52 protein-coding genes, 2 riboswitches and 1 other annotated feature (1 of these 55 running past the window's edge) are annotated in these 57,671 nt (G+C 35.2%); of the genes, 1 reads left to right on the forward strand and 51 read right to left on the reverse strand.

Translation table 11 applies throughout. The features are described from left to right. Positions 1-402: 402 nt before the first annotated feature. The 20 genes from ileS to MWH28_RS10180 form a co-directional block, all read right to left on the reverse strand. Positions 403-3,189: an isoleucine--tRNA ligase gene (gene ileS / locus MWH28_RS10085; RefSeq protein ID WP_248619245.1), complete on the reverse strand. Its 2,787-nt coding sequence runs from the start codon at positions 3,187-3,189 to the stop codon at positions 403-405. Positions 3,190-3,331: 142 nt separating this feature from the next. Then, positions 3,332-3,573: a binding site (T-box leader), on the reverse strand. Between the two features lie 58 nt (positions 3,574-3,631). Beyond that, a complete protein-coding gene (locus MWH28_RS10090; RefSeq protein WP_248619246.1) occupies positions 3,632-4,333 on the reverse strand; it encodes a 5'-methylthioadenosine/adenosylhomocysteine nucleosidase in 702 nt (233 codons plus the stop codon). Between the two features lie 63 nt (positions 4,334-4,396). Further along, positions 4,397-4,891 (reverse strand): DivIVA domain-containing protein, encoded by a 495-nt coding sequence (locus MWH28_RS10095; RefSeq protein ID WP_248619247.1) that lies wholly within the window; start codon positions 4,889-4,891, stop codon positions 4,397-4,399. 13 nt (positions 4,892-4,904) lie between these two features. Further along, the gene (locus MWH28_RS10100; protein ID WP_248619248.1) at positions 4,905-5,693 is read right to left on the reverse strand and encodes a photosystem II electron transport protein, Sll1252 family; all 789 of its coding nucleotides are present in this window, start codon (positions 5,691-5,693) and stop codon (positions 4,905-4,907) included. Positions 5,694-5,973: 280 nt separating this feature from the next. After that, complete coding sequence (locus MWH28_RS10105) at positions 5,974-6,249, reverse strand: YggT family protein (RefSeq protein WP_248619249.1); 276 nt, start codon at positions 6,247-6,249, stop codon at positions 5,974-5,976. 5 nt (positions 6,250-6,254) lie between these two features. Further along, positions 6,255-7,070: a pyrroline-5-carboxylate reductase gene (proC, locus tag MWH28_RS10110; RefSeq protein ID WP_248619250.1), complete on the reverse strand. Its 816-nt coding sequence runs from the start codon at positions 7,068-7,070 to the stop codon at positions 6,255-6,257. Beyond that, positions 7,057-7,536, reverse strand: a complete 480-nt coding sequence (locus tag MWH28_RS10115; protein WP_248619251.1) for a cell division protein SepF — start codon at positions 7,534-7,536, stop codon at positions 7,057-7,059. The genes proC and MWH28_RS10115 overlap by 14 nt, the downstream gene beginning before the upstream one ends. Next, entirely contained in the window at positions 7,533-8,234 is a 702-nt protein-coding gene (locus tag MWH28_RS10120) for a YggS family pyridoxal phosphate-dependent enzyme (protein WP_282580202.1), read from the reverse strand. The genes MWH28_RS10115 and MWH28_RS10120 overlap by 4 nt, the downstream gene beginning before the upstream one ends. A gap of 187 nt (positions 8,235-8,421) precedes the next feature. After that, positions 8,422-9,744: a PhoH family protein gene (locus tag MWH28_RS10125; RefSeq protein ID WP_248619252.1), complete on the reverse strand. Its 1,323-nt coding sequence runs from the start codon at positions 9,742-9,744 to the stop codon at positions 8,422-8,424. Between the two features lie 15 nt (positions 9,745-9,759). Further along, on the reverse strand, positions 9,760-10,692 hold the full coding sequence (locus MWH28_RS10130) for a biotin/lipoyl attachment domain-containing protein (protein WP_248619254.1): 933 nt from the start codon (positions 10,690-10,692) through the stop codon (positions 9,760-9,762). 220 nt (positions 10,693-10,912) lie between these two features. Then, positions 10,913-12,394 (reverse strand): glycoside hydrolase family 32 protein, encoded by a 1,482-nt coding sequence (locus MWH28_RS10135; RefSeq protein ID WP_248619255.1) that lies wholly within the window; start codon positions 12,392-12,394, stop codon positions 10,913-10,915. Between the two features lie 71 nt (positions 12,395-12,465). Next, on the reverse strand, positions 12,466-13,830 hold the full coding sequence (locus MWH28_RS10140; protein ID WP_248619256.1) for a sucrose-specific PTS transporter subunit IIBC: 1,365 nt from the start codon (positions 13,828-13,830) through the stop codon (positions 12,466-12,468). Positions 13,831-14,092: 262 nt separating this feature from the next. Then, on the reverse strand, positions 14,093-15,106 hold the full coding sequence (locus tag MWH28_RS10145; RefSeq protein WP_248619257.1) for a LacI family DNA-binding transcriptional regulator: 1,014 nt from the start codon (positions 15,104-15,106) through the stop codon (positions 14,093-14,095). A 93-nt stretch (positions 15,107-15,199) separates the two neighbouring features. After that, the gene (locus MWH28_RS10150; RefSeq protein WP_248619258.1) at positions 15,200-16,153 is read right to left on the reverse strand and encodes an aminoimidazole riboside kinase; all 954 of its coding nucleotides are present in this window, start codon (positions 16,151-16,153) and stop codon (positions 15,200-15,202) included. A gap of 561 nt (positions 16,154-16,714) precedes the next feature. Then, complete coding sequence (locus tag MWH28_RS10155; RefSeq protein ID WP_248619259.1) at positions 16,715-18,064, reverse strand: alanine/glycine:cation symporter family protein; 1,350 nt, start codon at positions 18,062-18,064, stop codon at positions 16,715-16,717. Between the two features lie 515 nt (positions 18,065-18,579). Continuing rightward, on the reverse strand, positions 18,580-20,523 hold the full coding sequence (locus MWH28_RS10160; protein ID WP_248619260.1) for a methyl-accepting chemotaxis protein: 1,944 nt from the start codon (positions 20,521-20,523) through the stop codon (positions 18,580-18,582). A gap of 95 nt (positions 20,524-20,618) precedes the next feature. Then, positions 20,619-22,175: a glycine betaine uptake BCCT transporter gene (locus MWH28_RS10165; RefSeq protein ID WP_248619261.1), complete on the reverse strand. Its 1,557-nt coding sequence runs from the start codon at positions 22,173-22,175 to the stop codon at positions 20,619-20,621. Between the two features lie 80 nt (positions 22,176-22,255). Beyond that, positions 22,256-23,053 (reverse strand): methyltetrahydrofolate cobalamin methyltransferase, encoded by a 798-nt coding sequence (locus MWH28_RS10170; protein ID WP_248619262.1) that lies wholly within the window; start codon positions 23,051-23,053, stop codon positions 22,256-22,258. Between the two features lie 253 nt (positions 23,054-23,306). Further along, positions 23,307-23,939, reverse strand: a complete 633-nt coding sequence (locus tag MWH28_RS10175; protein WP_248619264.1) for a corrinoid protein — start codon at positions 23,937-23,939, stop codon at positions 23,307-23,309. A gap of 159 nt (positions 23,940-24,098) precedes the next feature. Next, positions 24,099-25,514 (reverse strand): trimethylamine methyltransferase family protein, encoded by a 1,416-nt coding sequence (locus tag MWH28_RS10180; protein ID WP_248619265.1) that lies wholly within the window; start codon positions 25,512-25,514, stop codon positions 24,099-24,101. 421 nt (positions 25,515-25,935) lie between these two features. Between MWH28_RS10180 and MWH28_RS10185 the strand changes: the two genes are divergently transcribed. After that, positions 25,936-26,619, forward strand: a complete 684-nt coding sequence (locus tag MWH28_RS10185; protein ID WP_248619266.1) for a TetR/AcrR family transcriptional regulator — start codon at positions 25,936-25,938, stop codon at positions 26,617-26,619. A gap of 140 nt (positions 26,620-26,759) precedes the next feature. Here the strand turns inward: MWH28_RS10185 and lpdA are convergent, their stop codons facing one another. From lpdA to MWH28_RS10340, 31 genes are all read right to left on the reverse strand, one after another. Continuing rightward, positions 26,760-28,136 carry a dihydrolipoyl dehydrogenase gene (gene lpdA, locus MWH28_RS10190; protein WP_248619267.1) on the reverse strand — a complete coding sequence of 459 codons (1,377 nt, stop codon included), beginning with the start codon at positions 28,134-28,136 and terminating at the stop codon, positions 26,760-26,762. A gap of 176 nt (positions 28,137-28,312) precedes the next feature. Further along, positions 28,313-29,494: an alanine racemase gene (gene alr / locus MWH28_RS10195; protein WP_248619268.1), complete on the reverse strand. Its 1,182-nt coding sequence runs from the start codon at positions 29,492-29,494 to the stop codon at positions 28,313-28,315. 77 nt (positions 29,495-29,571) lie between these two features. After that, positions 29,572-30,696: an alanine dehydrogenase gene (gene ald, locus MWH28_RS10200; protein ID WP_248619269.1), complete on the reverse strand. Its 1,125-nt coding sequence runs from the start codon at positions 30,694-30,696 to the stop codon at positions 29,572-29,574. Between the two features lie 144 nt (positions 30,697-30,840). Continuing rightward, the gene (locus MWH28_RS10205) at positions 30,841-31,665 is read right to left on the reverse strand and encodes a lipoate--protein ligase family protein (protein ID WP_248619270.1); all 825 of its coding nucleotides are present in this window, start codon (positions 31,663-31,665) and stop codon (positions 30,841-30,843) included. Further along, positions 31,652-32,611, reverse strand: a complete 960-nt coding sequence (gene lipS2, locus MWH28_RS10210; RefSeq protein WP_248619271.1) for a LipS2 family lipoyl synthase — start codon at positions 32,609-32,611, stop codon at positions 31,652-31,654. The genes MWH28_RS10205 and lipS2 overlap by 14 nt, the downstream gene beginning before the upstream one ends. Then, the gene (gene lipS1, locus MWH28_RS10215) at positions 32,608-33,489 is read right to left on the reverse strand and encodes a LipS1 family lipoyl synthase (RefSeq protein ID WP_248619272.1); all 882 of its coding nucleotides are present in this window, start codon (positions 33,487-33,489) and stop codon (positions 32,608-32,610) included. Before lipS1 ends, lipS2 begins: the two co-directional genes overlap by 4 nt. Then, entirely contained in the window at positions 33,471-34,931 is a 1,461-nt protein-coding gene (gcvPB, locus tag MWH28_RS10220) for an aminomethyl-transferring glycine dehydrogenase subunit GcvPB (RefSeq protein WP_248619273.1), read from the reverse strand. Before gcvPB ends, lipS1 begins: the two co-directional genes overlap by 19 nt. Beyond that, entirely contained in the window at positions 34,928-36,274 is a 1,347-nt protein-coding gene (gcvPA, locus tag MWH28_RS10225) for an aminomethyl-transferring glycine dehydrogenase subunit GcvPA (RefSeq protein ID WP_248619274.1), read from the reverse strand. Before gcvPA ends, gcvPB begins: the two co-directional genes overlap by 4 nt. Positions 36,275-36,279: 5 nt before the next feature. Continuing rightward, entirely contained in the window at positions 36,280-36,666 is a 387-nt protein-coding gene (gene gcvH, locus MWH28_RS10230; protein ID WP_248619275.1) for a glycine cleavage system protein GcvH, read from the reverse strand. A gap of 49 nt (positions 36,667-36,715) precedes the next feature. Then, positions 36,716-37,816 (reverse strand): glycine cleavage system aminomethyltransferase GcvT, encoded by a 1,101-nt coding sequence (gcvT, locus tag MWH28_RS10235; protein ID WP_248619276.1) that lies wholly within the window; start codon positions 37,814-37,816, stop codon positions 36,716-36,718. Between the two features lie 137 nt (positions 37,817-37,953). After that, positions 37,954-38,051, reverse strand: a riboswitch (glycine riboswitch). Positions 38,052-38,204: 153 nt separating this feature from the next. After that, positions 38,205-38,302, reverse strand: a riboswitch (glycine riboswitch). A 154-nt stretch (positions 38,303-38,456) separates the two neighbouring features. After that, complete coding sequence (locus tag MWH28_RS10240) at positions 38,457-39,542, reverse strand: PorV/PorQ family protein (protein WP_248619277.1); 1,086 nt, start codon at positions 39,540-39,542, stop codon at positions 38,457-38,459. 86 nt (positions 39,543-39,628) lie between these two features. Beyond that, positions 39,629-40,528 (reverse strand): homoserine kinase, encoded by a 900-nt coding sequence (thrB, locus tag MWH28_RS10245; RefSeq protein WP_248619278.1) that lies wholly within the window; start codon positions 40,526-40,528, stop codon positions 39,629-39,631. Next, positions 40,521-41,753 (reverse strand): aspartate kinase, encoded by a 1,233-nt coding sequence (locus tag MWH28_RS10250; protein ID WP_248619279.1) that lies wholly within the window; start codon positions 41,751-41,753, stop codon positions 40,521-40,523. The genes thrB and MWH28_RS10250 overlap by 8 nt, the downstream gene beginning before the upstream one ends. A 55-nt stretch (positions 41,754-41,808) precedes the next feature. Beyond that, the gene (locus tag MWH28_RS10255) at positions 41,809-43,101 is read right to left on the reverse strand and encodes a homoserine dehydrogenase (protein ID WP_248619280.1); all 1,293 of its coding nucleotides are present in this window, start codon (positions 43,099-43,101) and stop codon (positions 41,809-41,811) included. Positions 43,102-43,119: 18 nt separating this feature from the next. Continuing rightward, on the reverse strand, positions 43,120-43,569 hold the full coding sequence (locus MWH28_RS10260; protein WP_248619281.1) for an ACT domain-containing protein: 450 nt from the start codon (positions 43,567-43,569) through the stop codon (positions 43,120-43,122). A 148-nt stretch (positions 43,570-43,717) separates the two neighbouring features. Continuing rightward, positions 43,718-44,602 (reverse strand): branched-chain-amino-acid transaminase, encoded by an 885-nt coding sequence (gene ilvE / locus MWH28_RS10265; RefSeq protein ID WP_248619282.1) that lies wholly within the window; start codon positions 44,600-44,602, stop codon positions 43,718-43,720. 189 nt (positions 44,603-44,791) lie between these two features. Next, a complete protein-coding gene (locus MWH28_RS10270; protein ID WP_282580204.1) occupies positions 44,792-45,106 on the reverse strand; it encodes an HU family DNA-binding protein in 315 nt (104 codons plus the stop codon). Between the two features lie 143 nt (positions 45,107-45,249). After that, entirely contained in the window at positions 45,250-46,728 is a 1,479-nt protein-coding gene (spoIVA, locus tag MWH28_RS10275; protein ID WP_248619283.1) for a stage IV sporulation protein A, read from the reverse strand. A gap of 656 nt (positions 46,729-47,384) precedes the next feature. Beyond that, entirely contained in the window at positions 47,385-48,413 is a 1,029-nt protein-coding gene (locus MWH28_RS10280; protein ID WP_248619284.1) for an NAD(P)H-dependent glycerol-3-phosphate dehydrogenase, read from the reverse strand. Positions 48,414-48,440: 27 nt separating this feature from the next. Continuing rightward, positions 48,441-49,052, reverse strand: coding sequence for a glycerol-3-phosphate 1-O-acyltransferase PlsY (gene plsY, locus MWH28_RS10285; protein WP_248619285.1), 612 nt, complete (start codon positions 49,050-49,052; stop codon positions 48,441-48,443). Between the two features lie 11 nt (positions 49,053-49,063). Further along, positions 49,064-50,383, reverse strand: coding sequence for a ribosome biogenesis GTPase Der (der, locus tag MWH28_RS10290; RefSeq protein WP_248619286.1), 1,320 nt, complete (start codon positions 50,381-50,383; stop codon positions 49,064-49,066). After that, positions 50,376-51,734 carry a DUF512 domain-containing protein gene (locus MWH28_RS10295; RefSeq protein WP_248619287.1) on the reverse strand — a complete coding sequence of 453 codons (1,359 nt, stop codon included), beginning with the start codon at positions 51,732-51,734 and terminating at the stop codon, positions 50,376-50,378. The genes der and MWH28_RS10295 overlap by 8 nt, the downstream gene beginning before the upstream one ends. Before the next feature lie 343 nt (positions 51,735-52,077). Further along, entirely contained in the window at positions 52,078-52,551 is a 474-nt protein-coding gene (locus MWH28_RS10300; protein ID WP_248619288.1) for a DUF3189 family protein, read from the reverse strand. A gap of 1 nt (position 52,552) precedes the next feature. After that, positions 52,553-52,993, reverse strand: a complete 441-nt coding sequence (locus MWH28_RS10305) for a DUF3189 family protein (RefSeq protein ID WP_248619289.1) — start codon at positions 52,991-52,993, stop codon at positions 52,553-52,555. A gap of 11 nt (positions 52,994-53,004) precedes the next feature. After that, entirely contained in the window at positions 53,005-53,196 is a 192-nt protein-coding gene (locus tag MWH28_RS10310) for a capping complex subunit for YIEGIA (protein ID WP_248619290.1), read from the reverse strand. A gap of 9 nt (positions 53,197-53,205) precedes the next feature. Further along, the gene (locus MWH28_RS10315) at positions 53,206-54,105 is read right to left on the reverse strand and encodes a YIEGIA family protein (protein ID WP_248619291.1); all 900 of its coding nucleotides are present in this window, start codon (positions 54,103-54,105) and stop codon (positions 53,206-53,208) included. A 14-nt stretch (positions 54,106-54,119) separates the two neighbouring features. Then, positions 54,120-55,238 carry a stage II sporulation protein P gene (gene spoIIP / locus MWH28_RS10320; protein ID WP_248619292.1) on the reverse strand — a complete coding sequence of 373 codons (1,119 nt, stop codon included), beginning with the start codon at positions 55,236-55,238 and terminating at the stop codon, positions 54,120-54,122. Then, on the reverse strand, positions 55,228-55,968 hold the full coding sequence (locus MWH28_RS10325) for a DUF1614 domain-containing protein (RefSeq protein ID WP_248619293.1): 741 nt from the start codon (positions 55,966-55,968) through the stop codon (positions 55,228-55,230). Before MWH28_RS10325 ends, spoIIP begins: the two co-directional genes overlap by 11 nt. A 200-nt stretch (positions 55,969-56,168) precedes the next feature. After that, positions 56,169-56,429: a stage V sporulation protein S gene (locus MWH28_RS10330; RefSeq protein WP_248619294.1), complete on the reverse strand. Its 261-nt coding sequence runs from the start codon at positions 56,427-56,429 to the stop codon at positions 56,169-56,171. A gap of 106 nt (positions 56,430-56,535) precedes the next feature. Then, entirely contained in the window at positions 56,536-57,324 is a 789-nt protein-coding gene (locus MWH28_RS10335) for a TIGR00282 family metallophosphoesterase (RefSeq protein WP_248619295.1), read from the reverse strand. A gap of 51 nt (positions 57,325-57,375) precedes the next feature. Further along, positions 57,376-57,671: the 3' portion of a hypothetical protein gene (locus MWH28_RS10340; protein WP_248619296.1), read on the reverse strand. It continues 226 nt past the right edge of the window; only the last 296 of its 522 coding nucleotides appear in the window; the start codon falls outside the window, past its right edge; its stop codon occupies positions 57,376-57,378.

A 57,671-nucleotide genomic window follows, 5' to 3' on the forward strand; every position in this document is an offset into this window, starting at 1 on the left:
TCTCAAGCGACATTTAATATACTATCAAATTCGTTCTTATTTGTCAAGAACTTTTTTGAAATCTTTTTTGTCGCCAATCTTTTTCTGCGGCAACATCAAGTAGTATATCACCCTACTCTAAACTTGTCAAGAAAAGATTTAACTTTATAATTCTTTGTAGGTGTAGTTCTTATCTAAGTACTAATTATAGTAGTTTCCTATTTTATAATTAATATACATTTAAATTAAACTGAGTTGCCTCCGGCAACTCAGTTTAATTCTAAGATTTAGCTTAAGTAAAACCAACAAATACAAACTAGTAAAAGTTATCCACAACCTCTAAAAAGCATAATCTCCTTAGTGATAAAAAAGTCTGTAACCTAATAAAAAGGCTACAGACTCCACAATATTACTCTTTCATCCTTACAAATTCTCAACTACTTCTAAACACTCAGCACAAATTTCTGAATGCTCTTCATCAGTACCAACTGTTTCACAGTAATGCCAGCAACGTTCACATTTTTCACCAGGAGCTTGAGCTACCGCTACCTTGACTCCCGTTTCTTCACCGACATATAACTCATCTTCTTCAACTTCAGCACTAGGTTTTAGTACAGTTAATTTAGAAACAATAAATAATTCTGCTAAATCATCAAATTGGACTAAAAAATCATATAATTCCTGATCTGCATAAAGTTCTACTTGGGCATCTAAGGAATGTCCTACAACTTTTTCATTCCGGGCCAACTCTAAAGCTTTAGAAGCATCTTTTCTCACCTCTAATAAGCGATCCCATTTCTCTTCTAAATCCTGATCTAGATAATCTTCCTTAACTTGTGGCCATTCTGCTAAGAATATACTTTCATCACCACTATTTTCAGGTAGATAACTCCATACCTCCTCTGCAGTATGAACCAATACAGGAGCAATTACCTTAATTAAAGTAGTTAAAATTTCATACATCGCTGTTTGAGCAGAACGTCGTACTGGATCATCTGCTTCTAAAGTATATAACCTATCCTTTAATACATCAAGATAGAAAGAACTCATCTCTACCGTACAGAAATTATGTACAGCATGATATAATCTATGATATTCGTAGGCTTCATAAGCTTCTTCTACTTGTTTAAGCAACTTTTGTAATTTTAATAGAGTCCAACGATCAATTTCTGTCAATTCATCTTTACTTACTTTATCTTCTGCTGGATCAAAATCAGCTAAGTTACCTAGAATATAACGTGAAGTATTTCTGATTCGTCGATAAACCTCTGCATTTTCCTGCAAAATCTTATCAGAAACTCTGACATCCTCTTTAAAGTCAGAAGAAGCAACCCATAATCTTAAAATATCCGCTCCATACTGCTCAATAACATCCAATGGTGAAACAACATTACCTACTGACTTAGACATCTTCTTACCATCTTTATCAAGTGTAAAACCATTAGTCACTACAGCTTTATATGGTGCTTCTCCTCTAGCAGCAATCGAAGTTAACAAAGATGAATTAAACCAACCTCGATATTGATCAGTTCCTTCCAAATACAAGTCTGCTGGTCGCTCCAAAATATCATAATTCTCTAGTACTGCAGCATGACTTGCTCCTGAATCAAACCAAACATCCATAATATCTGTTTCTTTATCAAATGTATCATTCCCACACTCATCACACTTAACAGAGTCAGGTAATATCTCACCAGCTTCTAATTCATACCAAGCCCCTGAACCTTGTTGAGCAAATAACTCCTTAACTGTTGCAAGCGATTTTTCAGTAATCAATGGCTCATCACAGTCTTGACAGTAAAAAATCGGAATAGGTACTCCCCAAACTCGTTGGCGAGAGATACACCAATCAGTTCGATCAGCAACCATATTCGTCATTCTTGCCTCTCCCCAATCAGGATACCAATCAACTTCCTTAATTGCCTGTAAAGTTTCATCTTTAATATCCTCAACAGAAGCAAACCACTGTTCAGTAGCTCTAAAGATAACAGGATCCTTACATCTCCAGCAATGAGGATAAGAATGATCAACAAAGCTTAAATCCATCAATAAATTATCTTCTTTTAATAAGTTTGTTACCTTAATATTGGCATCATCATAATACATTCCAGCAAACTCTTCACCAGCTTCTTCAGTAAAATAACCTTGATCATTCATTGGAGCATAAACTTCAATATCATACTCTTGACAGACAACATAGTCATCATGTCCATGTCCAGGAGCTGTATGTACACAACCAGAACCTTGCTCTAATGTTACATGTTCTCCTAAAATCAATGGTGACTTTCGCTCATAAAATGGATGTTTACAACTAACTCCTTCTAATTCTTTCCCTTTAAATTCAGCAATAATTGTATAGTCTTCGATACCACAAATCTCCATCATGTCAGCTACTAGCTCTTTAGCAGCTACTAATCTATCACCATCTGCTTCAACAATTACATACTCAAAATCTGGATGAATAGAAATTGCCATATTTGAAGGGATAGTCCAAGGAGTAGTCGTCCAAATTACAACATAATCATCAGTAGTTAGCTCTTCTCCCCCTAACTCTTTTCCTTCTTCAACTGGAAACTTAACATAAATTGATGGGCCATTAATCTCTTCATATTCAATCTCTGCTTCTGCTAATGCAGTTCCACAACTTGTACACCAGTGTACTGGCTTTAACCCTTGATATAACAAACCTTTTAGTGCCATCTTACCAAAGACATCAATCTGTTTAGCTTCATACTCCGGCTCTAATGTAATGTATGGATTATCCCATTCACCCCAAATCCCTAATCTCTTAAACTGTTCTTTCTGTCTTTCTACATATTTTAGGGCATAGTCTTTACACTTTTCTCGTAATTCTATTGTTGTTAACTCTTTTCTTTCTTCTCCTAACTCTTTAGTTACTTTATGCTCAATCGGTAACCCATGTGTATCCCAGCCAGGAATATAAGGAGCTTGAAATCCTTTTAAATGATTATATCTAGTAATAATATCTTTTAAAATCTTATTTAACGCATGTCCGATATGAATATCTCCATTAGCATACGGAGGGCCATCATGTAAAATAAACTTTTCAGCACCTTCTCTTTTTTCTAATGCTTTTTCATAAATGCTATTTTCGTTCCAAAATTGCTGAAAGTTTGGTTCTCTTTCAGATAAGTTGGCCCGCATAGGAAATTCATTATTAGGTAGATTCAACGTATCTTTATAATTCATTTTTTAACACTCCTTCTTTTATAATTTAAATTTCGTGGTTTATAGTGAATAGGGATAGCTAAATCCAAAAGCTTTTAAACTTACTCTTAACTGTCAATTATCCACTATCAACTATGCACTAATAAAAAAAACCCTCACCCCACTAAGGGACGAGAGTAAACTCGCGATACCACCCAACTTAATATATTAAGTAGCTATTAATCTATAGCTAAACTCTTATATATTCACTCAATTTAAATAACGGCTACTACCGATTTCTTCTACTATCATTTCAAAGAAACAGCTAAGAGATGATCTTCAGTAAAGTTTCTATTCCTAGGCTTCCACCATCCCTAGTTCGCTATAATTTCCACTCTACTTACTTTTCCCTATTCTCGCTTTTAAAACAGTATTTAATTCATAAATCATTATAATATACTTATTTTCTTTCGTCAACTACTATTTATAATCTTTTTAAGATCTCAGTTATCATCTTATAGGAATTATTCGCAGCAAATTCAACAAACTCATCAAAGGACATATCGGCTTCTTCATCTGCCTTATCAGAGATAGATCTAATTATCACAAATGGAGTATCATTTAAGTAAGCTACTTGGCCTACTGCAGCCCCTTCCATCTCGGTACATTGTCCGGCAAATGTTTCTCTCAACCACTCCACTTTCTTCTCATCTGAAATAAATTGATCACCAGATAATATCCTACCTGTAATAACCTCAATCGCTTCCGTTTGGGCCAACTCTTCTCCAATCTCTTTAGCCATTGTAACCAACTTTTCATCAGCCTTAAAAGCTACTTGGTCTAATTCAGGAATCTCTCCATAATCTCTACCAAAAGCTGTAATATCAACATCATGTTGAACAACATCTGTTGAAATTATAATATCCCCCATATCAAGATCTCTATCAATAGCACCAGCTACTCCTGTAAATAAAACTGCCTCTACTGCAAAATTATCGAGCAAAATTTGAGAACAAACAGCTGCATTAACCTTACCAATCCCACTGCGAACCACAACAACTTCCTTACCAAGTAATGTCCCAGAATAAAACTCCATATTGGCCTTTATTAGTTTATCCTCAATCTCCATTTCTTTCTTTAATAACTCAACCTCTACATCCATCGCCCCAATTATTCCAAATTTCATTCTACTCCCCTACCTTCAAATTCTATAAATGTATTATTTTATTATGTATTAACTAGCTGCTTTTTATTCACTAGTCTCAAAATCAATCTCTTCTTTGATCTGTTCTAGGCCAGCCTGTTGATCTAACATTTCTAAATGAGATTTTAATAATGTTTTAAACTTGATCTTAAATAATCTTTCCTGTTCAATTAATTCTCTATATTGTTGATACTTCTTTTCAGCCTTACTTTTTGCTTCCTCTTTTATCTTTTTAGCCTCTAATCTAGCCTCTTCTAAGATTAAATCAGCCTCTTTTTCAGCTTCAGTCTTTCTATTCTCTATAGTCTGTTGTGCTTTATCTATAGTTTCGTGTAGCTTCTTATCCTTTTCTTGATACTCCTCAATCTCTGTTTCTAACTTCTTTACTTTCAGCTTTAAAGAATTCTTTTCATTCAACACCTCTTCATAATAGGCAGCCACCAAATCCAAAAAATCATCAACTTCTTGTTGGTCATATGAAAAAATAGAAAAAGTTTTATCAAACTCTTTATTATAAATATCTGCTGGAGTCAAAGACATTGTACTCCCCCCTTTAAATATATCTTATTAATCTTACTTTAATTCTTCCTTTCTTAGATTGACCTAATAACTCATCGATCTCTACTCTTCCTCGCCCCCGAATAGAAATAATATCATCTTGATCTAAAAAACAAGCTGGATCAGTAATAACTTTCCAATTAACCTTTACTTTCCCACTTTCAATCTCACTGCTCATCTTATTACGAGAAGTAGAAAAACCAGAGCTAGCAACCGAATCCAAACGTAAAGATGGTACTGTATCTCTAATCTCTTTTACCCGTTCTGGTTCAATATGTAATTGTTCAAAGGATATCGTTTCAAGTTCAACACCTATTTGATGAACTTGATCAAGATTAAGCAGTAGATATTCCTCCATCTCTTGGGCAATAATAGCTTGGCAACCTTGCTGATACAAAACTAGATCTCCAACCATCTCCCTTTTAATCCCTGTTCCTAAAATCGCTCCTAAAAAATCTCGGTGACTAACCTGCTGAAACTTAAACTGCCCAGTAATATTTAATAGTTTAATCGGTGATTCAACCAGATCCTTAATATAATAATCAGGCATTACAGCTAACCTCTTCCGTTCAGCCCGTTTATAACCACCATATTCTAGATACTTAAGATCAGCTATCTGTTCTAAAATCGGTCGGGCCAAATAGAGACAATGAGGATTTAAAAAGTTAGTATACATAGGTTGATGTCTCTGTAAGGCTAATTCTACTTTATCTAAAATTTGATCCAGAACTAATTTTTCTTCTTGTTCATTTATATGGGCCAACAACCGTTCCTTATCCAGCATCATATCACTCCTAAAACTAAATATCAGTGTACAGTTTACGGTTTACAGTTGACGGTTAAAAACCTTAAAATCAAAACCACTCTAAACATAGATATAAGGATTTTTAAAACTCTTAAGCATTTAAGCTCTTGGTCTTATCCTTCGGATTCCTTGAACCTTTCGTGATGAAAAAATCCCCTCTTAGATTTTTTCTATCCTTACAGGTCTTTATCAAGACCCTCCATGAAACCCACAAAAATCGTATCAACTGCAAACTGTTCACTGTCAACTGTAAACTATATTATAACACCGCCCACAACAACTGAATTACACCACCTCTAATAATCCGTAAAACTATAAAGGCAATAATTGGAGAAATATCAATCCCTGGCAGAGGAAATAACTGCCTCATTGGCCCTAAAACAGGCTCCGTAGTCCGATAAACAAAATTTAAAAGATCTCTCATGAATTGATGATGAGTCGGTGGCTGTACCCAAGAAGCTACAATTCTAGCTATAATAAGCCAATTATAGATCCTGAATGCTCCATCGACAAGTCTAATTAACCAAAATCTCACAACTTTCACTCCTTTCTTAGTTCTTCTGCTTTATCTGTTGCTGTTGCTACTGCTTCATAAATAACAGATCTAAACCCATCCTTTTCTAACTGTCGCAAAGCAGCTATTGTAGTTCCTCCTGGTGAAGTAACCATATCCTTTAGCTGAGCTGGATGCTTTTCTAACTCAACAACCATCTTAGCTGCACCAATCAAAGTCTGTAATGCTAAATCACTAGCATCCTCCCTAGCTAACCCAACATTAACTCCTGCATCGGTTAATGCTTCAATAAATAAATAGACATAGGCTGGCCCGCTGCCACTTAAACCTGTCACTGCATCCATTAAATCTTCTTCTATTCCGATTACAACTCCTGTTGCAGAAAATATTTTTTCCACTAACTTACCATCTTCAGCACTAGCTGCTTCTCCTAAAGCATAAGCTGTAGCCCCTTCTCCAATTAATGCAGGAGTATTGGGCATTAATCTAATTACTGGAACTTCATTCTTTAAATGACACTCAATATCTTCAATTTTTATTCCCGCAGCAATAGAAAAGACCTTTTGCTCTCCTTTAATTTCAACATCTAAAGAAGTTAATACCTTAGCTATCACCTTAGGTTTAACTGCTAAAATAATATAATCAACATTACTGACCAACTCATTATTATTATCTGTTAGTTGTACTCCATACTCTTGCTCCAACTCTGTTAATCTTCTCTTTTTTAAATCGCTAATATAAATCTGTTCTGCTGAAACTAACTCCGCTTCCAAAACTCCCGTAATCAAAGCTTCCGCCATTGCTCCAGCACCAATAAAACCAATCTTTTTATCCACTAGCATTCGCCCTCTCCTTTTCCTTAACTAATGATAAATTTTCAACATCAGAATCATTATCTTCTTTAATTCCATAACTTATTGTAACAGATTTAGGAGTAAATAAAAAGATATCCTCCCCTACTTTTTCTAAATTACCATCCAAAGCATAAGAAGTTCCACTTACAAAATCAATAATTTTTGTCGCTAAACGACGCTTGACCTCCGTTAGATTAACAACTACTAAATGGCCTGCTTTCAATTTATCTGCTATTGTCTGTGCTTCCTCAAAGGATGTTGGCTGTACAATATCAATACTTTCACCATTACAATTTTGAGCTAAAGAAGCTGTCTGCAAAGAAAATCTATTTTCTGGCTCCTCTATGTTTTCTGAATCCTCTGTCACAGTAGAATTATCAACTTGCTCTTTCGGGGCTGATGGTACCTCAGATTCTAAAGAAAATAACTCAGTTACTTTTTCTATTAAACTCATTTATTATAATTTCTAGGGCCAAAGATCGCTGAACCGACCCTAACAATAGTAGCTCCTTCCTCAATTGCTACTTCTAAATCATTGCTCATCCCCATTGATAACTCTTTCATTTCAACCCCAGGTATCTTCTCAGCCTCTATCTTAACAGCAAGCTCTCTTAACTTCCGAAAGTAAGGTCTTACTTCCTCTGGATCATCTACATAAGGAGCAATCGTCATCAACCCCTTAACCTTCATATATTCAAAAGAAGAAACTTCAGTTAAAAAATCAATAACCTCTTCACTCATAAGACCATATTTATTTTCATCTTCTGCAACATTAACCTGTATTAAAACATTCATCTGTCTATCTTCCATGTTGGCCCTTTTATTAATCTTTTTAGCTAACCTCAAACTATCAACTGAATGAATTAGCTTACATTTATCCATTCTTGCTAGATACTTAACTTTATTTCGTTGCAAATGACCGATCATATGCCAATTAATCTCCTGTTCGAAACTATCATACTTATCTCTTAATTCTTGAACTCGACTCTCACCAAAATCTAAGATTCCCTCATCCAATACATCTTTTATTTTATCTAAACTTTGTTTTTTAGAAACAGCAACTAATTTTATCTCATCAGGATTACGTCCTGCTCTACTAGCAGCAACCTCAATCTTTTCTCTTATTTGATCTAATCTTTGTTTGACAGTCATTATCAATTACCTCCTCCATTATTATTTCTCTAAATACGATTATTCACCTGCAAAAAATACACCTTATAAGGTGTATTTTTTGATTAAACAGTTATATTATTATAAATTAAGGTTAAGTATGAGGTTAAGTTTGAGTAAATCATAAAAAAACAAGGGTTTAGCTCTTACTTAAACTTAGACTTAACCTCTATAAAACCTCAGCCCCTAATTCAGCTAACTTAGAACGTTCACCCTTAGTTAAAGTAACATGCCCTACCAAACCTTTATCCTTCATTCTTTCTACAACATAAGTCAAACCATTACTATTACTATCTAAATAAGGGTGATCTATTTGATAAGGATCACCAGTTAGCACAATCTTAGTATTCTCTCCAACTCTAGTTACAATCGTCTTTAATTCATGAGGAGTTAGATTTTGTGCCTCATCAACAATAATAAATTGATCCGGAATACTTCTACCTCTAATATAAGTAATCGCTTCTAATTCAATTAAATTCATTGCCTTCAAATCTGCTACTGCATTAGCCGGTTCCTGACCTTGGCCCCCGCCAACCAAAAATTCCATATTATCATAGATTGGTCTCATCCATGGTCTTAATTTCTCTTCCTTATCCCCAGGTAAATAACCTAAATCATTGCCCATTGGTACAATTGGTCTAGTAACAATCAATTTTTTATAAGCTTTATCATCAACTACTTTTTGTAACCCTGCTGCTAAAGCTAATAATGTCTTACCAGTTCCAGCTTTCCCAACTAAAGTAATCAACTTAATCTCATCATTCAATAATAATTCAAAAGCACAACTTTGCTCTCGATTCCTTGGACTAATCCCCCACACATCATCAGTGTTGAAGATAAAAGAACGTAACAAACCTGCTTTTTGATCATAACGGGCCAAAGCAGACTGTGAACCCCCCAACTCATCCTCCAAGCTTATAAATTGATTAGGAAATAACTCTTCATCTAAATTCAACTCCTCTTGCTTCAATCCATCTTGCTGATAAAATTGGTCTATCTTATCTGAAGCTACCTCAATCTTTTTAACTCCTGAATAAAGTTCATCAATATCAACTCGATCCGTCTCATAATCTTCAGCCTTAACTCCAATGGCATCAGCCTTAATCCTCATATTGATATCTTTTGAGACTAAAATTACAGGAAGATCACTATTCTTTTTAAAATTCAAGACTGTTGAAATTATCTTATTATCTGCTTTATTAGGATCTAGTGCTTCAGGCAACTCAGAGCACTTTTCATAACGCAGATCAGTCTTCAATAAACCACCTCTTTCTAATCTAACTCCTTCATTTAACTTTCCTTTTTCTCTCAATTGATCTACATATCTGGAAAATACACGAGCATTCTTTCCTACTGAATCTTGTCTCTTCTTCTGATCATCAATCTCTTCAACAACTACCATCGGGATAATAACTTGATTATCTTCAAAAGAAAATATTGCCTGCGGGTCATGTAAAATAACATTTGTGTCTAAAATATAAATTTTTTCCATATTATCACCCTCCTGTTAATTAGTTAAAACAACTTCAACTCCTGGCCCTATCCCCTTAACAACAGCTTGATCACCAACCTTACCTACTACTTCAACCTCTTTAAAATACTTATTCGTATAACTACTAATCATTACTCCTATAGTACCTTCCTCTTCAATTAGAGCAGAGGTAGGAACAACTATTCCACTATAATTCTCTCTAATAATTTTAACCTCAGTCTTTCTTAATTTTATTAAATCAGAAATCAAACTATTAAATTCAATGATCATAATATTCTTAGGTTGATCAAATAAGATCTGATCAATTTCTCCAGTAAAATCTCGCTCCTCTAATTCAGAAAAAATGACTTTAACACTTGATCCTTCTTCATAATTCACCACTTCATCTTGAGGTAATAAAACAGCTAAATAAAATGAGAAATTATCAACAATCTTGAAAATAGGACGACCAGCATTAACCCTTTCTCCTGAACTAACTTGATTGATCTTCCCTCTTAGGTTAACAAACTGTTCATAGGTTAATGTTGTTTTACTATCTTCAGTTAATGTCATTTCTAAACCATCAATTTGATAACTTAATAATCCAGAATTATAATTGTAGAGGTCTATCTCTTCTGCTCCAAAAACACTGGCTACCTTCGTTCCTGCCTTAACTTTTTCTCCTTCAGATACATTTAATTGTAGCTCTCCTTCTAGAGGAGCAAAGGTAATCTTTTCGTCCCTAATCAAAAGTCCTTCAGTCTCAATCTCATCCCTCAAAGTCCCATAAGTAGTAGTAACTATCCTAGTTGAATGATAACCAAAAAAATTAACCATTAAAATAATAAATAAACCAATTCCAATTAAGAGTAATAAAAAAAGAATAAATTTATTCAACTTATTCTTTTTATTACTTGTTTTCTGTTCGCCAAAATCAATATTATGTTGTCTTCTTCCAAAATCTTTCACACTGCATCCTACCCCTAATCACTAATTTTAATTAATTTATCCCATGTCATAATATTCTACTTAAAGTCAATAATACCTGCTTTTGATTGAAATTATATTGATAAATAGCTTAAGTTTAAGTCCAAGTCTAAGTTTAAGTGAGAACTAAAAGCCCTTATGCTTTTAACGATTGACTTAGACTTAACCTCAACCTTAAACTTAAGCTATTTTGTAATTAAATTCAAAAGCTCCATTTCTTCACTTCTTTAAGTTTTACCGAGCCAGCTGTAGCAAAGAACTTAACTCCCACGCTATCTTGATCAGGGTAAATTCTACTTGAAAAGACTTCTGCACCATCATTTACAAATAACTCTACTGAAGATCGATCAACAAATAGATGTAACTTTATCTCCCCATTATGATTTAATGAACAACGACGAACTCCCTTCCTACCTTTTCCAGACTTACTTCTATCAAAGATTAATTTATTATCTCTATTATCATATTTAATAGTAGTTTCTTGACTACCATCTTCGGAACACCTAAGCTTAACCCCTAATTCAGTTGCATCTTCTACAGCAAACTCTACAATCAACTCAAAGGTATCTCCTTCAATTCCATCTAGGATTAATTCTTGATTGCTAATTTTAATATCTTGATAACTAACAAGCTCTTTTCGTAATTTCTTCAACTCTGCAACAGGATTTTGAAGCAATTGCCCATCTTCTCCAAGCTCTAACACCCGAGGAAGTGTCATTGCATGAATCCAACCATTTTCTCGTTCCATATAATTTTCATCTTCTTCAGGAAGTCCCATCCAAGCAATTAAAATCCTTCTACCTTGCTGATCAAGTGTCGTTTGGGGAGCATAAAAATCAAAACCTCTATCCAATTCACTAAAATCTCCATGTTCAAGTTGGCCCGTTTGATAATCCAAATCCCCAACAAAATAACCTGCTTGATAAATATTATGATATAAATCTCCTTCAGGCTCTATACCTTGAGGAGAAACAATCAATACATCCTTATCATTCAACTCAAATAAATCTGGACACTCCCACATATAACCAAAATAATCCAACCCCCCCAGGTTACTTCCTGCTACTTCTCCTACCAGTTCCCAATCATTCAAATCATTAGATTTATAAAGTAAGACTCTTCCCTCTTGCTCTATTGTTTGTGTTCCAATTACTAAATACCAGTTCTCATCTTTCTTCCAGACCTTAGGATCCCTAAAATGAGCAGTATATCCCTCAGGTTGAATAGCTATAACAGGGTTATCTATTGATTTTTTAAAATTAACCCCATCATTACTGGTTGCTAAGCACTGATTGGCACTTCTTACTCCATTTTCCTTGACATTACCTGTATAAATTAACGTAAGCACTCCCTCATTATTAACTGCACTACCTGAGTAGCAACCATCCTTTTCATACCACTGACTAGGGGCCAACGCAATTGACTCCTCACACCAAGTTACTAAATCAGGACTTGTATAGTGACCCCAATATTTCAAACCACTCTCCGTATCAAAAGGATGAAATTGATAGAATAGATGATACTTACCATCAAATTGTATCAATCCATTTGGATCATTTAACCAACCTGCTGGAGCCATCACATGAAATTTTAATCTATAATAATCAGCTTCTACTTTATCTCTAGCTTCTGCGATTGCTTGTTCAGCTTTAGTTAATAATTGCTGGTCTCTTTTTCTATTCACTTTAATCCCTCCGTTCATTAATCAATTAAAAAGGAAGGAGCTAGCTCCTTCCTTTTAGATAAGTTATCTAATTATTTTTGATCATTAAATCCTAGCAACCAAGTAGCAATAAATGAACCACTTAAAGCGATAATAAAACCAACTACATAATGAATTAATGACCCACCTTCTACAATACTGAGCCCTGGAATAGCAGTTAGCCCTACTGCTGTCATGCCTACATTAGTTAATACAACATAAGCACCACCTAAAGCACCACCAATCATTGCTCCAATAAATGGTTTCATCAATCTTAAATTAACTCCAAAAATAGCCGCTTCAGTAATTCCTAAAAAACAGGAAGTTGCTGCAGGTAAAGCAATTGCTTTCAATTTTTTATTTTGAGTCTTAAAATAGACTGCTAAAGCTGCTCCACCTTGAGCAATATTGGCCATCGACCAGATTGGTAATAAGAAGTTCCTTCCCACATTACTCAATAATTCAGCTTCAAAAGCATGAAAACTATGATGAACCCCAGTAATTACTATCGCTGAATATAATCCACCAAAGATTAATCCTGCTGCAACCCCAGCAGTATCATAAATTAAAGCTAAAGAAGCAGAGATTCCATCACCTAACAGACGACCAAACGGGCCAATCAATCCTAAAGTAATAAACCCAGAAGTCAAAATTGTAACAAATGGAGTAATAATTATATCTAATACTTCAGGAACATAGCTCCTAACTCCATTCTCAATCCTAGCCATAAACCAAACAGCAATCAACACCGGTAAAACAGTACCTTGATAACCAACCATTCCTATTTCTAAACCAAATAAATCTATAGTCTCTTCTATCCCATCACCCAATGTCCAAGCATTCTGTAAAGCAGGGTGAATCATAATTGCCCCAAGTACTGAAGCCAAATAAGGATTGGCCCCAAATTCTTTTGCAGCACTATAAGCAATAATCATCGGTAAAAAGACAAATGCTGCATTAGCAAACATATCTAATAATACAACCAATGAGCTATCTGGATCAACCCAACCATAAGTTTGCATCATTCCTAGCAATCCCATCAACAAACCACTAGCTACAATAGCAGGAATAATTGGTACAAATATATTAGATAATACTCTAGCAAAACGCTGAGCTGGATTTAAATTCTTCATCGCAGCTTTCTTAGCTTCACCTTTACTTACTTCTGAAACTTCACTTACATTAGATAGTTCCTTATATACTTTATTGACTGCACCTTGACCAATAATAATCTGGAACTGTCCTGAATTAACAAAAGCACCTTTGACTTGCTCAATATCTTCAACCGCTTCCTTATCTGCCTTATCATTATCCTTAAGAACTAATCGCAATCTTGTTGCACAATGAGCTGCACTCTCAATATTTTCCTGACCACCAATTGCCTTAACAATCTCTTCAGCTACTCTTTTTGGATTCATTCTTTTTCCCTCCTATTAATCTGTTTTTAAAGGTCCTCACCATCAATTTACAAAGGAGGTTATAATGCTTATAATTAACTAATTCTAAAAAATTATTTAGTTACTTATCTTTCCCTTAACTCTACCACTAACAACAAAAAATTTGCCATCCTTATATCACTTATATAAATTATAGCTCTTTTAGTTTTATCTCTTTGGGAAGCTTCCCAAAAAGAATTAAATTTTATGGGAAGCTTCCCAATAACAATATAAATCATTAATCCTAAATCTTTTTCACACTCTCTCGTTCTATAATCGAATAATCCATCACTGATTTAACAGTCACATCTTGCCCTGCAATCAAATCCAGTAACAACCCAGAAGCCAGTTCTCCAGTCTTGAATTGATCATAACGAATTGTCGTTAATTCTGGAGTAATTAAAGAACTCATCTCGGTATCTCCAATCCCTACTACTGATATATCATCAGGTACTCGATAGCCCTGCTCTCTCAAACATTTCATAGCCCCAATAGCTAATCGATCAGTAACAGCAAAGACTGCTGTAGGTAACCTCTCTGAATCAGCAATTATTCTACTCATCCCCTGATAACCAGAATCAGTAGAAAAATCAAAACCACCTTGATAAAAATAATCTGCTTTAACTTCTAGATTATTTTCAGCTAACGCTCTTTGGTATCCATTCTTTCTTAATTGTCCAACTGCAACATCATCCTCAGTTACTCCAATATAAGCAATTCTCTTATGTCCATGAGCAATCAAATAATTTACTATATCTTTAGCTGCTTGAAAATCATCTTGAATAACAGACGGAAGTTCAAGTAGATTGCTAACATCTTGGCCCAAAATTATCACAGGAATATTCAACTTCTCTAAAACCTCTTGATGTTGAGTAGTAATTTCTGTTGCAAAAAATAAAATTCCACTAACTCTTTTCCTCTTTAATAACCTTAAATACTCTAGTTCATCCTCTTTGTTTAACCTAGTATTAGCTAACAATAAGTTATAGCCATTTTGATACAATACTTTACTCATTCCTTCTACAGCTTCAGAAAAAGTACTTGTATTTATCCGAGGTAAAATAACACCTATTGTATCAGTCTGATTATTTTTCAAATCCTTAGCTATCGAACTTGGCACATAGCCAGTCTTCTCTACTACTTCTTTTACCTTTTTTCGTGCTTCATCACTAACATGCTCAGAGTTATTGATCACTCGTGATACTGTAGATTTTGAAACACCAGCTAACTTGGCTATCTCTTTAATTGTTAGACCCATAGATTTAACCCCCTTTTGGGATCGTTCCCAAATCTATTGTTCTAATTATAACTATTTTTAAATAAATTGTCAACTTCAATTTAAATTTAAATTTTACCTTTCAGCTAATATCTGTTCCACCTTATCTACAGTAGGCAACGCTACCATAGCTCCCTTGGCTGATGCTGCTAAAGCTCCAGATATACTAGCAAACTCTACTGTAGAATTTAAAAATTTACTATCTAAATTTGTCAATGGTCGATCAGCCTGATTGAGTTTATATAAGACTCCCGAGACAAAGGCATCTCCTGCTCCAGTTGTATCAACAGTTTCCACCTTCATAGCAGGAATAAAATATAACTGTTCCTGATAATAATAATAAGCCCCTTGGCTACCACAGGTTACGATAATCAATGGAATATCATATTTATCAGCTAATACTTTACTTCCTGATTCTATATTAGTCTCTCCAGTAATAAATTCCAACTCTTCATCTGACACCTTTAAAATATCAGTTGTTCCTAACATAGAAACAATACCTTCCTTGGCTTTTTGAGCATCATCCCATAAGCTCAACCTTAAATTTGGATCATAAGAAATTAATAAGTCATTCTTTCTGGCCAATTCCACTGCATACTCAGTAGCACTACGAGCGGGTTCGTTAATTAAAGAAATTGAACCATAATGAAAGATCTTATTATTTTTAAATAATCCCTCACTCAACTCATCTTTACTCAATAAAGCATCTGCACTAGTCTCCGCATAAAATTCAAAGCTTCTCTCTCCACTCTGATCTAGTGTTACAAATACCAGTTGGGTCTTAGCTTGATCTGATAAGATCATTCCTTCAGTATTTACGCCATTGTTTTGCAATGTTTCTTGCAAAAATTGTCCTAATAAATCTGCTCCTACCTTTCCAACAAAACTAGCTTTAGCTCCTAATTTACTGACTCCAACAGCTACATTAGCAGGAGCTCCTCCTGGATTCTTCTTAAACTTTGTATTGGTTTTATCCAGTGGAATAAAGTCAATCAATGCCTCTCCTAATGTAATAACTCCTTTCTTCATCAATATCCCCTCCTTTGAAATATAAGCTTATTATATTAGTTTGCTCAAAACCTGTCAAAAATTATTAAAATTAATTGATATAATGTGTCACTTCGTGACACAGTCATTAGTGATTGGTAACTAGTAATTAGTAAATTCAAACCTCTAAAAACATATAATCAAACCCTTGTTAGACGCAGACTAAATTCGGATTAAAATTCGACTAACACAAGACAATTTCAAGGTCATAAAATAAATTTTAATTGGTTTTAATCAGAACTTAGTTAAACCTTAGTCACCCCAAGAGTTCAAGCCCAAGACTATTTCCTCGAGAAATAAAAAACATTTCTCTCAGAATACGCCCAAGGGCACTAGCTCCGCGTCGCTTCCTCAGAAAACAAAAAAACGTTTTCTTCAGGGCGCTGTGTCAAAAATTTTGACTTTGATTTTACCAATCACAAATCACTAATTACCAATTACTAAAGCTAAGCTTTATTGTAATACAACTTCGGTTTTTAATCTTCCATGAAAAAAGACCCCTCTCACATAAGTAAGAAGGATCCTTTAAAAAACCTATTTAATTTATAATCCTCTAGAAATCCCAGTATTATCTAAGCTTTGGAAATAATCTTTAGCTTCCTTAATGACTACTCCAGATAACCCTATAATACCAACTAAGTTAGGGAATGCCATTAGACCATTTGCTACATCTGCAAGTAACCAGATTAATTCTAATTCAACCATAGCACCAACTGGTATAGCTAAAATGAATACCCAGCGATAAAATTTAATTGCTCCTTTACCGAAGAGATATTCTACAGAACGTTCACCATAATAAGACCAGCTGATAGCTGTAGAAATAGCAAAGAATATAATTCCAAAAGTAACAATCGCACCACCAGGACCAGGTAAACCTTGATTAAATGCTGATGCTGTTAATTCAGTTCCAGTCAACCCACTTTCCCAAGCACCAGTTACTACAATTACTAAAGCCGTTACACTAGCAACAATTAAAGTATCAATCATTGGCCCTAACATCGCTACTAAACCCTCATGTACAGGGTGACCAGCTTTAGCTGCAGAGTGAGCCATTGGAGAACTACCTAAACCAGCCTCATTAGAGAAAATACCTCTAGCTACACCCATTCTTACTGTTGTTAATACCATTGCTCCAGTAAAACCTCCTACTGCTGACGTTGGAGTAAATGCTTGTCTAATTATAAATGCTAAAGCAGCTGGAACCTCAGCAATATTAACTAATAATACTAATACTCCCCCTAAGAAATAAACAGCAGCCATAAAAGGAACTACCTTACTAGTAACCTTACCAATTCTCTTGATTCCACCAATAATTACTGAACCAACTATAAGTGCTAAAACAATCCCAGTAGCTGCTGTTGGAATTCCAAAATTTGCATTTAATGGTGCAGCAACCGAGTTAGCCTGTACCATATTACCGATTCCAAAAGAAGCTATTCCTGCAAATAAAGCAAAAAGAACCCCTAGCCACTTTTGTCCTAAGCCTTCTTCTAAGTAATACATTGGCCCACCACTGACCGATCCATCTTCATTAACAACTCTATATTTTTGAGCTAATACACAACTAGCAAACTTAGTTGCCATTCCAAAGATACCAGTAACCCACATCCAAAATACTGCTCCAGGACCACCAATAGCTATTGCTGTTCCTACACCAGCAATATTACCAGTTCCAATGGTAGCTGATAAAGCAGCAGTTAAAGCTTCAAAGTGATCAATTTCTCCATCATCTTCTGGATCATCACGTTCTCCTTTTAAAATAGCAAATGACTCTTTCAATTTAGTCTGAATTGCGCCAGTTCTAAGGGTGATTAAAATACCTGTTCCCACCAATAAAATAATTAGCGGAAGACCCCACACTATACCACTTAATTCACCTAATAACTCTTCCATTACTCGACCTCCTAATTATTATTTGTATTTATTAAATATTTCGACATCTTTATTATACTATTTTTTATCAATTTAGTCAAGAATAGATGTTTTTTTCACAAGATTGATTAAAAAACTACAATTTTTATCAAATATAGTTATTCTTCTGAAAATAAAGATAATTATCTGGATTGATTCACTTAATAAATACTACACTAATTATTTACTGAAACTCATCCTTCTTAAACTATCTAAAAACTATTGCCTTTAGCTATTATATTAATGCAATTAACATACCACTTCTTAAATAATCCTTCTTCTCATGCCAAATCAATCCTATCACGACAGGCCTTACCTTAACTTCTTTTTCATTTTATTTCAATAGGTAATCATAATTTCAAAAGACTTATTTCGACAAAAATTTTGCATTATCGAAAATTATTTTGCAACTTAATTTCTACTTATCTAAAATAAATACATTCATTTTTCTATAATAAGAATCCTATCTTTAATATTAAAGATAGGATTCTAGTATTTTATAATCTAAACTTTTGAATCAATCTCTGTACTTGCTGGGCCAACCCTGCTAATTCTTGTGAAGATTTAGCTATCTCTTCGGACATATTACTAACATCATCTGATGCTAACTCCATCTGCTTACTACCTTGGGCCAACTTATGAGTAGAGCTAGCTGTCTGCTCAATATAACTGGCTGTCTCTTCAATTGAATCTTTAATCTCTGTAAATATATCACCAGTCTCTTGAACTGCATCCTTGCCAATTTTAGCTTTTTTAGCTACCATTTCAATTGCCTCTAACCCTTCTTCTGATTTTTGTTGGGTCTGATTAACCAACTTAGCAATCTCATCTGTTGCTTGAGCTGTTTCTGCAGCTAACTCTCTAATCTCATCAGCCACAACAGCAAAACCATGTCCTTCTTCTCCCGCCCTTGCTGCTTCAATAGCAGCATTCAAGGCTAATAGATTCGTCTGTTCAGCTATGTTAGTGATCAAATTAATAATTTTTCCTATTTCACCTGCATTATTATCTAAGTCATCGATTATTCTTACAGTCCCTGTTACAGCAGAATCAATCTCTTCAATACTCTTTATCGTTTCTGTAACATTTCTAACACCTTGATCTGTCTTAGAAGTAGCTTCTTGAGCAACAGAACTTACCTCTTGAGCTCCAGCAGAAATTTCTTCTATCCCACTTGAAGTTTCCAGCAATAATTGATTATTCGTTTCAATTGTAGCATTTCCTTCTTCAGCAGATGCAGATAATTGTTGGCTATATGCAGATAAATTATCTACAGTCTCAGCTAAATTCTCAACCATTTGCTTCAAATTATCATGCATTTGATTAAGAGCTTGACTTAATATTCCTACTTCATCTTCACTCTCAACTGCTAATTTATCTACCTGTAAATCAGCATCAGCAATTCTTTGTGCAAATTCTGCAGCAGCAATAATCGGTTTTGTAAATTTATTAGAAAATTTTTGGGCAATAATAAAGATAATGATTATAAAAAGAATTACTAAACCCCAAGTTAAATATCTGATCCGATTAACAGTTCCCATTAATTCTGACCGCTCCATCAATGCTATAAACTTCCATCCCAATTCTGGAGAGGTATAAATATTTGCTAAATAATCATCGCCTTCAAGCTCTACTTCATAACTAGCATTATCAACTTCAGCTAAGCCTTCAAACTCTTTAACCCCTAACTTTTCAATCTCCTCAAAGTTCAACTCTGGTTGACGAGGATGGGTCAAAATAGTACCATCCTCTGTCGTCATTACAATATAACCTGTTTCACCAATAGTTATATCTTCTATCATCTCAGTCAAGACATCTAAACTCATATCAGTCCCTTGAACTCCAATTACTTCTCCTCTTTCATCTTCAACAATCAAAACTGTACTGACGTTGACCGTTCCATCGGCTTCCCAATAGTAAGGTTCAGTTCTACCTACCTCCCCTTTATTCTCCATAGCTGCTCTGTAAAAATCTCTGTCTCTAGGATCATAATTAGGAGTAACTTGGGTAGCTGGCCACTGAATATATCCTCCTTCTGTTGTTGCCAGATAGACATAAGCCAAATTAGACTGTGCTTCTGCAAAATCAAGATAAAAATCATAAATTTCTGCTTCAATTCCTCCATTTTTTTCAGGAGTCAACTGCAACCTGTCCTCTTCAGTCTGATCTAAATAATCAGTGATTGTCTCATCAGCCTGTCTGATGAGAGGATTGCTAGCTAAGTATCTCAAATCATCTTCCATATTACTAAAATATAAATCAATATTATTATTGACCTGTCTAATTTCCCGAGTCGTCATTTCAATAAAATTTTCTTCAAGCTGATTAGCAATTATCCCATTCCCTAACAAATTAATAATTATTATCGGTAGCAAAGTTATCAACAATAATAAAACAACTAATTTATTTTTAATCTTTAAATCTAACAACTTCTTTATCACTTCAATCTACCTCCACTTTCAATCCTAAATATTAATTAAATCTAAGTAAAATTAATAATCCAGAGGCATTTTATACCCCTGGATTATTGTAAAAATTATAGTTCAATATCAATTGTTCCAATAAATTCTCCTTGTTGGGTCAATCTATAATCTTCTTGAATTACCTTAAAGAAGGAAAAAATAGACAGACACATAAAGAACATAAAAGGAAAAGCTGATGCAATAGCTGCTGTTTGTAAAGCAGATAATCCACCTGCTAGTAATAATACTGCAGCAATTAGACCCTCAAATACTCCCCAAGTGATCTTAACATTACGAGAAGGCTCTAATGCACCATAAGAGGTCAACATCCCCATTACAAAAGTAGCAGAGTTAGCTGACGTAATGAAGTAAGTCGCAATTAAGATTGTTGCAATAATACTCATTATTCCACCAAGTGGAAATTGGCCTAAAGTTACAAAGAAAGCAGAAGCTATATCATTTTGAACAGGCTCTACAATTCCACCTGCTCCAAAACGCTCAAGCCAAATAGCTGAGCCACCCATAGTAGCTATCCAGATAAAGCTCAAGACTGTTGGCCCGAATAAAGTAGCCACTACAAATTCTCTAATCGTACGGCCTCGTGAAATTCGAGCAATAAATCCTCCTACAAATGGAGTCCAAGAAATCCACCAAGCCCAATAAAAGACTGTCCACCAACCAGGCCATTCGCTCTCTCCTACAGAACCGGTAAAGGCACTCATTTCAAAAATATTCTGTAAATAATGCCCTGCACCTTCCGTCAAATATTGAAAGATAAAGATTGTCGGGCCAACAACAATCATCAATCCCAATAAGACTAAACTTAAGTTAACATTCATATTCCCAATAAATTGAATCCCTTTTTCAAGACCAGTTACCGTAGCAATAATGAAGATCGCAGTTATGATCGCAATAATAACTATTGCAACTAAATTATTATTAGGAACTCCCAATAAATAATTTAAACCACTATTTATCTGTTGGGCACCTAAACCTAAAGAAGTAGCTATTCCAAACAGAGTCGCAAAAATAGCTAAAATATCAAACGCCTTACCGATTGGCCCTTTAACTCCTTTTTCACCAATCAAAGGATATAAAGTACAACTTGGCAATTGCGGTAACCCTCTTCTGAAACCAAAATAACCAATAATCATTCCAAACAATGAAAATAAAGCCCACGGATGTAAGCCCCAATGGAAGAAAGTATAACGAAGAGCTAATAAAGCAGATTCAACACTCTCTTCTGCTCCAAATGGAGGTTCAGCATAGTGAGTTATCGGTTCAGCAACCCCCCAAAAGACAAGACCAATCCCCATACCAGCACTAAATAACATAGCAAACCAGGAACCTGTGCTGAACTCTGGTTCTTCATCAGGCTTTCCTAATTTGAGATCACCAAACCTACTCAAACCTGCCACCAAAGTTAAAACTAAAACTGCAGAAACAAAGACAAGATAAGCCCAGCCAAAATTACCTACTAAAAAGCCATCTACTCTATCGACTAAAACACCAAAACTTTCAGTAGCCAAGATTCCCCAAGCAACCAATGCAGTTGAAATTAGAGCAGAAACCCAAAATACAACTGGATCAATTCTTACATCTTTAGCTTTATCTGCTTGTCCTTTACTCATTATTCTCACTCCTAATCAATTATTTTTAAAGTAATTCTAGTTGGCCCTAGAACTTATCTGTCCTAGGGCCAATCTTTCTTTTAAATATCTAATTTTCCACTTTTAGCAGCTTGAATATAACCAGCACAGTATTGATCATTCCCTAATAAAGTATCAGCGGCAGTTACTAATGCCATAATCTTTGGATCTAATGGATCCATAATGGCACTATCCATTCCCCTACTCATCGCTAATGTTACAAATGCTCTATTTAATAAATGCCTCTGCGGTAATCCATGAGAGATATTACTTAACCCACAAGTAATATGAACATCTGGATACTCCATTACAATCTCTTCAATTGCATCCAAAATATAATGACCCACTTGTTGATCAGTACCAATTGGATTAATAATTGGATCAACAAAGATATCATCTTCAGCAATTCCTGCATCTTTTAAATCATCAATCAACTTTTTCCCTACTCTAATTCTATCTTCAGCACTCTTTGGCATTCCCTCATCATCCATTGTCAAAGCTACTATTCTTGCATCATGCTCTTTAAGTATCTCTAAAGTTTCAGCAAATCTATCCTCTTCAGCAGAAATTGAATTGACTAATGCTTTACCTTCATGAACTTCTAAACCTCTCTTAAGTGCTTTAGGATTTGGGCTATCAATACAAAGTGGTACATCAACTACCTCTTGAACTGTCTTGACTAGCCACTCCATAGCTTCAACCTCTTCTTTAAGCAAAGTACCACAATTAACATCAATATAATCTGATCCTGCTTCTTCTTGCTTCTTAGCTAAATCTTGAATAAATTCCACATCTCTATTCTTAACTGCCTCTTCTAACCCTTCTCTACTTGTATTAATTAATTCTCCAATAACTATCATTTTATTGCCTCCCCTTATATTTTAAGTTTACAGTTGATAGTGTACAGTTTACAGTTATAAGGTCAAGATCATGAAAACTAAAAAACTCAAGAAAATTATACGATTAAGATTAATATATTTAATGATCTTCCTTCGAGCTCTTTGAACCCTTCGTGATGAAAAAATCCGCTCTTAAATTTTTTCTATCAACTGTCAACTGTAAACCGTAAACTGTACACTAATATAAAGTGGCATCCTGCCACTTTATATTTATTTAATTAACAAACTCTCTAGCTATATCAGTAGCAGTACTTCCATCTGCAGCATAACCATCAGCACCGATCTCATTAGCAAACTCTTGGCTAACAGGTGCTCCACCAACCATAATCTTGACTTGATCTCTAACTCCTGCTTCTTCTAAAGTCTTAATTGTCTCTTCCATCGCTGGCATAGTCGTAGTCAATAATGCAGAAATTCCAACAACATCAGGCTGATGCTCCTTAACTGCTTCTACAAACTCATCAGCTGGTAGATCGATTCCTAAATCAATCACTTCAAATCCTGCTCCCTCTAACATCATTGCTACTAAGTTCTTACCGATATCATGTAAATCACCTTCTACCGTACCAATAACTACAGTTCCAACCGAACTACTCTCTCCATCTGTCAATAATGGCTTAACTATATCCATTCCTGCATGCATAGATTTAGCAGCAATTAAAACCTCTGGTACGAACATTTCATTCTTCTTAAATCTACCTCCTACAACATCCATCCCTGCAACCAATCCATCTTTAATGATATCGCTTGGCTTTGCTCCTTCATCTACTAGCTCTTGTGTCAATTCAGCTACTCCAGCAACATTCCCTGCAATTACTTCTTCAACAATATTTTCCATTTTACTCATTTTAATAATAACCCCCTAAATTTAATTTATTTAAAGAATGAATCTATTCTTATTACTCAAAAATGAAATTTTATTTTTGCTCTTTACTAGTTACAAGTCACTAATTACTTGTTACTATCATCCAACTTATCTTTCATTTTAAAGTTGGATGATTATACTTTACAAATTCTCCATATAGTCAACTAACTTTTTATCAATCTCTGGATCTAACTCTGGTGCTTCAAAGTCAGCTATAATATCTTTCCATTTCTGATTAGCACTTTCAACAGTAGAAACCAAGTCTTCTTCAGATGTATAAGTAGCTCTTTGACTGATAGTTGGTGTTCTAAAATCTCGCATGTGCTGCATTGTGTGTGCCTCTGCTAAATAATGCCCTCCTGGGCCAACCTTAGCAATTAATTCTTTAGCTACTGTATCTTCATTTACCTCAATACCCTGTTGGTAACTATCTACCATACCCAAAATCTCATCATCAATAATAAATTTCTCATAAGACATAGTCATATAGTTTTCTAATAATCCTGCAGAGTGAAGAATGAAGTTTACACCATGATTAGTAGCAGTCATAAAGTTCATCATTGATTCATATCCTGCTTGAGAATCAACCATTAATGAATCTGTAGTCGAACCTCCTGCTCGAGATGGTACATCATAATAACGAGCTAGCTGAGCTGTAGCTCCTACAAACTTAACATATGCTGGACTTCCTACAGTCAAGTTAGCAGTCTGCATATCAGTAATTGTAGATGCAGAACCATAAACTACTGGAGCTCCTGGATTGATCATTTGAGTTAAGACAATTCCAGCTAATACCTCTACATTTTGTAAAGTTAATGTTCCAGCTACTGACATTGGCCCAGTAGAACCAGACATAATCAATGAAGCAATAATAACAGCTTGATTATACTTAGCATGTTCTATCAGAGAAGCTAACATTCTATCATCATACTTCAAAGGACTTGTAGTACTGATCAAAGAGATAACTAATGCTCTATCATCAATAATTTCATCCTCTCCAAAGAGCATACTGGCCATCTTAAAACAATCACGTGCTTTCTTCTTACCAAGTGCACTTCCCATTAGACACTTGTCGGAATATTTAGCTCCTGCATAAAGCATCTTAGCATGCCTCTTCTCATCAGCTATATCCTTAGGCTCTACTAATACACCACCTAAAACATCAACATGATCACTAGCTGCAGCTAATTTAGTAAAGTTTATATAATCCTCATAAACCGAATCTCGTCTCCCATTCTCAATATCTGTCACATAAGGTGAGCCATAACCTGGAGCAGTAACTGAATTATTACCTCCAACTGTTACATTATTTTCTGGATTTCTAGCATGTAGTGTAAAAGATCCAGGAGCTTTTTCAACATACTCTTCAACAAGCTCACGGGATAAATATACTTTTTCACCTTCTACTCGAGCACCATTTTCTGCAAATATCTCTCTAGCTTCTTCATGCAAGATCTCAATACCAGTCTCTTCTAACAATTCCATTGAAGCTTCATGAATCATCTCTACATCTTCAGCAGTCAAGACATCTTGGGCTAAAAAATTACGTTCAATCATTAATTACTCCTCCTTTATAATTTTAAAGATTAAGAATCAAGCTTAAATTTAAGTTTTCCTTATACACTTATCCTTATGCACTTATAAGATTATACGGTAATCATAGTTATTATATAATCGTGATTATTATTAGGGTTTTTTATATACTATCTAATTTTTCAATAAATTTTACTTATTTAAACTCCCCCCCTTTAAATAAAATTCATCACAAAAATTTAAAACTCGACAGATTTATCTATCATCATGTTTATTATTCAATCATGATTACCCAAACTCCTTCTTTTTTTTTGATTTTTTTTAATTTTCTCTTAAGAGGTTCAATTTCAACTTCTCAAACTTTGAATTTATTATTTATTCTTTTGAAAGTTTAACTCTTTTAGTCTATAATAATAACTAGCTATTTATGGAGGGAGGTCTAGTAATGATTGATTTTAATAAAAATGACATTAAACAAATTAGAATTCTAAAAGTATTTATCGATGCTACTAGCCAAATTATTGAAGAAGAGGGGCTTAAAGGAGTCACAATCAGAAAAGTAGCTAAGATTGCTGGTTATAATAGTGCTACTATTTATAATTACTTTGACAATCGAAACCAATTAATCTTTTTTGCTGCTATGAATTTTATCAGTGATTATGTACAGCAAGTCCCTAATTATATGAAACAAGGTGATAATACTTTGGAAAGATTCTTATTAATGTGGGAATGTTTTTGTAAGTATTCTTTCAAACAACCTAAGCTCTATTATGCAGTCTTTACCGAAGACATCGGAGATAAACCAGAAAATTTAATGAAGAATTACTTCTCATTATTTCCTGAAAAACTAGGAGATCCACCTCAAGAATTGGTTCCTATACTTTTAGAATCTGATCTATCTAAAAGAACGGCTTTGGCTATTCAACCTTGTGTCAAGGAAGGATATTTTTCACCAGAACAAGCTGCTGAAATTGATGAGATGATAACATTAACTTATCATGGAATGATATCTTTATTACTTAATAACCGGGTCGATTATTCAGCACAAGAAGCAACGGATAGGATAATGAAGCATATCAAAAATATTGTAACAAAAATAGCTAAATTAAATCACTCAACCTTGAGCTGAAAATAAAAAGTTGCCTCCGGCAACTCAGCTTAAGCCTATATCCACAATCTCTAAAAAGCATAGTTTCCTTAATGAAAATATAGGGGTTTGAAGATTCAAACCCCTATTGATTGTTCCATTTATAATTATTAAATTTTATATTAGCCGTGAATTGCATCTCCAATAGTATCTTCAGCAGCTTCTAAAACGGCTTCTGCTAAAGTAGGATGAGCATGAATCATCTCAGTTACTTCTTCTACTGTCAACTCTTGCTGTAGAGCTAGAGCAAGCTCATGAATTAAATCTGAAGCATGCGGGCCAACGATATGACCACCCACAATAGTACCATCCTCACCATCAGCAACAATCTTGACCAACCCTTGAGTTTCATTAAGAGTTACAGCTTTACCATTTCCTTTAAAATCAAATTTACCGATTTCAACTTCAATCCCCTGCTCTTTAGCTTCTTTTTCTGTCATACCAACACTTGCTACCTCAGGGTGCGTAAAGATCGTATTAGGTACTACACTATAATCCATCTCTTTCTTATCTCCTAAAATATTCTCAACAGCAACCATTCCTTGTTTAGATGCTACATGGGCCAACTGAATCTCATCGGTCACATCCCCAATAGCATAAACTCCATCGACTTCTGTCTCTAAATATTGATCGACCTTAATTGCTCCATCTTCTAATTCCAAACCGATTGCATCAAGATTTAACCCTTCAGCATAAGGTACTCGTCCAATCGCCAACAAAGCAAGATCAGCTTCTAACTCTTCCCCATCAGCTAAAGTAGCTATGATACCTGCTTCAGTTCGCTCAATCTGGCTAATCTCCTTTTCTGTTTGGACATCAATCCGAGCCCTTCTAAAGGCACGAGCTAAATTAGCACTGATCTCTTGATCTTCCATCGGTAATAACCTAGACATTACATCTACTACAGTTACCTTGACACCTAATGTAGCAAAGATAGAAGCAAACTCCGTACCGATCACCCCTGCTCCTACAATCAATAAGCTCTCAGGTAGCTCTTCTAAGGCTAATAACTCTTTACTGGTCACTATCTTTTCACCATCATAATTAAATGGATCTAGAGTCAGTGGCTTAGAACCGGTAGCAATGATTACATTTTCAGCTTTAACTTCAACAGTCTCATCTTCTTGTTCTACTTGTAGTAGATCTTTATCTTTAAAGGATGCAGTTCCAGAGATTAGATCAATCTGATTCTTCTCCATCAAATATTCGACACCTTTAACTAACTGACGGACACTGCGATCCTTATTTCTTGAAATATTTGTCCAATCAATTTCAAAGTCATTGACTTTAACCCCAAAACGGCGAGCATTCTTAATATTGCGGACTACATCACAGCTAGCTGTCAAGGCTTTAGTTGGGATACAACCCCAATTCAAACAGGTACCTCCTAGCTGCTCCTTTTCGATCAAGCAGACGTTGGCCCCTAGTTGAACAGCTTTAATTGCAGCTACATAACCACCTGGTCCACCACCGATAATTGCGATTTGGTATTCTTTCATTTATATTCACTCCCTTGTATCAATTTACTGTTCATAATTTATTATTAAATTTAAGATAAAGTTGATAAATAGCTTAAGTTTAAGGCTGAGGAAATGGTTTTTAAAACCCGAAGATAAGTTTAAGTCAACCACTAGAAACATAAGGGCTTAGCTCTTACTTAGACTTAGACTCAAACTTAAACTAAGCCTTTAATTTTATAAACTTCCCCATCTTTAATATAAACTCTCGGAATCCGTTTACTGATCATACAGACTACTTCATAATTAATCGTTCCTATTCTATCTGCTACTTCAGTAGCTGTAATCTCATCCTCTCCATCTGGTCCGATCAATGTTATCTCATCTCCTACTTCTACTCTATCAATTTCGGTTACATCAACCATCAACTGATCCATACAGACTCTACCAACTACCGGTACTCGCTCTCCTTTAACCAAGACCTGACTATTAGAAGAAAGCAACCTACTATAACCATCTTCATAACCTAATGGTAAGGTTGCTATCTTCTGCTGAGTAGTAGTTGTATAAGTCCGACCATAACTAATATCGGTTCCAGCAGGAACCTCCTTTAAATGAGCAATCCTAGCTTTTAATCTCATCCCTGCTCTTAAATCAATTCTTTGCTCAACCTCTTGTGAAGGCCAAAGCCCATAAGTTATAATCCCTAATCTGACCATATTAAGATATGTCTCAGGTAAATCTAAAAATGCTGCACTATTAGCACCATGCTTAACTGGAATCTCAAAGCCTTTATCTTCTAAGCATTTAATTAACTGTTCAAATTTATTCAATTGTTGATAAGTATAGCTCTTATCTTCTTCATCTGCTGCTGCAAAATGAGTATAGATTCCTTCAACTATTAAATTATCTAACCTCTTTATCTCAGTCATAAATTCTAGTACTTCTTCAGGTTGTAAACCAATCCTGCCCATTCCTGTATCGACTTTAAGATGAACTTTAGCTTTCTGATTTAACTTTTGAGCTGCAGTAGCTAAACTAGTAGCAAGTTGTTGATCATAAACTGTTTGAATCAGATCATATTTAACTACCTCACTGGCTAATTCAGGTGGAGTCCAACCCAAGATCAAGATCGGAACTTCAGTCAAGCCAGCTTCTCTTAATTGAATTGCTTCATCCAAAATAGCCACTGCTAGCCGGTCTGCTCCGTTTTCTAGAGCTATTTTAGCAACTTCTACTGCACCATGACCATAAGCATCTGCTTTAACCACTATTGTTAGTAACTTATCATCAGGTAAACTCTTTCTGAATTCAGTAATATTATGACCAATATTATCTAAATCTATTTCTGCCCAAGCAGGCCTTAATTTAAACCCTACAGTTAATTTATCATTATCCATGCTTGACTTGATTCCCCTTTATATAGAACTCTAGAATAAAATTTAAATTTTTGTCTTTTGCTAATCACTAATTACGATTAAAATCTATTAGTTAATAGTTCTTTAGGAGAATAATAATCTAAACCAAAAGCTTTTGCTACTCCTTGGTGGGTGATTTTACCATCATAGATATTCAATCCTTTCAATAATGCTGGATCATCTAATAATGCATCTTGATATCCTTGATTGGCAATCTTGACTGCATAAGGTAAAGTTACATTTGTTAGTGCATGAGTCGAAGTTCTGGCCACTGCACCTGGCATATTTGTAACTGCATAATGAACTACCCCATGCCTAGTAAAGACTGGATCTTGGTGTGTTGTTGGATAAGTTGTCTCTATACAACCACCTTGATCAATTGCTACATCTACAATAACTGATCCTTCTTTCATATCCTTAACCATTTCTTCTGTTACTAAATGTGGTGCTTTAGCACCTGGAATCAAGACTGCTCCAATTACTAAATCTGCTGCTGTTACTTCTTCATAAAGATTATATTTATTCGACATTCTCGTCTTTATATTTCCTAAAAAGATATTATCAATATATCTCATTTGACTAGCATCAATATCTAAAATAGTTACATCTGCTCCTAAACCCTTAATCATCTTCGCTGCATTAATTCCTACTATTCCACCACCAATTACTACTACTCTAGCTGGTTTAGTCCCTGGGACTCCTCCTAATAAAACCCCTCGACCACCTTTTGGTTTTTCTAAAAATAATGCTCCTTTTTGAGCAGCTAATCTACCTGCTACCTCACTCATTGGCGTCAATAATGGTAAAGAGCCATCCTCTAGCTCAACTGTTTCATATGCAATTGCAACAACATTTTTTTCCATTAATGTTCTTGTTAATTCTTCTTCAGCCGCTAAGTGCAAGTATGTATATAAGATCTGCTCTTCTCTAAATAGATTATATTCTTCTGGTATTGGTTCTTTAACCTTCATTATCATATCTGCACTAGAAAATATTTCTTCATGTTTCTGTAAAATTTTGGCCCCTGCCTCTTCAAATTCTTGGTCTGAAATTCCACTACCTTCTCCTGCTGCCTGTTCAATTATTATTTCATGTCCTTGATTAGTCAGTGTCTCTACACCTGCTGGAGTAACTGCTACTCTATTCTCATTATTCTTGACTTCCTGCGGTACACCTATAATCACTTTTATTCCCCCTCTTAATTTTCAGACTTTTTCGATTACCTTTACTACTTTATTACAGTAATCTAACAATTGACCAATACTTTTATTATAGTTAACCCCTACTATTTTGTCAAAGAATTATTCTTTTCGTAAAAATTAGTACTTTTATCGTTTATGAGTCCAGGTTCGCTGTTGATATTTATTAGCCATTAGTTCTGTGGCTCGTTCTAATTCAGCATCTGTAATTTCTTCTAAACTTAGATTGAGCTTTAGACCATCTTCAAAGCCTATTTTAAAGGCTTCTCTCAGCTCTTTTAAAGTAGGGATAGTATCAGTCACTTCTTGAATAGAGGTGGCTTTAGTGCTAAATAACCTTTTTAATCGCTTTTTATCTCTCTGCTTGGAAAACTTAAGAATTGAAAATAGTTGCTCTAAATTTTGACTCCTTACAATAGAGCCATGTTGTAAGATCATACCTTGCTTTCTAGTCTGAGCACTACCAATAATCTTCTTCCCTGCTACTGCAACTTCATACCATGATGTTGCATCAAAACAAGCAGCACTCTGTCGCTCTCGCTTCATTTTATCGGCCAAGGGAATCATTTCTGCTGGAATACCTAGCTGCTGTAAGCCTAGTACTAAACCTTGACTGATTATCTTATATGATTTAACAATCGATTCTGGTAACCATGATATTTGAGCAGGAGCTATCAAACTATAAGTCAGTTCATCATCATGTAATACAGCCCGCCCACCGGTCAACCGGCGTACAATATCTATTCCTTGCTGCTGGCAAGCTGTAGTATCTACCTCTTCATCTAGCTTTTGGAAATACCCTAGCGAAATAGCTGCCGGTTGCCAAGCATAAAACCTGATTGTCGGCTTGACCTGACCTGCTTTTACAGCTTCTAAAATTGCTTCATCTAAAGCCATATTCATCGCACCAGATTGATAGCCTGTATTTATTAACCTCCAGTTATTCTCTTCCATCCTCAATCAACCTACTCTCTTTAATTGCTTCTTCTATCTCCTGTGAGGTTAAAGATCGAGGATAGTTATACATTACTCCTCCTGGCTTTTCATTATAATAAGGTCGATTACAACCAGAGCAACCAACTGTTTCAAATGCTTTACCAGTTGCTAATAAATCTTTTAACCTTTGCTTTTTTATATCTATTGCAGTTAACTTATCTGCTTTAAATTCAAACTGATCTAGAGTAAAATCATGATTATAAATTAAATAGTTTGCTATCTGAACCCGTCGATAGTTATCAATATCAGGGCGACTTTGTTTAGCTAGTTCAGTCCCCCGGAGAGGTGTAAAAGCAAACAGTCCCAGTTTGACTTTTAACTCTTTTAACTGAGTTAATAACTTAACTACCTGCTTTTCAGTTTCTCCGAAGCCAATAATAATATGAGTCGAAATTCTGTCAGGAAATCTATTAGCTGCTGCTTCTAAAAGCTGATATCGTTCTTGATAAGAACCGCCCTTTATTTGATTAAACTTTTCAGGATCAACAACATCTAATGCAATATTGACCCGATCTACTCCAGCTTCCAATAATTTATCGACTTCTGCTAACGAGTTAATACTTTTAGATACACAAACTGGTAAATCAACTTGAGCTTGATCTAAAAAGTCAGTTATTGACTCCTCAGCTTGGGGATTATCAACTGCTTGAATACAGATCCGCTGTAGATCCTTTTTTGCTGCAGCTTGAGATAGATTTGAGATAATATCTTCAGTCTGATACTCTTGCCATCTGATCCTTGCCAGTTCATTCTTATTGGCTAAATTACTAGTAGCTTGAGCACAAAAACTACAATCATTTTGACAACCTTCCCCAGCCATCAAATAAGCAGTCGTTGGAGGAGCATCCGTCTTCAACCTCTTCATCCCTAATAGATGAGCAGTTCCTGCTGATAATTTGATCATAAAATACAACACTCCTCACCATAGCCAATTTCCAAACCTAATTCTTCAGCATGCCTAATCCCAAAGCTGGTCGGTACTACTAATTTATTAACCCCAGCCTTAATTGCATAATAATCTAACTCTGCACGATACCTACCTTTAGGACGCATACAACCTAAATGAATTGGAATCTCTGGAAATTCAACTCGAGCAGTTGCTATCAACTCGAGAACATCTTCTAAAGGTGGTGGAGAGTGATCTTCATATTCAGTTCCTTTGGTTGGAATAAAGACGATAAAGACCAACCCAGCAGTACCTATTTCTTTTAGTATCTCTAAAGCCTGATACTCACCAGCCATCTCTCCACCTTTCAATCCAATACAGATATGTGGTAGTACATCAACCTCTTCTCGTAAATTCTTATAAGTGGTGATATAGTCATCAACCGTCCGATCTAAACCATAAACCTCATCAATCGTTTCTTGATCTGCTATAAAATCAAACGAGACTGAATCAGCGATCTGACTGACTTCCTCAATCTCCTCTTCAGCCAACAGTCCAACATGCATATTGACCTTCTTCTCTTCTGAAATATCAGTTAAATCTTCCTTGTGAGCTGAAAAATCAACCAATCCAGCACTGGTACAACCTCCACTGATTAAACAACTAGTACTCTCTTTTTGGCCCTGTTGTTGATAATCCTCTATTGGAAGCATATGTTCTAAGTAATGCCCACCACAATGAGCACAGTCCAACGCACACTCATTACCGGTTAAACTTATAACTTCCGTCTGCTCAGGATAATCAAATTCAATAAAAGCTGGGAAGTTCTGTTGACGAACTTCCCAGGCTTGATCTAGCTTCTTGGTTAACTTCGGACTTATTTCTCTGATTTCCATCTTAACTTCGGCTTTCTAGCAGCGGTAGCTTCATCTAATCTACCTACTACAGTATTGTGTGGTGCTTGTTGGACTTTTTCTGGCTCTTCTTCTGCTTCCCGAGCAATTTGGATCATTGTTTCTATAAATTGATCTAATGTTTCTACAGTCTCTGTCTCTGTCGGTTCAATCATCAATGCTTCATCTACAATTAATGGGAAGTAGATAGTCGGTGGATGGACACCAAAATCTAATAATCGCTTAGCTATATCGAGCGTCTTAACTCCATTTTTCTTCTGCTTTTTACCTGATAGAACAAATTCATGCTTACAGATTCGATCATAAGCTAGAGCATAGTGTTCTTTTAACTGTTCTTTTAGATAGTTAGCATTTAATACAGAATCTTCACTGACCTGCTTAATCCCTTCAGCTCCTAAAGCTAAAATATAAGCATAAGCTTTAACAACTACTCCAAAGTTACCATAATAAGATCTAACCTTACCGATTGAATCAGGCAGATCATAATCAAAGTAATACTCAGCTCCATCCTTTTCAACTAATGGCTTAGGTAAATATTTAACCAACTCTTCTTTAACACCTACAGGCCCTGAACCTGGCCCTCCTCCACCATGAGGAGTTCCAAATGTCTTATGTAGATTAAGATGGATGACATCAAAGCCCATATCGCCTGGACGAACTTGGCCCATAATTGGATTTAGGTTGGCCCCATCATAATAAAGCAGTCCACCTTCGTCATGGATTAACTCAGCAATCTCTAAAATATCCTCTTCAAATAGTCCTACCGTATTCGGATTAGTCAACATTAAACCGGCTGTCTTATCACTAACTACCTCTTTTAATGCTGCAAGATCAACTAAGCCTTCTTTATTAGATTCAACTTCAACCACTTTAAAGCCAACCATTGAAGCACTAGCAGGATTGGTTCCATGTGCTGAATCAGGAACAATGATCTCATTCTTATCTTCATTTCCATTCTGCTTATGATAAGCTTTCATAATCATTAGTCCAGTTAATTCACCATGAGCTCCAGCAGCTGGCTGCATATTAAACCGATCCATTCCTGTAATCTCAGATAACATCTGATCCATCTGATAAAGCAACTCTAGATTACCCTGTACCATCTTCTCATCTTGTAATGGATGAGTGGCAGTAAAACCAGCCAGCCGAGCTACATCCTCATTTACTTTAGCATTATACTTCATTGTACAAGAGCCTAAAGGATAAAATCCGCTATCAACACCATGGTTTCGAGTTGATAATTCAGTAAAGTGTCTAACTGCCTCTAATTCACTTACTTCTGGTAGCTCTGGATCTTCATCTCGTAAGTACTTAGCTGGAATTTCATCTGTTAAATCTATCTCTTCTAATTCATCTTGCGGAAGGGAAAAAGCAACTCTTCCCGGTTTACTCATCTCAAAGATTAAATCCTTCTCTTTTCTCATTTTACCCCCTCCAATTGTGCAACTAGTTGATCAATTTCAGCCTTCGTTCTCTTTTCTGTAAATGCCAATAACATTCCATTTTCTAAGTCAGCATAATCTGACTCCAAATCATAGCCTCCAATAATATTATCCGTTAATAACTCTTCATTAATTTCTTCAACTGATTTGTGAGCCTTAACAGCAAACTCTTTAAAGAACGGCCCATTAAATACTATCTCATAATCTTCCAGTTGATTTATCTTTTGAGCAGCATAATGTGCTTTCTTAGCAGACTGCTTAGCTACTTCTTTCAGCCCTTCTTTTCCTAGCAAGGTTAGATAAACTGTAGCTGCTAAAGCATTTAATGCTTGATTTGAACAGATATTTGAAGTTGCTCGTTCCCGTCTAATATGCTGTTCTCTTGTTTGTAAAGTCATTACATAGCCTCTATTTCCTGCTTCATCTTCCGTCTCGCCAATGACTCGACCAGGAATCCTTCTCATATTCTTCTTAGTAGTTGCCAAGAACCCTAAGTGAGGTCCACCGAAGTTAAGTGGATTTCCTAAAGCTTGACCTTCACCAACTACAATATCAGCACCTAAGTTACCTGGAGCTTCTAATAAAGCCAACGAAACAGGGTCAGCTGATACAGTAAATAAAGCACCTGCCTGATGAACAATTTCAGCCATCTCTTCTAAATCTTCTAATTGACCAAAGAAGTTAGGATTTTGAACAATCACACCAGCTGTCTTCTCACTAACAAGCTCACCTAATTGCTCGCTATCAGTAACTCCATCTTTATAATCTACTTCAACAAGCTCTAAATCAACAGCATCACAATAAGTTCTCAATACCTCTCTACTCTCTGGACTGACAGCTTTAGAGATAATGATCTCTTTTCTTCTCCGCTTAACTGCAGTCGACATCAAAGCCGCTTCAGCGATTGCACTAGCTCCATCATACATTGAAGCATTTGCTACATCTAAGCCAGTCAGCTCACAGATTAATGTTTGATATTCAAAGATTGCTTGTAAGTAACCTTGGCTCGTTTCAGCTTGATATGGAGTATAAGCTGTATAAAACTCTGATCTTAATAGGATATGATCGATAGCACTAGGAATATAGTGATCATAAACTCCTGCTCCTAAAAAGGAAGTATATTCTTCGAGATTATCATTTTTACCACTCAGCTCTTTCATTTTTTCCTTAATTTCTAATTCAGATAGTGGTTGACCTAAATCTAATTCTCTATCCAGCTTTACTTCTTCAGGAATGTCGGTAAATAATTCATCAATCTTAGTTATACCAACACCTTCCATAAGTTTTGCTCTATCTTCTTGTGTATGGGGTAAATATGGGAACATAATTATTATTCCTCCTCTTCTTTACAGAAATTTTCATACTCCTCCGCAGACATTAAATCATCTAATTGACTCTCATCAGCTAAATCAACAGCAATCATCCAACTCTCATAAGGAGCATTATTCAATTCTTCAGGAGCATCATATAGATCTTCATTACTTTCTAGAATCTCTCCACCTACAGGTACATATAGATCAGAAACTGCTTTTACTGATTCGATCACACCAATTGCTTCTTTTTGAGCAAACTCTTCACCTTCCATTGGTAATTCAACAAATACAATCTCACCTAGCGCATCTTGAGCAAAGTCTGTAATTCCAATATAAGCAGTATTATCTTCCACCTTCACCCATTCATGACTTTCAGTATAAAAAATTCCTTCTTTAATTTCCATTCTAAATCCCTCCAGTTTTATTTTTGATTTAATTGATATTTAACTCTTTTTAACCTTGACGCTTATAAAAAGGCAGTTCAACCAATTTAGCCTTACATTCTCTACGTCTGATCTGAACAGTAATCTCCATTCCAACTTCAGCATAGTCAGCCTCAACATAACCTAAACCAATATTCTTCTCCAGTGCAGGAGCATAAGAACCTGTTGTTATCTCTCCAATCACTGTACCATCTTTTAATAGTTGATATCCTTCTCTAGGAATCCCTCGATCTATCATTTCAAGTCCAACCAGTTTTCGCTGATAACCTTCAGCTTCAATCTCTTGTAATGCTTGTTGGCCAATAAATCCATCCTTATCTAAAGCAACGAAATAGCCCAATCCTGCTTCTAAAGGGTTCTTATCCTTCCCAATTTCATGGCCATACAATGGCAAGTTGGCCTCGAAACGTAAGGTATCTCTAGCACCTAATCCTACTGGAGCAACTTCCTCTCCGCCAGCTTTTAAGATAGCATCCCAAACAGTTTTGATATCTTGCTTGGCAACATAGATTTCAAAACCATCTTCTCCAGTATAACCAGTTCGAGAGACAAATTCAGTCTCTACTCCTGCTACTTCAATCTGCTTCTCAAAGTGGAAAAACTTAATTTCAGTCAACTCAAAATCGGTCAACTTCTGTAAGATCTCTTCAGCCTTTGGCCCTTGTAGTGCTACCTCAGCTATATCTGCTGATAAGTTAACTATCTCTACTCCAGCAATCTCTTGTTCTTTAATCCAATCATAATCTTGTTCAATATTAGCTGCATTAACTACCAAGATATACTGGTCAGCGCTGAAACGATAAACCAATAAATCATCGACTACTCCACCATCTGGATAACACATCATAGTATATTGAATTTGCTGATCATCTAGTTTAGATAGATCATTGGTCAATATCTTCTGTAGAAATTTAAAAGCATTTTCACCTGTTACCTTGATCTCTCCCATGTGGGAGACATCAAATAAACCAGCTTGATTTCTAACTACATTATGCTCTTGGATAATACCTTCATATTGAATCGGCATTCTCCAACCAGCAAAGTCAACCATTTTGGCCCCTAGCTCTTCATGAGTCTGATCCAATGGAACCTTCTTTACAGTATTGGTCATAATTATCCCCTCTTTCATTATTCTTAATCTAAAACTAATCTTTTATTCATCACCTTATAAAGCAAAAACAGAGAGCAAAAGCTAGTAAATTTATCTTCGCTAGCTTAAACTCTCTGTCCTATAAGCAGTTCAGAGATTACCCTTCTAAGATCCTTTTGCCTGAGAGTTTGAGAAGAATTCTCTTCTTTGCCCCTTCGGCGCCCAACCTCTGCTGGGTCTCTCTCTTAAGAAGGTAAATCACCTTTAGACTGAATTTATTAAATTATCTACTTATGTAAATCTTATTTTATCTCCTATGATAATTATACACCTAAAAGAAAAAAGAGAGCAAAGTTAGCAAAATACTACTAACTTTAAGCTCTCTCTGTCCTCTAGCCAGTTCAGAGATTATCTTTCTAAGATCCTTTTGCCTGAGAGTTTGAGAAGAATTTTCTTCTTTGCCCCTTCGGCGCCCAACCTTTGTTGGGTCTCTCTCTTAGAAAGGTAAACCGTTCTTAAACCGCATTTATTTCTAAATTCTATTTTGTTCTCTTTTCATTATTAATTCTAACAACTCTTTTCAAAGTTGTCAAGAATAATTTATATTTTTTTATCATTTTTATAATATATTTTGTACTTAGCTCACTTTAGCTTGAGGTGACTAAAAATTAACTGTTCCGGCAAAACTATAGTTACTATCAGAATCACCAGCTAAATCAAGGTCAATGAACGGTAGATCAAGTCCTAATCCACCAGTATAAGTTCGATCTCCATCTATTTGATAACCACCTAATCTAACAGCTAATAAGCCAAGAATAATATCCTTTTCTGCTCCTAAACGATAAATTTCATCTCCTTCATCAGGAATTTCTATATCTGCTGCTACAGTCGCTCCGATTGGGAATGGTAAATTAGCAGCTGCTCCTAAAGTCACAGTTCGTGGTAATCTCTCATCTAAATCATCAATTTCATGACTACCCCAACTAGTCACTAAATTCCTAACATTAACACCAACATTGACCATATCAGTTGCTCTCACTAATGCTCCTGTATCTAAACCAAAACCATTAGCTGACCTTGGATCATCATCAGCAATCATTTCAAAAGTATCACCATCTGCTTTAGCTTCCATATTAAGATCATATTGGTTAGCAGTTAAATACTTAGCATTAGCACCAATAGAAACAGTCCCTAAATTTAATGGCGCATTGGTTAGATTAGTTCCCATAGAAAAGATTCCTTGACCAATAAATGTATTAGACGCCTTTATTTCAGGCAAATCCCCATTATATTCTACACTTCCATCACTCTTAATTTCTAACTCATCCTCATCTATCTCTTTACTACCAGTACTCTCAAATACAAAATTATTATTAAGAGTTACACCTAAACCAAAGTTTCTTAAATTAACTGCTGCCAATCCATTTAGATTAACCCCAATATCATCAAGTTCAAGTAACTCTTTTAAACTCTCTTCATCTTCGTCAGCTTCTTCTAAGTGATCTCTTAAAACTGATAAATCACTAAAGTTTTCTCCACCAGCACCAAAATTAGCTTCAAATCCTAACCTTCCACTTCGTACCAAACCGGCTGGATTCCAATAGATTGCACTGGCATCATCAGCCACAGCAGTAAATGCACCACCCATCCCATGGGCTTTAGTACCATATATTTGACCTGCAAAGGCTGTCCCAGCAGTTGCTACTAACAACGACATGATCAACAATAACATCCAAGTTCTTTTCATCTTCATCCCCCACTTTTATAATTTATTGAAAGTCACCATTATTACATAATTTCGTTATCTTTGCGTAAAATCCTCTTTTTTTAACATTAACTTTCAATAATAGTGGCTCCTTGATCAGTAGGGGAAATTACTAAATACTGAGCTTCAATACCTTGCTTAGCAAAAATATCCTTCATCTCAACTCCGATTCTCTCTTCATCTTCTAAAGTTAAGGCAATTGCTGTTGGCCCGGAGCCACTTAACACAATACCTAACACATCTTGAGATAAATCTTCAATAACTTCATCTAAACCAGGAATCAACCCTTGCCTATAAGGCTGATGTAGACGATCATCTAATGCCTGTCCGATCAACTCATAATCTTCTGTTAGCAGACCTGCTAATAATAGACTAGCATGACTGACATTGAAGACTGCATCTTTAAATGAAACCTTATCAGGCAAAGCACTCCTCGATTCATCTGTAGTTAATTGATAATCAGGAATACAGACTACAGTCTTTAATTTACTTGGAGGGGTTACTTTCTTATAAATAACCTCTTTATCTTTGACAGTCGAAATGACTACTCCACCCAATAAAGCAGGAGCTACATTATCAGGATGACCTTCTATCTCAGTTGCTAAATTTAGTAATTCTTCTGTCGTTAATTGTTCTCCACTCAACTTATTAGCTGCTAACAATCCACCAACAATAGCAGCAGCACTACTTCCTAGACCTCGGGCCAACGGTATCCGATTGATAAGTTTGATCTTTAATCCTGGGGGTAGATAGTCAACAGTTTCAAATAAACGTAGCATACTCCGATAGACCAAATTACTCTCATCAGTAGTTAGCTCTTCTATTCCATATCCAGCAACCTCAATCTCTACCCCTTCTTTTTGCTTCCGCTCTATCTCAATTAAATTATATAGGCCCAAGCTCATACCAAAGGTATCAAAGCCTGGCCCTAAATTAGCAGTAGTTGCTGGAATTTTGACCTTAAACATCACTGTCACATAATTGATCTAAATTAAACTTATCATGGATAACCTTAACAGCACGATCGCTTTTCTCTTTATCGATCAAACAAGAAACCTTAATCTCTGATGTACTGATCATTTCAATATTAATATCTTCCTCTGCTAATGCCTCAAACATCTTAGCTGCTACACCAGGATTAGTCACCATTCCCGCTCCTACTATTGATACTTTAGCTACTTCAGTATCATAAACTAACTCTTTATAGCCTAGCTCTTCTTGTAACGCTTTTAAATTAACTTTAGTATGAGCTAAATCTTCCGTACCGATTGTAAATGTAATATCATTTAATCCATCATAATCTACATTCTGAATAATCATATCGACATTAATCCCATCTTCAGCTAACCCAGTAAAGATTCTAGAAGCAACACCTGGTTGATCAGGCACCCCAATCAATGATAATTTTACTGTATCACTATTACATGTAACACCAGTTACTACAATATCCTTTTCCAATTCCTCTACCTCCTTAATATATGTTCCTGGACAACAATAAAAACTAGATTTAACAACTAATTTAATACCATATTCCTTAGCAATTTCAACCGATCTAGGATGTAAAACTTCAGCACCTAAACTAGCAAACTCTAACATTTCATCATAGGAGACCCCATTTAATTTACAAGCACCTTCAACAATTCTAGGATCTGCAGTATAAACTCCATCAACATCTGTATAGATTTCACATAAATCAGCATCAAGAGCAGTTGCTAATGCAACACCTGTTGTATCAGAACCACCCCGCCCTAAAGTAGTTATCTCATTATCAGATGTAACACCCTGAAACCCAGCTACAATCACTATCTTATCTTGATCAAGCTCTTGTTCTAATCTTTCAGGGTTGACCCTTAAGATTTTAGCCTTAGCATGTAAATCATCAGTTATAATTCCAATTTGAGAGCCACTCAAAGAGATTACATCTTCACCCAATTCATTAATAGCCATTGCCAATAATGATACTGAAACCTGCTCACCTGTTGAAACTAACTTATCATATTCACGTTTAGGAGGGTTCTCAGTAATTTGTTGGGCCAACTCAATCAATTCATCTGTACTATCCCCTAAAGCCGAGACTACTGCTACTACTTGATTACCTGCTCTTTTTCTTTTTACAATTCTTTCTGCTACTCGCTTAATATGATCAGTATCTGCTACTGAACTACCACCATATTTTTGTACAATTAATCCCATAAAACTTCCTCCTCTAATTACAGTTAGCAATTTATAGATAATTATTAACTAATATTTATTGGTTGTATTCTTCAACTCTAATTAAACTGGCCACCTCTTCAACATCTGATAAAGACTTAATCTTATCTAATGCATCATTGAGATCTCCCTCTTTAACTTGATGGGTAATGAAGACCAACGGTACAGTATCATCACTTCTGCCTTTTTGAATTACAGATTCAATACTGACCTGATGCTCTCCTAACAAACCAGTTATTTCTCCTAAAACACCAGGATTATCTAACACATTCAATCTTAAATAAAAACTTGACCTTACCTCGTCTTGAGCTATTACCTCTTTTTCTTCAAAGCAAGTACAAGAAATTCTCCCTTGTGCTGAAAAGTCAATATTTCTAGCAGCAGTAATAATATCACCTACAACAGCACTTCCAGTCGGCATCTGACCCGCCCCTGGTCCATAAAACATCACCTCATTAATCGCATCTCCTTCTACAAAGATAGCATTAAAGACATCATTGACATTAGCCAGTGGATGCTCAGTAGGAACTAATGTCGGATGTACTCTGACTTCAACTCCATCATTTTCTTTACCAATAGCTAATAATTTAATCTTATAGCCTAGCTCCTGAGCATATAAAATATCTCCCTTAGTAATTCCAGTTATCCCTTCAATATAGACATCCTCAATGTCAACTCTAGATTCAAAAGCAATCGATGCTAAAATAGCTAACTTATAAGCAGCATCATGCCCCTCTATATCAGATGTCGGATCAGCTTCAGCATAACCAAGCTCTTGAGCCTGAGCCAACACATCAGAAAAATCTGCTCCTTCTTGCTCCATCTTCGTTAAAATATAGTTAGTCGTTCCATTAACAATTCCCATTATATTTGTAATCTTATTACCAGCTAAATCCTCTTTTAAAGGACTAATAATTGGAATCCCACCACCAACACTAGCTTCAAAGTAGATGTCGACTCCCATCTCTCGAGCAGTAACCAATAATTCATGACCATGCTTAGCCATCAACTCTTTATTAGCAGTCACTACACTCCGGCCGCTCTTGAGTACTTCTAAAATAAACTCCTTAGCTGGATGAACCCCTCCAATCAGCTCTGCAACTATTTCAATCTCTGGATCATTAATTACTTCCTCAAAATCATCAGTTAACTTATTCTGTGGTACATCAACTAACAACTCTTTACTTTTATCTTTAACTAATACCTTAGCCACAGTCAACTTAGCACCTGACTTATTGGCAATACTAGTAGCATTCTCTTCTAAAATCTTATAAACTCCTGAACCAACAGTTCCACATCCTAACAATCCAACCTTTATCTCCTTCTCCATACTATCTCCTCCTCTAAATTATCCTTGCTTAAAACTTTGTGTAATTAGTTTTACTCTCTTTATTCCTCCTATACCTTCTAAATTACTTATTAGTTGCTCAACTGAGATTACTAGATTATTACTCTCAATCGTTATCGTTACATGAGCCACTTGATTTAAAGGAATATCTTGATTTATAGTTAATATATTTCCATGATACTGAGCAATTTTGGTTAATACCTTAGATAAATTACCCTTTTGATCAGCTACTAATAATGATAATGTTGCTAGCTCTTGTCTTTCTTGTTTTACAAAAGGAAATATATAATCTCTATACTTATAATAAGCACTTCGACTTAATCCTACTCTTTCAACAGCTTCTTTAATCTGCTCTTCTTCTCCATTCTTTAGTAGTTCCTTTACTTTAACTGTCTTCTTCATAGCAGGTGATAAGATCTCTTCAGCAACTATGTAAAAATCTTTTCCCATTATAACCCCCTACATTGTCCTTGTTAAGAATACTCCTGTCTGCTATATATATACATTATATCGAATTATAACATTCTAATTGTAATTTTGCAAGTAGGTTTTAAAAAAAAACGTACAACAATTATGTTGTACGTTACTGATTTTTATTTTATTCTTCATAAATCAAAGTACCGGTCGTTTGGGCCAACTCTCTAAATGCTGTAATCAACTGCTTAGTATACTTACCAGGTTGTCCATCTCCAATCACTCTAGAATCAATCTTGACAACTGGAATCACCTCAGCAGCAGTACCAGTTAAGAAGCACTCATCAGCAGTATATAGATCGTGACGAGTAAAGACCTCTTCTCTAACCTCTAAATCAAACTCTGGAGCAACCTCTAAAACTACTCCCCGTTTGATTCCTTTTAATGCTCCAATATATGTAGGAGGAGTCTTTAAAACACCATCCTTGATAATAAAGATATTATCACCCGTACATTCTGCGACATATCCTTCATTATTCAACATTACTGCTTCTAAAACACCTGCTTGATTGGCCTCAATCTTAGCTAAAATATTATTTAAATAATTAAGTGATTTAATTCTTGGATTTAAAGCCTCAGGGATATTACGACGGGTTGGAACAGTCACCACATCTAAACCTTCTTCATAAAACTCCTCAGGATACAATGTAATATCACTCGCAATAATTATTACAGTTGCCTGATCACACTTATTAGGATCTAATCCTAAATCACCAACCCCCCGCGAAACAACCAACCTAATGTAGGCATCCTCTAAATCATTGGCCCTGATTGTCTTTAAGACTGCTTCTCTCATTTCATCTTTTCCTAATGGTATCTCCAACATGATTGCTTTAGCAGACTCATATAACCGATCTAAATGCTCTTCAAAGCGAAAGATTCTACCATTGTAAGCTCTAATCCCTTCAAAGATTCCATCACCATATAAAAATCCATGATCAAAGACAGAAATTTTAGCTTCTTCCTTCTCTACTAGTCTATCATTTAAAAATATCTTCTGGCTACTCATAATACTCCCCTTCCTTAAAATTATTATCTACTATTATAATTAAAATTAAATCAATTTGCAAATTAATCAATATTTTTAACAACTATCTAGATTAGAAAAGATATAGTGGGGGTAACTACCGCCCCCCACTATATCTTAAAAATTTAAATTTTAAATTTTTAATCAAAGTATTACTTCTCTACCTGTAACTTACTTTACATTCACAGTTTCCTTTAAAGATTTACCAGGCTTAAAAGCTGGAACTGTACGAGCAGGAATCTGCATCTCTTCTCCAGTCTGTGGATTACGCCCAGTACGAGCACTACGATCTCGTACTTCAAAACTACCAAATCCAATCAATTGAATTTTGGCCCGCTCATCAGCTGGCTTCTTAGCTTCTTCCTTTAAGTTTTCAGTCACTATATCTAACATAGCATCCAATGTTTCCTTAGTATCTTTTTTTGTAATTCCTGTTTTTTCAGCAATCTGTTCTACTAATTTAGTTTTAGTAATATTCTTTGCCATTATAAATTCACCTCCTATTAGTAATTTAAACATTTCCACTGATTATTATGCCACAGATAGACTTCTTGACACGCTTTATTATTCCTTCTTTTTTTATAAAAAAAACAGTATTCAAAGAAAAAAATCGGTCTATAGACCGATTTTTATAAGATAATACAGATTAAGCCTCCACTTCCGTCATTTATTATTTTTTGTAGAGTATCCTGAAGTTTGTTTTGAGCCTTGACAGGCATCCGGTATAATTTGTTATTAATTCCATCTTTAACTAAATCATGTAACGAACGACCTAAGAAATCAGAATCCCAAATTGCAGTCGGATTAGCTTCAAATTCCTCTTCAAAGAACTGAATTAATTCTTCACATTCTTCTTCTGTACCTACGACAGGAGATATTTCTGTCTTGATATCTGCTCTAATCAAATGGATTGAAGGAGCAGAAGCTGTCAACTTAACTCCAAAATGCCCTCCTCGCCTAATCATCTCTGGTTCTTCAAAGAGCATATCTTCTAATTCAGGCTGTACAATTCCATATCCTTCTTCCTTAGCTTTAAGTAAAGCACCTGCTACCTGATCATACTCCTTTTTGATCACACTCAACTCTTTGACCAGATTAAATAGATGATGTTGGCCCTCTATTTCTAAATCTGTCATCTCTTCTAACGTTTCATAAAATAAATTCTCCTTTAAATTAAAATCTAAAGCAGCTATCCCGCTACCCAAATCAAGATTAGATATTACAACATCTTTAGCATTTTCATTCTCACTTAATTGCTCATGTAATTTATCAACATCTCTTAAAGTAAATAACTCTTGAATTGCTTGATTTATACTTTCATCTATATCTTGACTCAACCAATGTCCTTCATCCAACTCATCGATCCATAGTGGTAAATCAATATTGATTTCTGTCAAAGGAAACTCATATAATACTTCTCTTAATACATTTACAATATCATCACCTTCTAATTCTAGGCAATTAACAGGAATCACTTTTTTATTGAACTTTTCTTCTAATTGCTGAGCCAACTCTTGAGTCTCTTCACTCTCTGGATGAGTAGAATTAAGTACAATAATATATGGTTTTCCTAACTCCTCTAGTTCTTCAACAACCCTTCTTTCAGCATCAATATAGCTTTCCCTAGGTAAATCAGTAATTGTCCCATCAGTGGTAACTACTAAACCAATTGTAGAATGATCCTGAACTACTTTTTCTGTTCCTACTTCAGCAGCTTTTTGAAAAGGGATAGCTTCTTCAAACCAAGGGGTAGTAACCATTCTAGCCCCTTCTTCCTCTTCATATCCTAAAGCACCCTGCACCTTATAACCAACACAATCAACCAACCTGACCTTACAATCAATATTCTCATCTAAATTAATCGTAGTTGCCTGATTAGGAACGAATTTAGGTTCAGTTGTAGTAATTGTTCTACCTTCACCACTTTGTGGCAGTTCATCCCTAGCCCGTTCCTGAATATGTTGATCTTCAATATGAGGTAAGACTAATAAATCCATAAACTTCTTGATAAATGTAGATTTCCCGGTTCTAACTGGCCCTACTATGCCAATATAAATGTCCCCATTTGTCCTGGTTGCAATATCCTGATAAACACTAAAACTTTCCATCAAGTACCCTCCCTTTTATAATCAAACCTATAAGAATAAAATGACCTACGGTCATAGTCTAAGGTTAAGTCTGGGACCAAATAAATCATTACAGATCTTAAAAAGATAAGCTTATCAATAGTCCTCGCCAATTATTTTTCAAAGATCATTATATATATATGACCTGAATTTTATATTATTCCTCGGGAGGGGAGAAAATGGTTTACGACTGAGGAAATGGTTTTTATAAACCCGAAGGTGAGGTTAAGTCAACGAACTTTAAAACTTTATTGATATAAAGTGTCACTTTTTAAATTGAAATGTAGTGTCAGACCCATGTGTCTGACCACGGGTTAACAAGGGCGAACACACGGGTTCGCCCCTACGAGAAAGGCAAGATCTCATGTAAGGACAGGTCTCTGTGCCTGTCCCTACGGTCGACCACGGAGAGTCGACCTTACGTTTTCACAATATCAAAAGTGCCACATTATTGTAATTAATATCTACACGACAAAAGAGCAGAAGATATTATCCCCTGCCCTAAATGAGTTATTATTTAATTGATTCAATTTGTACTAAGATGAATTTAGTGACTTTGTTCTTAAAGCTTTTTTAAAAGGGTTACTTATCCTTAAACTTAACCTAAAACTAAATTTGCCATTAGACAAATTTATTCTTTACCAACAGCTATTCTCCACTATCTCCTCTAATTCATGCTTAGCTCCGCGTAACATCAAATCATTAACAGCTTGTTTAGGATCTTTATCCTCAAATAAAATTTGATAAATTTCACTTGTAATCGGCATCTCTAGATCTAATTCTTTAGCAAAAGCAGAAACTGCCTTAGCAGTTCTTACTCCTTCGGCTACCATCTGCATCTCATCTAATGCTTCCTCTAAGGTCAATCCACTACCAATCTTGTAACCTAAGCGACGATTACGACTATGTTGACTAGCACAAGTTACAATTAAATCTCCTAAGCCAGCTAAGCCTGAAAAGGTAATTGGATCAGCACCTAATTCAGCACCTAACCGCTTTATCTCTGCTATTCCTCTAGTAACTAAAGCAGCTAATGTATTATCACCATATCCCAAACCATCAGAAATTCCAGCAGCAATAGCAATAATATTCTTAACTGCTGCTCCTAATTCAACACCAACCAAATCAGGATTAGTATAGACTCTAAAGTAATCGCTCATAAATAGATCCTGTACTCGTTCAGCTAACTTTCTATTCTTACCTGCTACTACAATCGTCGTTGGTAACTCTAAGACTACCTCCTCAGCATGAGTTGGCCCGCTTAGAACAAATATATTATCATGTAATTTACTATCTAATTCATCCATTAAAACCTCTGACATCCTCAAATGGGTCTCCTCTTCAATCCCTTTAGAAGCACTAACAATAATTGTGTCTTCATCTAATAATCCTTTTAACTCCTGAGCTACTGTCCTGACAACATGTGACGGAACAACGACTAAGACAACGTTGGCCCCTGCTACAGCTTCTTCAAGGTCAGTAGTAGCTGTTAATCCCTCAGGTAATTTAAAGTCTGGCAAATAAGAGTTGATATGCTCTTGGTTGATTTCATCTACTTTTTCTTGAGAAATATCCCTTAAACAGACATCATGACCATTGTCATGGAGTAATACAGCCAATGCTGTACCCCAACTTCCTCCACCAATAACTGCTATCTTATCACTCATCTTAACTCCTCCTCGATTAATTTTACTTTAATCTTTTTTCTTAACCTTGCTTTGGGTAATTTTATTTTCAGTCCCTGCTAATAAGCGTTTGATATTTGGTTTATGTCCATAAAGTACAAAGATAGCTATCAATAAGCCAAAGAGTACATAAACTGTAGGTTTATTAAATAAAAACATCATAATTGGAATTAAAGTTGCCCCTACAATTGAACCTAGGGAAACATACTTCGTTGTAGCCACAATCAATACCCAAACAATAAATACAATCAAAATTGCCCCAGGGGCCAAACTGATCAAAACTCCAACAGAAGTAGCTACTCCTCGCCCTCCAGTAAACTTTAAGAATAGAGACCAGTTATGACCAACAATAGCCATCACACCTATCAGCAAGATCAAAAAAGGCTCTCCTTGAAATAATCTACTTGCTATAGTAACACCTAAAAATCCTTTTCCAATATCCAATAAGGCAACTAAAATTCCCATTCCTAAGCCCATGATGCGATAAGCATTGGTAGCACCAATATTACCACTACCATACTTCCGAATATCTACCCCCTTAACAAACTTAGCTACCAGCAAGCCAAAGGGAATTGATCCTAATAGATAACTATTTCCCATTGCTAATACTAATCTGACCATTAATTCCCCTCCTAACTTCTCTCTCTAATTATTAATTTAATTGGTGTTCCTTCAAATCCAAACGCTTTTCTCAACTGATTCTTTAAATAACGACGATAAGCAAAATTAATCAACTCAGGATCATTAACAAACATTATAAATGTAGGTGGTTTAACCCGTGGTTGAGTTCCATAATAAATCTTTAATCTCTTTCCTTGCTTATTAGCTGGAGCTTGAAACATAGCTGTTGCCTCTTCAATTACATTATTTAAAACACTAGTATCTACCCTTCTAGCATGTTGTTCTGCTACATAATTTGCAATCTCTAGTACTTCTAAAACTCTTTTTCCAGTCAAAGCTGAAACAAAAGTAACCGGTGCATAATTCAAAAACTTAGCTTCATACCTAATTTCCTCTAAATAACGGTTCATTGTTCGGCCATCCTTCTCAACTAAATCCCACTTATTAACTACTAGAATAATACCTTTTCCTTCTTCATGGGCATAACCAGCAACCTTTTTATCCTGCTCTGTCATTCCTTCTGTAGCATCTATTACCATTAAAGCAATATCAGAACGATCTATCGCTCTTAAAGAACGAATTACACTATAACGCTCAACTCCTAAATTAACCTTCCCTTTTCTTCTAATTCCTGCAGTATCAATAATCACATAATCTTTATCATCATGCTCAAAATAGGTATCGATTGCATCTCGAGTAGTCCCAGCTATATCACTGACAATCACCCTCTCTTCACCTAAAATCTTATTAACTAAGGAAGACTTACCGACATTTGGCCTCCCAATAATCGAAATTTTAATTGCATCCTCTGCATAATCATCATCCTCTTGCTCCGGGAAATGGCTAATTACTTCATCCAATAAATCTCCAGTTCCTAAACCATGTTGAGCAGAAATTAAATTAACCTCTCCAAATCCTAATTCATAAAAATCATACTTGTCCATTTCTGCCTGTTCATGATTTTCAGCTTTATTAGCAACAACGATTACTTCTTTATTTGATTGTCGTAAAAAATCAGCTACTTCTCTATCTGTAACAGTCAACCCTTCTCTAATATCGACTACAAATAAGATCACTTCAGCCTCATCAATAGCCATCTGTGCTTGATAACGCATCTTATCTTTCAATTCTGTATCAGCATCTAACTCAATTCCTCCTGTATCAACCAATAAAAATGGTCTACCTAACCACTCTGTATCAGAATATAACCTATCTCTTGTAATACTCGGTTCATCTTCAACAATAGAAACTCTATCCCCAACTATTCTATTAAATAATGTTGACTTACCTACATTGGGACGTCCAACAATTGCCACTACTGGCTTATTCATTTTCAGCACCTCCATAATTTTCTCTAAATATCTGTTCTAATAAAGCACTTGGTTCATTGTTAGCTGTTTTAACTTCAACTGGAATTTGAGATTTAAATTCATCTAAACTCAAATCATCTAAAAATAACTTTTCTTCATTAAGTAAAACTTCTGGAATAATTATCATCTCTCCTAACTGTTTTATCTCTTGCAACTTTTCTAAAATATCCCCTCCAGTTAACAGTCCAGTCACCGTTACTTCTGAACCAAAATAATCATTTTCTACTACTATTAACTCAACTGTTAAATTTTCAATCTGATTCAACCTAGTAATAATCGGCTCTAATACTTTGGCCCCTAAGACTCCGCTGACAATTGAAACCACTCGCTTTTGAGAAAGCTTGTCCGGTAAATCACCTTCTAATTTAGAAAATTGATCCCAAAATAACCTAGCCATCCCTACCCCATTCTCCAATTGAAGAAAGTCATCATACTCTTCAGCAAGTGGTAATTCTTGATCTGCTAAAAAGTAAAACTCATCAGCCAGATAAACAAAACTAATACCATACTTGGCCCTAAACTTAGTTTGCCACTCTTTAACCAAATTGATTAATTCTTTAGCCTCTTGTCTACTAAAAGATCTTAAGTCAGATAATCCCTCTCTAAACTTTGTTAATCCCACTGGTACAATAGCTAATGATTTAATCTGAGGAAGAAATCCTGCTAAATCTTCAATCGTTCTTTCTAGATAAATTCCATCATTTACTCCTGGACATAAGACTACTTGAGTATTCAGCTCTATACCAGCTGTAGTTAATTCTTCAATCTGCTCTAATATCCTTCCTGCATGCTTATTATTAAGCATCTTTTCTCTTAATTCAGCTTCAGTACTATGTACAGAAACATTCAAAGGGCTTAATTGCATCCTCTTAATTCGTTTAAGCTCTGTTTCAGATAAATTCGTTAAAGTTATATAACTTCCTTCTAAAAAAGAGAATCTATAATCATCATCTTTTAAATTTAAGGTAGTTCTAGACTCTGAAGGAGCCTGATCAACAAAACAAAAGATACAATTATTATGGCACTTTTTCAACCCATCAAATATAATTTCAGAAAATTGAACTCCTAAAGGTTCGTCATACTCCTTTTCAATCTCTAACACCCAATATTCTTCATCTTGTTTAATAACCTCAACCTCTAAATAAATATCTGTCATTAAAAATTTATAGTCTATAAAATCTCTGATTTCTGTACCATTAATCTTAAATATTTTATCTCCAACTTCCAATCCTAATTCTTCTGCAATACTACCTTCATCTATTCCTTCAATTTCCAAACACTTATCTAAATTAACAATTTCATTATTCTCCATTATTTCACCCCAATGCCAAATTCCTAATTCTCTTCTTACTTATTATCTTATATTGAATCAATTTCGTCAAGTCAATTAAGAAAATCAAGCTTAATTGATATTTAGTGGCACTTTGCCACTAAATATCAGTGTACAGTTTACAGTTGACGGTTGACAGTTAAAACCTTAAAATCAAAACTACTCTAAACCTGTAATTCTAAAGCTTTTCATAGGTTTTAAGCTTTTAAGATTTTGATCTTAACTGTAAACTGTAAACCGTAAACTATCAACTCAATTATGTGGCACAAAAGTACCACATTATTGTAATACACCCTAGATAAGTAAACCGACTAGCTCATCTAAACTAGTCGGCTTTAGCTATCTGCTTTAATCTCTGTTTTACATTCAATACTAAATCGACATAACAGTCGTACTCTTTTAATAGCGAATAGATTGTTAACGGCCTACCTAAAGTAATTATACCACATCTTCTAGATAAAAAGCCTCCAACTTTAGTCCATAAGTTAGCATGAGTTAAAGCACCAATTAGCATAATATCATTTGTGTTAACCCCACATAACTCAAGATAATTATATAGTATCTGTTTCATTAGTTTTCTTTCTCCACCCAATCCTAAAATATAAACTTGATTCTTTAAATCATCTTCTCCATAAAGGATAGGAGAACCTATTTGATCAGACTCTACCTGATCATAGTATGGTAAATTTTTAATTGTTTCACTATCCGCTTTTTTCTGTAATGGCAACAATCCTACATGAAGAGCAGCAGCTAAGACTGAAGTATGGGCACTTCCATAACAATAATATATAACCTTCACCTTAATTAGCTATCCTTTCTTTAATTCTAATTACTTGCTGTTTTATTTGCTTATAATCAGATTTGATTCCTGCTTTAATTATCGAAAGTCCAACCCCAGCAAACCCAAGCTTTATTAATATTTTTCCAAGTTTAGTTAAATTATTATTAAAAGAAGTAGTCTCAATCAATATGACTTCATTTTCCAGGGCAAAAATCTCTTTAAACCCTGCTAGCATTCTTTTAACAAGTAATACTTGAGCTTTACATCCTAAAATAAAGACTTCATTTCCTAACTCATCAGTATCTACATAAACTAACTCACCAGTATTCTTCTCATTATTTAACTTAAATACAGCTAATTTATCCTCTAGGTCTTTTTTATTATTGATAGTACCTAAATAAAAAGAAGCAGCTATTAATGGTAATCCTAAGCTATACTCTCCATAATAAATAATTTTCATATATTGTGCTCCTAATGATTGATTAAGATACGAACTCCATTTCCCAAATCATGTACCATAGTATCCGTTATACGGGCCATTAACATAGCAATATACTCTAATTCCTCATCATCACTAGCATAAAAAACTGGTACTCCTCCATTATCAATTTTTTCTTTATCTTCCTCTTTTATAACAAAAGCTTTTAAATCCTTACTCTCCATAAAAGCCTCCTAATCTGCAGCTGCACTACCTGCTTTTGATTCTAAAGGTCTTCTTCGCGCCTCTTCCAAAATCGGTGTGGAGCTAACTGCTTCTTTAACACATTCTTCATCAGGTTCAATAGGAATAATGATCATATAAACCCTTCCTGTATCTAAATTCAATCTAGCTAAAGGTGTATAGTCAACAACCCCAATATCTAGTTTGACTCCTAATTGATTTGCTACATCATGAACAATTGCCTGCCTTTGACCAATATTGGCTAAAGTAGCTCGCGCATCGTCATCTTTAGGTTCAATTACAATCCCTATCCCCGATTTTTCCCACTCTTCTAAAGCTTCATTTAATCCTACATTCATCATCACTACATCTTCAACCCCAATATTACTCCCTGTTGGCCCGGAAAACTCCAAATCCTTTACTCGTATATTAGCAATATTCCCTACTGTATCTTGAACCATAACCCGATCTAAAAAATAAGCAATCAATCCACCAGCAATCAAACCTCCAATTAAATTAAAAAAATAATATCCTATTGTTGTAATAAAAGCAGTAATCATTGCCAAATAATTTCTAGCTTCAAACACCTTAGCTATATTCTCTATATATGCTATACCTCGTGGTACCAGCTCTGTTTCTTCTATTTCAGTTAAAAAATCTCTCTCCATTGTCCTGATACTTTGAAACTGTTGAGCTGCTGCTCCTAAAATTGTAACTGCAACATAATTTTCTTCTAATAAAGCTGGAATAACTAATGCCCCTAAAGCAGCAGCAATAAAACCTAAAGTAGTATGAACAACATAACCATGAGGATATCCTGGATATTGTCTATAATCAACCTTTAATTCTATCATTCTAATTAAAGTACCTAAACCAATCCCTAGCAAAATCATCTGCTCATATCCATCCATTTTATCCCCCACTTCTACTCATCATCATCATCTTCTTCTTTTCCTTTAGCTCCTAGTGCACTTCCTAATCCACCTAAGTTTTTAATTCTATCTATTGCCCCTTGAAGACTACCTGCATTAATTACTAATAATATTCCTCCACCGATTATTACAATAGCTAAAATAATTCCAACCGATCTAAGAGCACCAGTAGATTGTGCAGCTTCATCTTGTAATCCTTCGCCTTCTGCTCCCCCATATAATAACTGTTCTATAACATCAGCAAAGTATACTGTACTAGCAGCAGCTTGTTCTCTAGATAAAGTATGAGTTCCAAATTCTAATAACATTGACCGTGGTGATAAATCTTGATTATAAGTTCCATCAGCATAAAAAATATCTTTAATTAATCCTGGATATTGTTCATCAGCAACTGCTTTAATCTGTTTAGCAAATTCATCATTAGCTTCCATTCCTGGATTTTGTCGTCCTACTACTAATCTAACTTGAGCTACTTCTTCTCCATCAATAGTAGTTATATATTCTTCAGGGTCAGGAACACCATCACGATGAATATCTAAAATTGTGTCAGGAGCTTGTTCAGCCAACTTTTTGGCAGTAGGTCTTGAACGCTGATAAGCACCCCCATCAATAGGATCATGATGTGATCTATCATGAACTACTTCTATGCCCTTTTCCTCTAAACTCTCTTTAAATCTCTCTGTAACAGGAAAGATATCTCCATCCCCAGGCTTAGCTTCCGTTCCACTTTCTGGCACATATGATTCAGGATTATGAGTATTATACATCCCAATCATTCTATCCTCTTGCTGAGCAAGTAATCCTTGCGTAAGGGCCAAGATATCATCCCTACTCTCTAATAACTCAACCTCTTTTTCAAATTCAGCAACCCCTTCTCCTTCTTCAGCATCAACTTCAATAATTCTATATTGTTTGTTATCCTGCGTAATAAAATAATCATTGACACTGATACTCTTAGCAGTACTGAAAACAACCTCTTCTGTCTCCTGATCTATTACATTAAAGTAACCTTCTTCAGCAAGGTGAGCAAAAGAGGTTGGCATTATTATCAGGTTGATCAGTAGAAAGAATGTTAAAGTAATTATTACATTGAAAGTTATTCTATTCTTCATCATCTTCACCTCGCTCTTCTTGTTGTTCTTCTTCTTTCTCTTTATAACCTAATTCCCCAAACTCAGAATGAACCAACTTCCGATCAAAGTTCCTCTTATTATCTCTATCCTTCTCACCTTTATTACCACCTGCTGCTAACCTCTCTCTTGTTTCACCAAAAATCTCTACTAATAAAACAGCAAAAATCCCACTAAGTACTATTGCATCAAAAGCACCTGCTCCTCCAATCTCTGCTTCTCCTGGTATACCACCCAAAGTAATTCTACCAAGGTGGATCAGATCATACATTAAAAACCCTAAAGCTCCTGTAATGAAGGCTGCTCTTCTTGAACGAGCAATTAAGTAGGAAATAACTGCAGCAATCACTGGATATAAATAATTAATATCAAATAAAGTATGACCTTCTTCAAATTGAAATAATGTATTGACACCATAAATTACTCCTCCTGCAATCAAAACAGATAACAAAGTTCTATATATAACCCTTTTTTCTTCTACATTAAACAGAATATAAAGTGCAAGAGCAATAGGAAGAATTGCACCTCCAACATTGAGAGTAACTACCGGTTCACTACTAATTGGAATATCAACAAAGCTACCTAAAATCATTAACGTTAGAAAAAGAAAAGCCATGCTTGTAGTCAATCCCATTTCATTAAGCATCTCTTCTGCAACACCAAAATAAACCAAAATCTGTATTACAATTAAAATTATAATCCCAATTGGCATTTTTATTAATCCCCCCACTTCAAACTACTTTTAATTTAAAACATTTACCTATCAACAACTAGTTTTATCTAAACAATAAAAATTATTCAATTTAAAAAAATTCTCTATACAACGACAAAAAACGACCCACAATTCTGATAATTCAGAATTGCAGGTCGCTTTCACCCTTTAAACTCCTACTTATTCAATTATATTAGAACTTATCTTGGCTCTACAATCAATTTAATAGCCGTTCTCTCTTCACCATCAATCTCAATATCCGTAAAAGCTGGAATACAAATTAAATCAACACCACTTGGTGCTACAAAGCCTCTGGCGATAGCTACTGCTTTAACTGCTTGATTCAATGCCCCAGCTCCTATTGCTTGAAGCTCTGCTCCACCTCTTTCCCTTAAAACTCCTGCCAGAGCTCCAGCTACTGAATTTGGACTTGAACTAGATGATACCTTTAGTACTTCCATGTAAAATACCTCCTTTTTTTCATTCTACTACACTACATACTTATTTCAAGATTTACAAAATAATTCCTTCATAGATAATAAAATTTATCATTTTTTATTTGATTTATTAGCTATTAAGCTTATGTATTCTCTTAATCCTCTTAATTTTCTTAGATTTTCCCGTTCTATCATCAATATCTACCATCAAACCACATAATTGAGTATCTCCGGTAGCCACTTTAAACCTTTGCGGCATTTGAGTTAAGAACCTTTCTAATGGTTCATCAATATTCATTCCTAAAATTGAATCTATAGCTCCTGTCATTCCTAAATCAGTTATATAAGCTGTATCTTGAAGCAAAAGCCGTTCATCAGCCGTTTGAACGTGAGTATGAGTTCCTACAACTGCTCCTACCTTACCATCAGCATACCAGCCTAACGCTTCTTTCTCTGAAGTAGCCTCAGCATGAAAATCAACAACAATCCCATCTACTTGATCTTTAATCTCTGCTACCGCCTCATCTAAAGAGCGAAAAGGACAGTCATAATCCCCTAAATAAACTCTTCCTATCAAATTAATAACTCCTAAACTCAATTTATTTTGTTCAATAATTTTTATTCCAACACCTGGTACTTGAGTAGGATAATTATAAGGTCTAATTACCTTTGCAGTCTCATCAATAAATTCATAAATCTCCTTATTATCCCAAGTATGATTGCCAGTTGTCAATAAATCTATTCCATAATCGATCAATTCTTCTGCTACTGCTTCTGTTAAACCAAAACCTCCTGCTGCATTTTCCCCATTAGCAATTACAAAATCAATTTCAGCTTCTTTCTTAATAGCAGGTAATACTTCCCTAACTGCTCTTCTACCTGCCCTTCCTACTATATCACCAATCATCAAGACTTTCACATCAATTCCCCTTTCTTAATTGTACCCAAACCGACAAAAAATATGTATCCTTTACTTATTTTTATTAAAAACTAAAATTTTATCTTTTTCTCTAAACCCTAAATATTTCTCTCTATATTCTAACTCCTCAATTTGAGCTAATATTCCATCAATAGATTTAACTAAGTCAAAAGAAAAGCTTTGCTCATGTAACTGATTTTTTAATAACCTTTCTGCAAAGGTTTCTTTAATCAATTTAATCATAAAATCCATTTCCTGTTGTGATAATTCATTTAAATTTCTAACTAAATTTACTTTACTTAGGCCACAATAATTTTCTCTATTTATTTGTAACTTAATTCCAGCAC

Origin of the sequence: Natroniella sulfidigena (assembly GCF_023223645.1) — a bacterium.
GTDB classification, from domain to species: Bacteria; Bacillota; Halanaerobiia; order Halobacteroidales; family Halobacteroidaceae; genus Natroniella; species Natroniella sulfidigena.

Coding starts and splice junctions, on each gene's coding strand:
- MWH28_RS10255 (WP_248619280.1), bottom strand. CDS start 43,101: ATGGAGAAGGAGATAAAGGTTGGATTGTTAGGATGTGGAACTGTTGGT.
- lipS2 (WP_248619271.1), bottom strand. CDS start 32,611: ATGATCAAATTATCAGCAGGAACTGCTCATCTATTAGGGATGAAGAGG.
- MWH28_RS10330 (WP_248619294.1), bottom strand. CDS start 56,429: ATGGAAGTACTAAAGGTATCATCTAGTTCAAGTCCAAATTCAGTAGCT.
- MWH28_RS10325 (WP_248619293.1), bottom strand. CDS start 55,968: ATGCCAATTGGGATTATAATTTTAATTGTAATACAGATTTTGGTTTAT.
- MWH28_RS10240 (WP_248619277.1), bottom strand. CDS start 39,542: ATGAAAAGAACTTGGATGTTATTGTTGATCATGTCGTTGTTAGTAGCA.
- MWH28_RS10260 (WP_248619281.1), bottom strand. CDS start 43,569: ATGGGAAAAGATTTTTACATAGTTGCTGAAGAGATCTTATCACCTGCT.
- lpdA (WP_248619267.1), bottom strand. CDS start 28,136: ATGAAAGAATACCAAATCGCAATTATCGGTGGTGGACCAGGTGGTTAT.
- ileS (WP_248619245.1), bottom strand. CDS start 3,189: ATGAATTATAAAGATACGTTGAATCTACCTAATAATGAATTTCCTATG.
- MWH28_RS10270 (WP_282580204.1), bottom strand. CDS start 45,106: ATGGCAAAGAATATTACTAAAACTAAATTAGTAGAACAGATTGCTGAA.
- MWH28_RS10095 (WP_248619247.1), bottom strand. CDS start 4,891: ATGTCTTTGACTCCAGCAGATATTTATAATAAAGAGTTTGATAAAACT.
- der (WP_248619286.1), bottom strand. CDS start 50,383: ATGAATAAGCCAGTAGTGGCAATTGTTGGACGTCCCAATGTAGGTAAG.
- MWH28_RS10150 (WP_248619258.1), bottom strand. CDS start 16,153: ATGAAGAAAGGAGTTATTACATTAGGAGAGGCATTGATTGACTTTATT.
- MWH28_RS10315 (WP_248619291.1), bottom strand. CDS start 54,105: ATGGATGGATATGAGCAGATGATTTTGCTAGGGATTGGTTTAGGTACT.
- spoIVA (WP_248619283.1), bottom strand. CDS start 46,728: ATGGAAAGTTTTAGTGTTTATCAGGATATTGCAACCAGGACAAATGGG.
- MWH28_RS10295 (WP_248619287.1), bottom strand. CDS start 51,734: ATGGAGAATAATGAAATTGTTAATTTAGATAAGTGTTTGGAAATTGAA.
- MWH28_RS10205 (WP_248619270.1), bottom strand. CDS start 31,665: ATGGAAGAGAATAACTGGAGGTTAATAAATACAGGCTATCAATCTGGT.
- MWH28_RS10155 (WP_248619259.1), bottom strand. CDS start 18,064: ATGGAAGAGTTATTAGGTGAATTAAGTGGTATAGTGTGGGGTCTTCCG.
- MWH28_RS10120 (WP_282580202.1), bottom strand. CDS start 8,234: ATGACTGTCAAACAAAGATTAGATCAAATAAGAGAAAAGATTGAGGTT.
- gcvH (WP_248619275.1), bottom strand. CDS start 36,666: ATGGAAATTAAAGAAGGAATTTTTTATACTGAAAGTCATGAATGGGTG.
- gcvPA (WP_248619274.1), bottom strand. CDS start 36,274: ATGTTCCCATATTTACCCCATACACAAGAAGATAGAGCAAAACTTATG.
- MWH28_RS10170 (WP_248619262.1), bottom strand. CDS start 23,053: ATGATAGTTATTGGAGAATTAATTAATACAAGTAGAGAAGGGTTAGAA.
- MWH28_RS10280 (WP_248619284.1), bottom strand. CDS start 48,413: ATGAGTGATAAGATAGCAGTTATTGGTGGAGGAAGTTGGGGTACAGCA.
- MWH28_RS10310 (WP_248619290.1), bottom strand. CDS start 53,196: ATGGAGAGTAAGGATTTAAAAGCTTTTGTTATAAAAGAGGAAGATAAA.
- MWH28_RS10185 (WP_248619266.1), top strand. CDS start 25,936: ATGATTGATTTTAATAAAAATGACATTAAACAAATTAGAATTCTAAAA.
- thrB (WP_248619278.1), bottom strand. CDS start 40,528: ATGTTTAAGGTCAAAATTCCAGCAACTACTGCTAATTTAGGGCCAGGC.
- gcvT (WP_248619276.1), bottom strand. CDS start 37,816: ATGACCAATACTGTAAAGAAGGTTCCATTGGATCAGACTCATGAAGAG.
- MWH28_RS10180 (WP_248619265.1), bottom strand. CDS start 25,514: ATGATTGAACGTAATTTTTTAGCCCAAGATGTCTTGACTGCTGAAGAT.
- spoIIP (WP_248619292.1), bottom strand. CDS start 55,238: ATGAAGAATAGAATAACTTTCAATGTAATAATTACTTTAACATTCTTT.
- plsY (WP_248619285.1), bottom strand. CDS start 49,052: ATGGTCAGATTAGTATTAGCAATGGGAAATAGTTATCTATTAGGATCA.
- MWH28_RS10165 (WP_248619261.1), bottom strand. CDS start 22,175: ATGAGTAAAGGACAAGCAGATAAAGCTAAAGATGTAAGAATTGATCCA.
- proC (WP_248619250.1), bottom strand. CDS start 7,070: ATGCTAGTGGATAAAAAGATTGGTTTTATTGGTGCTGGAGCAATGGCG.
- MWH28_RS10305 (WP_248619289.1), bottom strand. CDS start 52,993: ATGAAAATTATTTATTATGGAGAGTATAGCTTAGGATTACCATTAATA.
- MWH28_RS10115 (WP_248619251.1), bottom strand. CDS start 7,536: ATGAGTTTAATAGAAAAAGTAACTGAGTTATTTTCTTTAGAATCTGAG.
- lipS1 (WP_248619272.1), bottom strand. CDS start 33,489: ATGGAAATCAGAGAAATAAGTCCGAAGTTAACCAAGAAGCTAGATCAA.
- MWH28_RS10250 (WP_248619279.1), bottom strand. CDS start 41,753: ATGGGATTAATTGTACAAAAATATGGTGGTAGTTCAGTAGCAGATACT.
- MWH28_RS10175 (WP_248619264.1), bottom strand. CDS start 23,939: ATGAGTAAAATGGAAAATATTGTTGAAGAAGTAATTGCAGGGAATGTT.
- MWH28_RS10090 (WP_248619246.1), bottom strand. CDS start 4,333: ATGAAATTTGGAATAATTGGGGCGATGGATGTAGAGGTTGAGTTATTA.
- MWH28_RS10145 (WP_248619257.1), bottom strand. CDS start 15,106: ATGGGTCTAACAATTAAAGAGATAGCCAAGTTAGCTGGTGTTTCAAAA.
- ilvE (WP_248619282.1), bottom strand. CDS start 44,602: ATGAGTAGCCAGAAGATATTTTTAAATGATAGACTAGTAGAGAAGGAA.
- MWH28_RS10140 (WP_248619256.1), bottom strand. CDS start 13,830: ATGAATCCAAAAAGAGTAGCTGAAGAGATTGTTAAGGCAATTGGTGGT.
- MWH28_RS10125 (WP_248619252.1), bottom strand. CDS start 9,744: ATGGAAAAAATTTATATTTTAGACACAAATGTTATTTTACATGACCCG.
- gcvPB (WP_248619273.1), bottom strand. CDS start 34,931: ATGAGAAAAGAGAAGGATTTAATCTTTGAGATGAGTAAACCGGGAAGA.
- MWH28_RS10100 (WP_248619248.1), bottom strand. CDS start 5,693: ATGCTGGATAAGGAACGGTTGTTGGCCCATATAAATGAACAAGAAGAA.
- alr (WP_248619268.1), bottom strand. CDS start 29,494: ATGGATAATGATAAATTAACTGTAGGGTTTAAATTAAGGCCTGCTTGG.